The organism is Frankia sp. Mgl5 (assembly GCF_023242985.1).
GTDB lineage: Bacteria > Actinomycetota > Actinomycetes > Frankiales > Frankiaceae > Parafrankia > Parafrankia soli.
This window is the reverse complement of record NZ_JALKFY010000677.1, coordinates 1-57,671: the sequence shown is the minus strand read 5'-3', so window position 1 is coordinate 57,671 and position 57,671 is coordinate 1. Positions and strand designations below refer to the sequence as shown.

Sequence of the window (57,671 nt, the reverse complement as noted above, 5' to 3'; positions counted from 1 at the left end):
CTGGTCGAGGAGATGGCGTGCGGGCTGCCACTGGTCGCGACCACCGCGGGCGCCCTGCCCGAGGTGGCCGGGCCGAACGGCGAGGCCGCGCTGCTGGTGCCGCCCGGCGACGCCGGCGCGCTCGCGGGCGCGATCGCCACGCTGCTCGACGACCCTGAACTGCGCGCGCGGATGGGCGCCGCCGGTCGCCGCCGCGTGGAGGAACGGTTCTCCTGGCAGGCCGCCGCCGCCGGCACCGCGGCCTGGTACGAACGGCAGATCGCGGCCGTGCGGGCGGCCGTCCCGGGCAGTGGGCCACCGCCCGTCGCCGGCTCGACCGGCGCGGCGGCACCGGTCGAGCCGGCATGCTGACCGTCGACTTCACCCGGTTCCCCGTCCCGCGCGACGCCCGGGTTCTCGACCTGGGCTGCGGCGCGGGGCGTCACTCCTTCGAGGCGTTCCGCCGGGGCGCGCACGTGATCGCCCTCGACTACTCGGCCGACGAGGTCACCGGCGTCGGCGCGATGCTCGCCGCCATGTCCGCCGAGGGCCAGGTTCCCGCCGGCGCCCGCGCGGCGCCCGTGCGCGGCGACGCGCTGGCGCTGCCGTTCGCGGACGACACCTTCGACCGGGTCATCGCGGCCGAGGTCCTGGAACACCTGCCCGAGGACACCGGCGCGATGGCCGAGCTGGCCCGCGTGCTGCGCCCCGGCGGGTTCGCGGCGGTCACCGTGCCCGCCCGCCTCCCGGAACGGGTCTGCTGGGCGCTGTCGGACGACTACCACAACGTCGAAGGCGGCCACATCCGCATCTACCGGCGCGACCAGCTGATCGAGAAGCTGCGCGCCAGCGGCCTCGAACTGGTCGGCCAGCACCGCGCGCACTCCCTGCACGCCCCCTACTGGTGGCTGCGCTGCCTGGTCGGCGTGCACGACGACGACCACCCCGCCACGAAGCTGTACCACCGCCTCCTGGTCTGGGACATGATGCGCCGCCCGGCGCTCACCCGGACGGCCGAACGCCTGCTGGACCCGGTGCTCGGCAAGAGCATCGTGCTCTACCTGCGCAAGCCGCGTCCCAGGCCGGAGCCGCCGGCACGCTCACCGGCGCAGGCAGGGGCGACGACGGACGCGCAGGCGGACGCGGCGGCGCGGACGGGTACGGACGCGCTGGCCGCACGGGCCGGCGGCAGGACACCGGAGGTCGAGCGTGCGGCCAGGTGAGTCGGCGACGGGTGCTCCCCTCCTCTCCCCCGAGGCGCTGCGCGCCACCGCGGACGCGATAGCCGCGGTCCAGGAGCCCGACGGGGCGATCCCGTGGTTCGCGGGCGGCCACACCGACCCGTGGGACCACCTGGAATGCGCGATGGCGCTGCTGATCACCGGCCGGGTCGACGCCGCCGACGCCGCATGGGACTGGCTGCACCGCCGCCAGCGCCCGGACGGCTCCTGGGCCACCAGCCACATCGGCGGAGCGGTCAAGGAGAACTTCGCCGACAGCAACCAGTGCGCCTACGTGGCGACGGCCCTGTGGCACCGCTGGCTCGTCACCGGCGACCGCGCCTTCGTGGCCCGGATGTGGCCGGTCGCCCGGGCTGCCCTGGACTTCGTCGTGGACATGCAGGCCCCCGGCGGCCAGATCTGGTGGGCCCGCACGCCGGCCGGCGAGGACTACCCCGAGGCACTCGTCACCGGATGCTCGTCCACCCTGCACAGCCTGCGGTGCGGCCTCGGCCTCGCCGCGCTGGTCGGCGAGGCGCGGCCGGAATGGGAGGTCGCCGCCGGCGCGCTCTGGCACGCGCTGCGCCGCCATCCCGAGTACTTCATGCCGCGGGACCGCTGGTCGATGGACTGGTACTACCCGGTGATCGGCGGCGCGCTGCGCGGCGCGGAGGGGCGGGCCCGGCTGCGCTCCCGATGGGACGACTTCGTCGTGCCCGGCCTCGGCATCCGCTGCGTGGACGACGAACCATGGGTCACCGGCGCCGAGACCTGCGAACTAGCCATCGCGCTGCACCTGGTGGGCGAGACCGGGGCAGCGGCCGGCCTCGTCCGGGAGATGCAGCACCTGCGGGCCCCCAGCGGGGCCTACTGGACCGGCTGGCAGTTCGCCGACGGATGCCACTGGCCGGAGGAGCAGTCAACCTGGACGGCGGCCGCCGTCGTACTGGCCGTCGACACCCTGGCCGGCGGCCCCACCGAACGCACCTTCCGCGGGGACGACCTGCCCGAGGGCCTGCACGTCGTGCACCGCGACGACCTGCCCGAGCCACGCGACCTGCCCGAGCCACGCGACCCGTCCGCGCCCCGCACCGGACGAGGCACGGCCGGCGGACGGGCGGCACGCGGCGAGCGGCGGGCCGGTGACCTCGCCACCCCCGGTCGGGGCGGCGAGGCGCTCACCGGTCCGTGGCGCGCGTGCGGGTGTGACTCAGAAGAGCCGGCGGAGGACCCGCAGCGATCCCGTGCGTGACATCTCGCTGAAGCCGTCCCGGACGGCGCGCAGCAGGACGTGGTACGGCGCCTGACCGCCGTCAGCAGGGTCGGGGAACACATCGTGGATCACCAGCCGGCCACCGGGACGCACGTGGCGGGCCCAGGCCTCGTAGTCGGCCTGCGCCTGCTTCTCGGTGTGCCCACCATCGAGGAACAGCAGGTCGATGGGGGTGGACCACCACCGCCCGACGATCTCGGACCGCCCTACCACCGCGGTGACGACGTCCTCGACCCCGGCGGCCTCCAGGGTCGTGCGCAGCGTGGGCAGCGTGTCCAGCCGGCCGGTGCGGGGGTCGACGAGCGTGGTGTCGTGGTACTCCCAGCCTGACTGGTTCTCCTCCGATCCCCGATGATGATCGACCGTGACGACCGCGGCGCCGACGAGCCGGGCGGCGGCGGCAAGGTAGAGAGTGGATTTCCCGCAGTAGGTGCCGATCTCGCAGATCAGTCCGCCACCAGGCAGTTCGGCCGCGGCCGCGTGCAGCGCCAGTCCTTCCTCGGGTGGCATGAAGCCCTTGGCGGCCTCGGCCGCCTGCCGCAACGCCACGTCCACGTTGTCTCCTCGTCCCAGTGTCAGAGGATCCGAGAGGCGGATCCGGGGTACGCGACCGGCGGGATGGACCCGCCCGGCGCCCCGCCCCGTCGCCGATGCCGCTCGCCCGTCTTACCAGATCAGGCAAACCGGACGCATCGGATGTATGGACTCGCGGCCGTGTCTCGGCGCACCCACGCGGCTACGGGATGGGGTCGAACCACTGGCTCGATCAGGCTTTACCTCCCGAGGTTCCGCCGACACGGCCCGGCATGGGTCGGTTGTCCGACACGCCGCTCGATCACATCCTGCCCGGATGCCACCCGGAACGCACGCAATGAACAGGGATATCCACAGCATCATCCACAGGTTTATCCACAGCCCTGTGCACAGAGCACAGCACCCTGGCAAGCACGACACCCCTGAAGCACACAGTCGGCCACGGGAACACGGCAGTTCCGGAGCGCCCGGCGGAGCTCCAGGGAGGGGACAGCGAGACGCCCGAACCCGGGGACGCCAGGGCATCGGGCACGCCAGGACACGGACGCCACCGGGCCACAGGAGCCCTCGGAACCCCGCCTCACAGCGTCCTGGGCGCCTTCCGGGCCGCACGGCCCCCCGGACACTCCTCGGCCCCCGGATCCCCGCCGGCATGGTCGTCGCCGATGTGAGCGTCATCGCGGAGCGTCCTGGGCGAGTTGGACCCCTATACGGAAAGCCCCGCTCACGAATCCGTGGGCGGGGCTGAGAGAATCAAATCTTGATCAGATGAAGATGCAGGCCGAACGCCTGGTGCCTATGGGTGGACCTAGGTGGACTTGAACCACCGGCCTCTTCCTTATCAGGGAAGCGCTCTAACCGACTGAGCTATAGGTCCTGGCTGCTGATGAGAATACAGGATGGCGACGGCTCCGCGACGGCCGCCGCCCCCTGAATTCCGGCGGATCGGCTACTGGTCGCTCAAGGTGACCTCGAGCCCGCCGATCATGTCCGCGCAGAGGTTGTAGAGCAGTGCGCCCAGGGTCGCCAGCGCCGTCATCAGGACGACGTTGATCGCCCCGACCAGCAGGGTGATCTGCATCGCCCGCCCGAAGGACAGCCAGCCTGAGACGTTGGCGTTCGTGCCGTCGGTCAGGGTGTCAGCGGCCTTGGTGACGCTGTCGAAGACCCCGATCGAGTTCAGCACGAACCACAGCACCGCCACGGCGACGATCATGATCAGGAAGACGCACAGCGAGAACGCGAACGAGAGCCTGGTCACCGAGAGCGGTTCCACCCTGGAGACCCGCAGGCGGGCGCGCCGGCCACCGGCGGGGCCCCGGCGTGGGCCCTGGCCGGCGGTGTCCCGCCCCGGCTCACGGCCGCCCGGCTGCTGCTGGCCCCGCGGGGGACCACTCTGTGGTCCAGGAGTACCGCCGGGCCGGCCGTGGTCGGCGTCGTCGACCCGGTCGAACGGCTCGGTGGACAGACCGTTCGGGCCCACACCTCCGCCGGACGCCGGCAGTGGCCCTGGCGGCGTCCCAGGGCGGTCGTAGGGGGCTGTGCGGCCCGCCGGCGGCGCCTGCCGGGTCGACGGAGTGGCTGCCCGCACCGGTTCAGGGGTGGGGCGGCGCTCGACGGGCATGCGGTCGGTGACCGCGCCGCGATCCGGGGAGGTCTTCACGTCCGCGCCGACGCGGTCCGCCGGGGGCTTCGAGCCCCGCTTGGGCAGGTTCGGTCGCACCAGCGAGATCGTGTCGCTGTCCCGGGGTGGGTCGACCGGTGTGCCGGGGCGTGCCGCCGGGCTTCTGACGGTGGTCTGCGCATCGGGCTTTCTCGTCGTCTCGGCTCTGGATGTATCCGGGCGAGCGGCGTCCGGTCGGGCGGCGTCCGCTCGCGTGCCCGTTCGGGATGCCCCCTTGCCAGCCGCCGGGGCGGCGTCCTTGGAGGTGCCCGCGCCGGCCCCGCGGGTCGCCTCGGCCGGCTTCCTGCCGTCGCCCGCCGGCCTGGCCGCGTCCGCGTCGCGGGCGGGCTGCCGGCCGGCTGGCGGCCGTGATGTCTCGTCGGGGTCGGAGTCACCGCCGCGCGGCGCGGGGGCGGCGCGGTCCGTCCCGCCGCCGGTGCCCGCCGAGGACGAGCCCGGAACGGTCGCCGAGGCGCTCAGCAGCTTGGGCTCTGCCGTCCCGCCGACGCCGAGGCGTGTCGTCTGGCTGGTCTGGCCGCCCGCACCGTCCCGGTCGGACGGGTCGTTCTCGTCCCGCCCGGGACGCTGGAAGAACGGGCTCGCCGCCCCGCCCGCACCCGCACCGCCTGCGCCCGCGCCACGCGCGGGCGACGCCGATCCGGAGGTGCCGGGCGATGCCGATCCGGGGGCGCTCTTTCCGGGCGACGCCGATCCGGAGGAGGGCCGGGACGGACCGCGTGAACCCGATCCAGCCCCGCCCCCCGCGGCCGGACGGCCCTCCCCCGAGCGGCCGTCAGCGGGACGGCCATCGGTCCCGGGACGCCCGTCGGCGGGACGGCCGGTGCTGGGGAGGAACGCGCGCTTGGACTCTCCGTCGTCCTTCCCCGGTGTCGAGCGGGGGCCGCCCACACCGCCCCCCGCCGCCGAGCTCACGCCGGTTCCGGAGCCGGTTGTCCCGGGAGATCCCTTGCCGATCCCAGTTCCGGAACCGGCACCGGAACCCACGCCTGGTGCCGCGCCCACGGGCCCGGCCTTCGCCGTGCCGGACCGGCTGGAACCAGCCGCGGAGGCACCGCCGGCGGCAGTACCGCCAGCCGCGGCGCGCCCGGCGGCGGTACCACCGACAGGCGCGCCACCGGCCACGGCCGCGGTGCGCTGCTCCGGACGGGCCGGGGATGCGCGGTGGACGGCCGACCGGGCGGGCCGGTCATTCTGACTGTCGCTCACGGATTCTCCCCGTCCACTCCTGGTCGCACGTGTGGCTTACGCCCGTGGTCCTGGCGTGCCACTGACGACGCGCGACGTGGCCGCCCGGGACGGTCACGTCACCGGCTTCAGCTCACCGGCTTCAGCCCGCCGTGCCGTCCGACCCGGCGGTCTCGCCGTCGCCGTCACTGTCGTTGGCATCAGCATTGCGCGCCACACCGACCACCTGCACACCGGCCTCCAGGTCGATGAGCCGTACGCCCATCGTCTGCCGTTGTGCCCGGCGAACATCCTTCGCTACGGTACGCAACACACCGCCATTGGATGTGATGGCGTAGAGCTGGTCGTTCGGCTCCACGACGAGCGCCCCGACCAGACCGCCCCGGGTCGACACGATCTTCGCCGTGAGGACCCCCTTGCCGCCTCGGCCCTGGATGGGGTATTCGGCGAGCGGCGTCCGCTTCGCGTAGCCGCCACTGGTCGCGACCAGCAGATCCGCGGTGCTCTCCGGCACGACGACGTCCATCGAGAGCAGTTCGTCGGACTCGTCGAAGCGCATGCCGATCACGCCGGACGTCGCCCGCCCCATCGGTCGCAGCTGCTCGTCGTCGGCGTGGAACCGGATGGACTGGGCGTTGCGGCTGACCAGCAGCAGGTCGTCACCGGGAGCGACGAGACGGGCGGAGATCAGCTCGTCGTCGTCACGCAGGTTGATGGCGACCAGGCCGCCGGCGCGGTTGGAGTCGAAGTCGGTCAGCGCCGTCTTCTTGCACAGGCCGCGCTTGGTGGCGAGCACCAGATAGGGGGCGGCCTGGTAGTCCTGGATCGCCATCACCTCGGCGATCCGCTCGTCCTGGCTGAAGGCGAGGATGTTCGCGACGTGCTGCCCCTTGGCGCTGCGCGCCTGCTCGGGCAGCTCGTGCGCCTTCGCCCGGTAGACCCGGCCCTTGTTGGTGAAGAACAACAGCCAGTGATGCGTCGTCGTGACGAAGAAGTGCTCGACGATGTCGTCCTCGCGCAGCGCCGCGCCCTGCACGCCCTTGCCGCCGCGCTTCTGCGAGCGGTAGAGGTCGGTCTTGGTCCGCTTGGCGTAACCGCCGCGGGTCACCGTGACGACGACGTCCTCGCGGGCGATGAGGTCCTCGACGGACATGTCGCCCTCGAACGGGACGAGCCGCGTCCGCCGCTCGTCGCCGAACTTCTCGACGACCTCGGCCAGCTCCTGGCCGATGATCTCGCGCTGCCGCACCGGCGAGGCGAGGATCGCCTCCAGCTCGTCGATCTTGGCGCGCAGCTCGGCGGCCTCGTCGATGATGCGCTGGCGCTCGAGGAACGCCAGGCGGCGCAGCTGCATGTCGAGGATCGCGGTGGCCTGGATCTCGGAGAGCGAGAAGCGCGCCATGAGCTGGCCGCGGGCGACCTCCGCCGACTCCGCGTTGCGGATGAGGGCGATGACCTCGTCCAGGTGGTCGAGCGCGATCAGCAGGCCGTCGAGGACGTGCAGCCGCTCGCGGGCCTTGCGTAGCTGGTAGCGGGTCCGCCGGACGATCACGTCGACCTGGTGCTCGACGTAGTAGGAGATCATCTGGTCGAGACGCAGGGTGCGCGGCACGCCGTCGACGATCGCCAGCATGTTGACGCCGAAGGTGTCCTGCAGCTGGGTGTGCTTGTACAGGTTGTTCAGCACGACCTTGGCGACGGCGTCGCGCTTGAGGTCGATGACGAGCCGCTGCCCGATACGCGCGGACGTCTCGTCACGGACGTCCGAGATGCCGGTGACCTTGTTGTCCCGGACGAGCTCGGCGATCTTCTCGGCGAGGTTGTCCGGGTTGACCTGGTACGGCAACTCGGTGACGACGAGCTGGGTCCGGCCCTTGTTCTCCTCGACGTTGACCACGGCGCGCATCCGGATGCTGCCGCGACCGGTGCGGTAGGCATCCTCGATGCCGTTGCGCCCGACGATCAGGCCGTGGGTCGGGAAGTCCGGGCCCTTGATGATGCCCAGGAGCGCCTCGAGGAGCTCCTCGGCGCTCGCCTCGGGGTGGTCCAGGGACCACTGCACGCCCTTGGCGACCTCGACCAGGTTGTGCGGCGGGATGTTGGTCGCCATGCCGACGGCGATGCCGCCCGCGCCGTTCACCAACAGGTTGGGGAAGCGACTGGGCAGGACGAGCGGCTCCTGTGAGCGGCCGTCGTAGTTCGGCGCGAAGTCGACCGTCTCCTGGTCGATGTCGCGCAGCATCTCCATGGCCAGCGGCGCCATCCGGGCCTCGGTGTACCGCATGGCGGCGGGCGGGTCGTTGCCCGGTGAGCCGAAGTTGCCGTTACCGTCGACCAGTGGGTAACGCAGCGACCACGGCTGGGCGAGGCGGACGAGCGTGTCGTAGATCGCCGAGTCGCCGTGCGGGTGGTAGTTACCCATGACGTCACCGACGACGCGGGAGCACTTGAAGTACCCCCGGTCCGGCCGGTAACCGCCGTCGTACATCGCGTACAGAACCCTGCGGTGGACGGGCTTCAACCCGTCACGCACCTCCGGCAGGGCACGGCCGACGATGACGGACATGGCGTAGTCGAGGTACGACCGCTGCATCTCGACTTCGATGCCGATGGGTTCGATGCGGTCGCCGGGGGGCGGGGGTAGGACGTCGACCACGGGGTCCTTCCAGGCAGTGGGGGCGATGAGTCGGCTGGGGCGGGCCGGGCGCCGGGTCGCGGGGATGGCCCGGTCCGGGCCACGCCTTCCGCGGGCCGCTCACTCGCAGGTCCGCCGGGATCGGAGTCGAAGGTGCCAGGCTGCCGGGACGGGTCGATCGGCCCGGTCAGCCCGGACCCGCCCCAGCGGAGGCTGGCTCAGATGTCCAGGAAACGCACATCCTTCGCGTTACGCTGGATGAAGCTGCGCCGCGCGTCGACGTCCTCGCCCATCAGGACCGAGAACAGTTCGTCGGCGACGGCGGCGTCGTCGAGCGTCACCTGGAGCAGGATCCGCTTGTCCGGGTCCATGGTGGTGTCCCAGAGCTCGGTGGCGTTCATCTCGCCGAGACCCTTGAATCGCTGGATCGCGTCCTTGGGCAGTTTGCGGCCGGCCTCGACGCCCTGTTCGAGCAGGCCGTCGCGCTCCCGGTCGGAGTAGGCGTACTCCCAGTCCTCACGACCCCACTTGATCTTGTAGAGCGGGGGCTGCGCGAGGAAGACGTGCCCGGCCTCGACGAGCGGGCGCATGAACCGGAACAGCAGGGTGAGCAGCAGGGTGCGGATGTGCTGGCCGTCGACGTCGGCGTCCGCCATCAGCACGATCTTGTGATAGCGCAGCTTGGCGATGTCGAAGTCGTCGTGGATACCGCAGCCCAACGCCTGGATGAGCGCCTGGACCTCGGTGTTCTTCAGGACCCGGTCGATACGGGCCTTCTCCACGTTCAGGATCTTCCCGCGCAGCGGCAGGATCGCCTGGAACTTCGAGTCACGACCGCCCTTGGCCGAGCCGCCCGCCGAGTCACCCTCGACGATGTACAGCTCGCACCGCTCGGGGTCGGTGAACTGGCAGTCGGCGAGCTTGCCGGGCAGGCCCGTCCCGCCGAGCAGGCCCTTGCGCCGGGTGAGGTCACGGGCCTGGCGGGCGGCGATGCGGGCGCGCTGCGCGTCGAGCGCCTTGCTGACGATCGAGCGGGCCTCGGTGCGGTTGACCTCGAACCAGTCCTTGAGCGCCGAGTAGCACATCTCCTGGACGAACTTCTTGGCCTCGGTGTTGCCGAGCTTCGTCTTGGTCTGGCCCTCGAACTGCGGCTGCGCGAGCTTCACCGAGATGATCGCGGTGAGACCCTCCCGGATGTCGTCGCCGGAGAGCCGCTCGTCGGAGTTCTTCGAACCGGCCTTGACCGGCTTGAGGAGGTTCTGGTCCTTCGCGTAGGCGTTGACCGCGCTGGTGAGGGCAGCACGGAAGCCCTCTTCGTGGGTTCCGCCCTCGTGGGTGTTGATCGTGTTCGCGAAGGTGTAGACCGACTCGTTGTAGCCGGAGTTCCACTGCATCGCGAGCTCGGCCTCGATGCCCGTGCCCTTGGACTCCAGCGAGATGACGCTGCGGTGGACGGCGTCCTTGGTCGCGTTGAGGTGACCGACGAAGTCGACCAGGCCGTTGTCGTACTTGAAGGTGACCTCGGTCGGCTCGGCCGCCTCGACCGGCTTGGCCGCCTCGGCCGGCTCCTCCGCGGCCGTCACCGTCGCCGGGGCCGGGGCCTTGCCGCGCTCGTCCCGCAGGGTGATCGACAGGCCCTTGTTCAGGAACGCCATCTCCTGCAGGCGGCGGAATAGCGTCTCGTGCTTGTACGTGGTGGTCTCGAAAATCGTGGGGTCGGCCCAGAACGTGATGGTCGTACCGGTCTTCTTCGACGTGCCGGTCTGCGCCAGCGGCCGCGCGGGACGGGAGTTCTCGTAGGGCTGGAACCAGCTGTGGCCCTCGGTCTGGATCTCGACGTCGAGCCGGGTCGACAGCGCGTTCACGACGCTCACGCCGACGCCGTGCAGACCACCGGAGACCGCGTACGACTCGCCGTCGAACTTGCCACCGGCGTGCAGCGTGGTGAGCACCAGCTCGACGGTCGGGATCTTCTTGACGGGGTGTTCGCCGACCGGGATCCCGCGGCCGTTGTCCGTGACGCGTACGCCGCCGTCGGCCAGCAGGGTCACGGTGATCGTGTCACAGTAGCCAGCGAGGGCCTCGTCCACCGCGTTGTCCACGACCTCGTAGACCAGGTGGTGCAGACCCCGCTCCCCGGTGGAGCCGATGTACATGCCAGGGCGCTTGCGTACCGCTTCGAGACCCTCGAGAACCTTGATCGAACTAGCGTCGTAGGCCACGCGGCAGGTCCCCTCGTTCTGGACGGAAGTACTACTCAGTCTACCTGGCAACCCGCCGTAACGGACGCAAGGTGCCGTCTCAGCCGTGCGCTGGGCCCCGAACTTCGACCCGGTGACCTCCCCTACCGGCTCCGCGCCGCCCGCAGTCTTGCGCGCCTCTGCGACCGGCGGGCGACTGAAGCCGCGTCCCGACGGCCCCGCGGACCCGTTTCCGGGCCCGCCAGCACCCTTCCGACTTGGCCGGGGTGGCCCTCGGCGTGATCTCCGGGATGCGCCGGGAGCTGGTCCGTCATCCGTATGTGTCCCGCGGGCCACGGCCGCCCGACGCGTACATGCCGCCGTGGTTCCATGACGGTGCGGCCGGGCCCCGCACCGTGATGCGCCGGACGACGTGCGGCCCGAGTTCCTTGCGGAGAATGCCGAGAATCTGCCGGGAGAGCATGCGTAGCTGCGTCGCCCAGGCCGTCGACTCGGCGACCAGCTCCAGTTCCCCGTCCCGCAGCGAGACCGGGGAACAGTGCGCCGCGATGTTCGGCCCCACCAGGACATCCCACCGCGCCAGCACCGACGCGTCGGTCGCCCGCGTCTGCCAGCCGCGCTCGGCGACGAGGCGCGCGACGGCCGAACCGAAGTTCATCGGCGTCCGCCACTCCCGGCCCGGCGCGGCGATGCCCGGCAGCCGTTGGCGCGCGGGCGGATCGCCGGAGTCATCCCGCCCACGACGCCCGGCCGCACCGCCACGGCCGCCACTGCCGTCACCTGCCCCGCTACCTGGGCGGGTCGTCCCCCGCGCTCGCGCGTCCTGTTTCGCCCGCGCGAGCATCTGCCGGGCGAGATCGGCCCCGCGCACCGCGGGCGAGCCTGTGTCAGGAACGGCCTGCGATGCCTGCGCGCGCGGCTTTCCCGCCGCGGACGCGGCGGACGCGGCGGACGGCTTCGCCCGCGAGGGTGCCGACGAATCGCGCCCCGCCGGCCCGGACACCGGAGGCCGCGCGGTCGGCGGGAGCATTCCCGCGCGGTCGGCTGGTCCGTCGGCCAGTCCGTCAGCCGGCACGGCACACCTCCCCGGAGACCACCTCGAAGCGCACACCGGCAAGCTCCGCCGGCACATCCGCGTCGACCGCCGCGGTCACGAGTACCTGCTCGGCGTCAGCGACCAGGGCGGCCAGCCGGGCGCGCCGGCGGGTGTCCAGCTCCGCGAACACGTCGTCGAGCAGCAGCACCGGTTCCCGGTCGTCCGCGCGGAGCAGTTCGAACGAGGCCAGCCGCAGCGCGAGCGCCAGCGACCAGGACTCGCCGTGGCTGGCATAGCCACGCGCCGGCCGCCCGTTCACGGACAACAGCAGATCGTCACGATGTGGACCGACCAGCGTCACACCGCGCTCGATCTCCTGGGTGCGCACCGCCGCGAGACCGGCGAGGATCGCCTCTTCGAGCGCCGCCCGAGTCGCCGCGCCGCCGACGGCACCTCCCACATGGCCAACCTCTGTGCGGCCGGCTTCCGTGCGGCCGTCACCCGCGCGGCCAGCCTCGGTGTCGCCGACCTCGGTGTCGCCCGCACCGCCGTTCCCGCTCGCGGGGTCACCCGAGCCACTCGGGTGATTCGGGCTGGCGCCGGTTCCGTTCCGGCCGGCGTCCCCGTCCGGCTCGCCCAGGCCAGCTCGGCCTGGCGACAAGGCCCGATCGGGTGACGAATCGAGCGTCACGGTCGAGCGGTACTCGATGCCGGTGGGCGCGTCCTGACCCGCGACCGCGGCGTAGGCGCTCTCGACCCGCGGCCGCAGCTCCGCGACCAGCGCCAGGCGGGCCGCGAGCAGCTCCGCGCCGTGGTCGGCGAGATGCCTGTCCCAGACGTCGAGCGTGCGCAGGTCGCCCCGGCCACCGGCGCGGCGGGCGGCTCCCGCCGACCGCAGGAGCGCCGAGCGCTGCTTGAGCACCCGGTCGTAGTCGGACTGCACCGCCGCCATCCGCGGCGACCGCGCGACCAGCAGGTCGTCGAGGAACCGCCGCCGCTCGGCCGGGTCGCCCTTCACCAGCGCGAGGTCCTCCGGGGCGAAGAGGACTGTGGCGAGCAGTCCCGCCACGTCGCGGGCCCGGGCCACTGGAGCGCGGTTCAGGCGGACCCTGTTCGCCTTCCCGGGCACGATCTGCATCTCGACCAGCGCGGCCCGGTCACCGCGCACGATCCGGGCCCGAACAACGGCCTGCCCGCACCCCTCGCGGACGAGCGGAGCATCGTTCGCGACACGATGGCTACCCAACGTGGCGACGAATCCGATCGCTTCGATCAGGTTCGTCTTGCCCTGACCGTTCGAACCCACGAACGTCGTGACACCTGGCTCGAGGACGAGGTCCAGCCGGGCGTACGAGCGGAAGTCGGTCAGGGACAGGTGGGTGAGATGCACGTCACCCGTTGAGTCGGATCGGCATCAGCAGGTAGCGGTAGTCGGGGATCTCGGTCTGGTCGTCGCCGCCCTTGCCGGTGAGGATCGCGGGCTTGCTCGCGGCAAGCACGGCGTCCTCGGCGCTGGCGAACCCGATCCGGACGATGTCGGACTCGAGCGCGCCGAGGGCGTCGAGCAGGTAGGCGGGGTTGAAGGCGACCGTGAGTTCAGGCCCGTCGTAGGTGACGGGCAGAGTCTCGGACGCCTGGGCCTCGCCGCCGGTACCTGCCTCGAGGACGAGGTGGTCAGGGGTGAACGTCAGCTGCACCGGGGCGGTGCGGGCCGCGACGAGCGCGACGCGCTTGACCGCCTCGGTGAGGGGAGCTATCTCGAGCTGGGCGATCAGCGGTGAGCTGTCGGGCAGCAACTTGCGGTAGGGCGGGAAGGTGCCCTCGAGCAGACGCGTGGTGGTCTGGCGGGTGTTGCCGGCGAAACCGGCGAGCGTCTCCCCGGAGGGACCGGTGCCGAGCGCGACGGCGACCTCGACGCCCGAGCCGGACAGGCTCTTCGCCGTGTCGAGCAGGGTGCGGGCCGGGACGAGCGCGACGCCGGACGCATCGGGGGTCGCCGGGCGCCACTTGAGCGTGCGCACGGCGAGGCGGTAACGGTCGGTAGCGGCGAGGGTGAGCGTGTCGCCGTCGATCTCGAGACGCACGCCGGTGAGGACCGGCAGGGTGTCGTCACGGCCCGCGGCTACGGCGACCTGCGCCACGGCACTGCCGAACGCGGCGCCCTCGATGTGCCCGGTGATCTCCGGCATCGGCGGCAGGGTCGGGTAGTCGTCGACGGGCAGCATCGGTAGTGCGAACCGGGCGTTGCCGCAGGCGACGACGAGGCGGGTGCCGTCAACGTGGACGTCGACCGGCGCCGCGGGCAGGGAGCGGGTGATGTCCGCGAGCATCTTGCCGTTGACCAGGCCCCGACCCTCTTCGGTGACGGTGGCGTCCAGCTCACCCTGCGCGGCGACCTCGTAGTCGAACGCGGCGACCTTGAGCGCCGGACCGGTGGCGTCGAGCAGCAGGCCGGCCAGGACCTGCAACTGCGTGGTCGCCCGGCTCGGCAGGGTGCGGGCCGTCCAGGCCACCGCGTCGGTGAATTCGTCCCGTTCCACGCGGAACCTCATGGACATGTCCTCCCGTCGTTCCGCGGTGGCCGTTCCCACGGCCGCTCGCGGAACTTGACATCACCGGCATAGCTACGCCGAGCCGAACACCTGACGCGCGCCGCCCGCCTCGTCGGCAGGGAGCGGGCAGTCGAGCACCAGCCTGACCCGATCCAGCATCCCAGAGCGCCACGAGCGGGCGGTGGGTGGTCTGTGTTCCGAGGGTGGCACACCGGGCTCGACGACCGGGCACACCCCCCGCACCGGCCGATCGAAGATCCGCGGCGAGCAGACCGGACGGCTGACCGTCGCGGTGGCGCCTGAAGGTCACCCGCGTCCGGGGTGTCCGGGGTGATCTTCCGCATCTCGCCAGGGGCCACCGCGCCGCCGCAGGAGCCCGAAACCACCGTGCCGCAGGACCGTATGAGGACTTCGCTTCGCATGCGTCGTGATCGCCGTCCTCGCCTGATCACCGGCTGGCGCGTGCCGCGTTGGAGGCGCCTGCCGCATCGGTGACGAGAGGAGCGCCAGCCACGCGGGGGATCTGGCGTGCGCCGGTCGCACCGACGGAGCCAGGGGCCACACCGGTCGCGCTGATGCCACCGGTCGTATCGGTGGCGCTGGTCGTGCGGGCCCGCGTCGGTGATCCGTCCACGTGCCGCGCAGCGGAGGGACGACTCCCGGACGGCGGTCGAGGTTTCGCGGGATGCCCCGAGGGGGAGGCGACTGACCGAGGGCAGCAACCGCATCGCTCCGTGCGCTCGCTTCGGGCAGCCAGGCCACACCATGATCGAAATTTGAGGTTGTCCCCAGCTCCTACTGCTTCGAGGTTTTGATCTCTCTGAAGAAGATCTAGTTCGTAGTAGTAGTAGGGGCTGTGGAAACTGTGGAAAACGGCCGTTTTCCCAGGTCAGACCCACTGAGGCCCTGTGCGCATCCTGGGGGTGCCGATGTGGATGATCAAGGGGTTTATCCCCAGGGCTTGATCGATTCCACAGGTGACCCTCAGATGCACACAGGCTGTACACACGTTCATCCACTGGCTACCCACAGGTTACGAGGCCACTGTCCCCAGCTTCGAAGGCCACTTGGAGTCCGCCTGGAACCCGCTCGACGATCGGCCCGCCGCGCTCGAGCGGTCGACTCCGGTTCTTCGCAGGTCGGGAATCACCTGTTATCCACAGCCTTTTCCACAAGCTGTGGGTGAATGCCACGCAGTGGGCTCTCAACCGTTTCGGTCACCCCACCCGTTCTCCGCCGGCTCAGTCCTCCGCCCGCAGCGCCGACCGAGAACGCCCCGTTCGGATGCGAACCCCCGCGCGGACGCGGACTCGGACTCGGATGCAAACCCGGATCGGCACCCCCGCTCCGACAGGACTCGGACTCCGACCAGACGTCTGTTCGGACCAGGCCCGGACCGGACTCGAGCTCGAACCTGAACGCAGGCTTAACCCGGACGCGGAGCCGGATGCGCACTGGACGAGCACCGGACCCGAACGCCGATGTGCACTCGGAGTCGCGCCCGGGCCTGGACGCGCGTGGACACCAGTGCACTGGCCGGCCCGGACTGTGGGATTTCCTCCGCCCAGCCCTAGCGCGCGTCGAATGTTCGTGTCGGTTCGACCCCGGTGTCCGGTCGGCCCTGTGTCGCTGTGTCCGGGTGTCCGGTCGGCCCGTGTCCGGCGGCCCTGTGTCCGCTCCGCCCCGTGTCCCCGCGACTCGCCGGCTCCTCGACTCCCCGGCCGCTCGAGGTCTGCACGACGCGGCTCGGGGTCCGTGCGGTGTGGGTTGTGGTTTGCGTGTCGTCTTGCGGGGTTTCCGTCGGACTCGGTGGTCGCAGCGGAACGGTCGGACGCTGCAAGGCGTCGCGGCGGGCCGAGCTTGGCTGACACATTCGCGTCGGAATCCCGGGCGAACACCGGATTGGGACCCGGCGCGATGCGCCGGTCGCTCACGTCGCGCGAGGATTCGGGCAGCCGGCGCTGTGCATTGCGCGCGGAGCCGTTCGAGCCAGGAGTTCCGAGAAAAATCCGGAATCAGAAGTCCGGCAAAAGTGTCAAAGCCCCCACGCGACCTCCCCTGCCCGGCAGCACAAGAACCTCAACCCGGACAAAGTGGTCGCTCCGGTTTCTGCCGTGGCGGGTGGAGTTCGGTGTGCGGGCACGTGCCGGGATGGTGCCACGGCCAGAGCCAGAGCCTCGAGACGAATCCGCCCCGGACGTGATTCCGGCTCCGGAGCGGGATCGGAGGTGAAGCCGATCCCGGACGCGTCGCCGCCCCCGGGCGCTACGCCAAGCGGCTAAGTCGATGCGGAGTGTGCACGCCGAAGGGTGCCGAGAGTGATCGAGAGTCAGGCGTGTCGGGCCTGGGCGCGGATGCGGTTGGTCAGTTCGGTTACCTGGTTGTAGATCGCCCGGCGTTCGGCCATCAGGCCGCGGATCTTCCGGTTGGCGTGCATCACGGTGGTGTGGTCCCGTCCGCCGAAGTGCTGGCCGATCTTCGGGAGGGACAGGTCGGTGAGCTCACGGCAGAGGTACATCGCGATCTGACGGGCTGTCACCAGGACCCGGCTGCGCGACGTCCCGCACAGGTCCTCCATGGAGACACCGAAGTACGCCGCGGTGGCGTTCATGATGGCCGCGGCGGTGATCTCCGGGTTGGCCGCGTCGGGGATGAGGTCGCGCAGCACGATCTCGGCGAGTGTGCGGTCGACGTGGGACTTGTTCAGGCTGGCGAAGGCCGCGACCCGGATGAGCGCCCCTTCGAGCTCGCGGATGTTGCGCTCGATGTGCGTGGCGATGTACTCGAGGACGTCCGGGGGGACCGGCAGCCGCTCGGTGGCGGCCTTCTTCGAGAGGATGGCGATCCGCGTCTCGAGGTCGGGCGGCGTGACGTCGGTGATCAGCCCCCACTCGAATCGGCTGCGCAGGCGGTCCTCGAGGGCCGAGAGCTGCTTGGGCGAGCGGTCCGAGCTGATGACGATCTGCTTCTCGGTGTCGTGCAGGACGTTGAAGGTGTGGAAGAACTCCTCCTGCGTCCGCTCCTTGTTCTCGAGGAACTGGATGTCGTCCACCAACAGGACGTCGATGTCCCGGTAGCGGCGCTGGAACGCGAGCTGACGGTCGTCGCGGATCGAGGCGATGAAGTCGTTGGTGAACTCCTCCATGCTCACATACTTGATCTTGCTCTCAGGGTAGAGCTTGACCGTGTAGTGGCCGATCGCGTGCAGCAGGTGAGTCTTGCCCAGCCCGGAGTCACCGTAGATGAACAGCGGGTTGTAGGCCTTCGCCGGGGCCTCCGCGACCGCCACGGCGGCGGCGTGTGGGAAGCGGTTGCTGTCACCGATGACGAAGGTCTCGAACAGGTAGCGGGGGTTGAGCCGGGCTGGTTCGGACGGGCGAGGCGACGGGTCGCGGCCCAGGCCCGGGGCCATCCGCCCGGGGGGCGCCCCGTCGGCCCGACCCTCGAGACGTCCGTCGAGACGATCTTCGTTCCGGCGGTCCTCGCCTCGGTGCTCCTCCCCCGGCCGGGGCTCGTGGCCGGTTCCGAGTAGCGAGCGGGGGCCGCCACCGGGGTCGGTGCCCGGGAGAGTGAGGGGACCGGTCATCGGTTCCGGGTCCGGCGTGTGCTCGACGGTGACCGCGACCCGGATCTCCCGGCCGTAGGCCGTGGACAGCGCGGTGGAGAGGAACGGTCGCAGCCGGGAGTCGAGCAGGTCCTTCGTGAACTCGTTCGGCGCGGCGAGCAGCGCGGTGTCCTGGACGAGGCCGAGTGGACGGGTCAGCCTCAGCCACGCGCGCTGCTGGCCGGAGAGCGTCCCGTCCGCGACGCCCGCCACTGCCTGCTCCCACACCGCCGACAGGTCCGGCTCCGAGGTGGGCGCGGCTCCCCGGGACGGCTGACCGGCGACGGAGTCGGCGCTGAGGTCGGTCACAGGGGGGCTCCTTGTGGCTCTTCGTGGCTCTCGGGCGGGACCACACGACCGCCGGGAGCCGGAGTCGCTGGCTGGCACTGTGGTCACTTTGCGTCGGTGGGCGTCAGCTGTGTCGGGCCGGCGACACTGCCGACCGGCGGTGGTGCGGTTCCGGCCGGTGGTGCGGTGCCGACCAGGCGGTGGTGCTGTGCCGACGACAGTGCCGTGCCGGCGGGACCTGGCCGCTCGGGTGGACGCGGCCATCGGCCGACGACGCTGTCGGGCGGGCTGATCGGGGATTGGGTGCCGCCGGTGGTTCAAGTCTGGTTCGTGTCTGGTTCGTGTGCTGGTGGTCGAGAGGTTCCTGGTGGTTAAGAGGGTGATGGTGACAGGATGCGCGACTGTTGTGTAGCCGAGGATTGTTCCGTGTCGCCGCGGTCGATGGACGTGGACCCCCGGCGCGAGGGCACCGGACCCGCCGGGCGCGCGGGCGGCGTGCCGCTCCTCCGAAGGCGGTTCTCCACATCGTCGTCCACAACCTGTGCATGGACATGACACCGCATCCGGCGTGGCGCCGGCGACCGGCCCACGAAGCGGACGCCAGCCGCGCGGACCACTGGGCGGACCACTCTAGGGGGTGCGCCGGCGAGACCGGTCGGTGATGGTGCCCCCCACCCGCGTGGCCGGAGGAGTGGCAGGCGGTTCACGGACCGGGTTGTGGACAGAGAGCCAGACGTTAACAGCCGCCCCGGGGCACCCGATCCAGGGTGCCCCCACGGTGTCCGTCCGGCAACCTTGTCGTGGCCTGTGGTCCGGACGGAGCCGGCGTTGGTGGCATCGTGTGTAGGCTAGGGCGAACCACGGCGGCGGTCGGCTCGTGGGCCTGGCTTTGTGCTGGGTCTGATCTCGCGGGCCTGACCTCACGGACGTGGGCTCCGGCGACAGGTCTCCTCTGCTGAGGGCTCCTGGCGGTCGGCCGCCCGGGTTCTGGTCCCGTCACCGAGGTTCCAGCCACGACCGGCGTCCAGCCGGTATCCCACCCGCCTGTGTCTCCGGAGTTCTCACGTGAGTAAGCGCACCTTCCAGCCGAACAACCGCCGGCGGGCCCGCACCCACGGGTTCCGGCTCCGGATGCGGACCCGCGCGGGCCGCTCCATCCTGTCCGCCCGTCGCAGTAAGGGCCGCAGCCAGCTCTCCGCCTGACGGTGGAGTGAGCGCGCCCGCCGCCGTCAGTCATGCTCCCCCGGGGCTCCCGAGTTCGTACCAGGCAGGAACACGCCCTTGTCGGGCGTTCCGGCCGGCGCGTTCGGGCAGGGTCAATCGTTGTCCACAGCGTGCAAACCGATGTGGACGGCCCGCCTCGGGCCGGGTTCGTCGTCGGCCGCCGGGTGGGTAACGCGGTGGTGCGTAACCGCGTCCGCAGGCGGCTGCGCGAGCAGACGCGCTCACGGCTGTCCTTGCTGCCACCGGGAACCGCTGTCCTGATCAGGGCGTTACCCGATGCGGCGGGTTCGTCGTCGGCCGATCTCGGCCGTTCACTCGAGTCCGCCTTTCGTACCGTCCGCTCCCCGCGCCCCCAGCGATCGGCGCGGTCGGGATGAGCGCGGTCGCCGGCGTGGGCATCGCGGTCGCCGTCCTGGCGTTCGTCGATCTCGTGTTCGTCGCCCTCGCGGCGTCCGCCAGGTTCGCCACGCTGGCCAGGACGTCCGATGATGCGGTGCGGGGCCCGCTGGCCTGGATCCTCGCCGCGGCGGTCAGGGTCTACCGGGCCGGCTGGTCGGGGCGGAACGCGGGCTGTTGCCGCTTCGAGCCGTCCTGTAGCGCCTACGCACTGACGGCGGTGACCCGCCACGGCGGCGTCATCGGTGGTCTGCTGGCCATCCGCCGGTTGTTGCGCTGCCAGCCGCTTTCCGCGGGTGGTTACGACCCGGTGCCCGGTGAGGCGCCCGGAGGGTCCGTCGATCCCGGCACCGGTCGGTGCCGGACGGCCTCGGGTCCGGTGGGCGCCGTCGACGCCGGCACGAGGCACGGGCATGGCACTGCGTCCCTCCACCGGGGGACGCGTTCCGAGATCGTCGGTTCCCGTCGCGGAACGCGGGTGTGAGGAGACAGTCTGGTGTTGGATCCGCTTTATCATCTCGCGGCGAACGCGATCGTCTTCTTCCACAAGGGATTCGGGCCGATCTTCGGCGCGGACAGCTTTTTCGCGTGGGCGTTCTCGGTCGTTCTGCTCGTCATCTGCGTCCGGATCCTGATCTTCCCGCTGTTCGTCAAGCAGGTGAAGTCCCAGCGGACCATGCAGATGATGCAGCCCCGGATCAAGGAGATCAAGGAGAAGTACGGGCACGACAAGCAGCAGATGCAGCTGGAGATCATGAAGCTCCAGAAGGAGCATGGTAATCCGCTGCTCGGCTGTCTGCCGATCCTCCTGCAGATCCCGCTGTTCATCTCGCTGTTCCACGTCTTCACCCACCTCGCCCCGATGAACGAGGGCCCCGGCGGCTCGCTGGTGTGGCGCCCGCGGGTCGGCCTGTCCGCCGACCAGGTGGAGCAGATCGCCAGCGCGAAGCTGTGGGGCATCTCGCTGTCGAACTCGTTCGGCTCGTCCCAGGAGTCCCTGGACTTCCTGGGGGCCAACGGGACGCACGCCAAGATCCTCGCGGTTGTGCTGATCGTCCTGATGGGTGCGACGACGTTCTTCACCCAGCGCCAGATCATGGCGCGGACGGGGCCGGTCGATCCGCAGCAGGCGATGGTCCAGAAGATCCTGCTGTACGGCTCGCCGCTCATGCTGGCGATCTTCGGATTCCGGTTCCCGATCGCCGTGCTGCTGTACTGGCTGACCACGAACCTGTGGAGCATGGGGCAGCAGTTCTTCGTCATCAAGAAGATGCCGCCGCTCAAGCCGCTCGGTGCGGGCGGCAAGGTGCCCGGCGCCCGGACGGCGCCGACTGAGAGTGCCGCCGTCTCCCGGCCTGCCCCGGGTGCCCGCGCGGGCGCGAAGTCGAAGAGCCGTCCCCGTCCCGCCACGACGTCCCTGACGAAGGGCGCGGATTCCGGCGCTGGCGGCCAGGCGGCGGGCGAGAACGGGCGAGGCTCCGGTTCGGGGGTCTCTGCCGGCTCCGGTGAGCGCGTGTCGAGCGCCCCGCCTGGAACCCGCTCCCGATCCGGCTCGTCCGCCAGCAAGCCGAAGACCCCGGCCAAGGCAGTCGGATCGAAGGCCACGCCCAAGGCCACGACACCCACGACACCCAAGGCCACGACGGCCGAGGCCGCCGGCGGCGCGGGGAAGGCGGCCGCCACGAGCGAGATCGCGGACTCCGGCCGGGAAACCACCCCCGGTTCGGCGACGGCGGCAGCGGGCACGTCCCGGTCGAACGGTGTCGCGGAGTCGGAGGGCGCCTCCCGATCCACTCCGCCGCCGGTTCCTGCGGGGATGCGCCGCGCCCCCGGTGGGTCGCGGCCGGCCAAGCGCCGGGGGAAGGGCAAGCGGCCGGGCGGGCGTCGCTGATGAGCTGGCGGTTGCCGCGCGCGGCCAAGCGCCCGGTCGCCGCCCGGAGGCCTGGCCCGGCATCGGTCCCGGTCCCGACCACAGGCATCGTCCGGGCTGGACGGCCCGTCCAGCCCGGACGCCCCGGTTCGTCCCGGGCGGTTGCCCCCCGTAACCGCCGCGCTGACCCCGCGGCGCCCGGACGTCCCGTACGCTCGGCATCGCCGCCCCCTTTCCCCTGGAGTAACGCTGATGACCGGTTCGGCACCTGACCTGGCCGTGGAAGGACCCGAGGCCAACGAGGACGGCCCGACGGCCGGGGCCGACACGACCGCGGTCGAGGACACCACGAGCTCGAACGGCTCGCACGGCTCCGACGAGCGCCGGCTCGCCGACCTCGAGCAGGAAGGCGAGATCGCGGCCGACTACATCGAGGGCCTGCTCGACATCGTCGACATGGACGGCGACCTCGATCTCGACGTCGAGGGCGGGCGTGCCGTCGTCGCCGTGGTCGGGGACGGGCTGGACAAGCTGATCGGGCCCGGCGGTGAGACCCTCGAGGCGCTGCAGGAGCTGACCCGGCTCGCCGTGCTGCAGAAGACGGGCGTCCGCAGCCGGCTCATGCTCGACGTGGGCGGTCACCGCGCCCGTCGCCGCATCGAGCTGCGGAAGGTCGCGACCAACGCCGCGGAGCGGGTCGTCGACACCGGCGAGCCCCAGAAGCTGGCCGCGATGACACCCTTCGAGCGCAAGGTCGTGCACGACGTGATCGCCACGATCGACGGCGTGCGCAGCGAGTCCGAGGGCGAGGAGCCCACCCGCCGGGTCGTCGTTCTGCCTGACTGACGGCCGTGTACCGTCGCCGGAGCTTGTCCGGGGCAGGGAACCGACCGCGGATCTGACGCTCGCGCACGGTTCTGACACCGTGCGCGGCCGTGATGCCGTGGGCGCCCGCTGCCCTGGACGTCGGATGCACGGCGAGGGGAACGAGGGCGCCAGTGGTGCTGCCGAGAGTGGGCGGGCCGCCACCGGAACCGACCACGACGCCTGTGACCATCCCCGAGACGCCCGTGACCATCGCCGCCGAGCTCGGTGGGCTCGGTGGGCTCGGTGGGCTCGGTGGGCTCGGCGGGCCGGCTGACCTCGGCGGTATCGGCGAACACCCGTCCGCGGCGAGCGGGCTCGCGCTGCTGGAGCGGGATTCCGCATCCGCTGACCTCCCTCCCCGGCCCCGGCCCCGGCCATGGGGCTGGCTGCGACTCCGGGCTCAGCCGCGGCGGTGGGTCCGGAGGGCTCGGCCGTGGCAGTGGGCCTGGTCGCGGCTGTGGCTGCCGGGATTCGTCGCGCTCGCGCTCATCGCTCTCGTGGTGCTGCTGCGCGCCTACCTCGACCGACCGTTCTGGTACGACGAGATCTGGCGCGGGCATTTCGTCAGTGAGCCGGTGGGCACCCTGTGGTCTGAGCTGGCCGCCGCGAACACGCCGTCGGCCCTGGGATGGCTGAGCGTCACCCGGCTCTCCGGGGATCTGTTCGGCTGGCACAGCTGGGCGTTGCGGCTGCCGGGCTTCGTCGCGCTGCCGGCGCTCGGCGCGCTGACGGCCGTTCTCACCCGGCGGTTCTCCGGAACCGTGGCCGCCCTGTTCGCGGTGTGTTGGCTCTGCCTGAACGCGACCTTCCTCGACCTCGCCACCCAGCTCAAGCCGTACACGATCGAAACCCTTGCCGCGGTCGCCGTCGTCCTGCTGTGGCTTGGCCCGGCGCCCGGTTCCGGAATCGGCTTCGGAACCGGCGGTGTTCACAGCGGCGGGGACGCCTGGCCGCCCGTCCGTCTCGGCTCGGTTGACCGTGGTCGTCTCGTCCGCCGGACGGCAGCTGGCGTGATCTCCCTGTTCTCCGTCCCGGCGATCTTTCTCGTCATTCCGCTCGCGGTGATGGACGTCCTGCCCGGCCCGGACCGGCGGCGGAGGATCACCGAGACGCTGCCGAGTGTGGTGCTCGTCGCCGCGCACACGCTTCTCTTCATCGGCCACCAGTCCGCGCAGCGCGCCGGGGACTACTGGGACACGCAGTTCCTGGCCGGGCGGGACCCCTGGCAGGCCGTGAGTTTCGTCGCCGAACAGCTGTGGCGGTTCGGCACCGGCTCACCGCCTGGGATCGACCAGTTCGATCCCAGCCTGGTGCCCGGATTTGTCGATCTTCCGGGGTACCTGCCGGGGCTGCTGGCCCCCGCGATCGTCCTGCTCGGGGCGATTGGCACCGCCGCGCTCGCCCGCCGGTCGGACGGTCGCCGCGTGCTCGGCGCTCTCGCCGGGGCGGAGCTGCTCATGCTGGGCGCGAGCGCCGCCCGCTTCTGGCCGTTCGGGCCGACGAGGACGAACCAGTTCGTCGTGCCGATGTTCATCCTGGTCGTCGTGGTCGGTGGGGATCGCGTCATCCGCCTCGCCGCCCGCCGGGCGGGTCGGGCCTGGCACGCCGTCCGCTGTTCGGGTGCCGTGCCGGCCCCCCGTAGGTCGCGAGACCCGGAGGTCACCGACGCCGCCGACGTGACGGCCGTTCCGGATCACCCGGATAGTCCCGCCGATCCGCTCGTCCCGCGTGTCCTGGATGTCGGGCGTACCCCGGCCGCTCGGTGCGTGGTCGATGCGGGCGGTGCGGTGGCGGTGATCCTGCTCGTGGTCCTCGCGGCGGGCGTGGCGCTGTCGGGTGCTGTGTCCGGTGACAGGCTCGTCTGGGAGCGGCGGGATCGGATGCGCGGCCTCGACCTCATGGTGGACGCGGCGGTGGCCACCCGGCGGCTGGTTCGTCCCGGGGATCTTGTCGTGGTCGGCGGCCGGCTCGCCCGCCCGGGCTGGATCTACGCGATGGAGGTCAGCACGGACGCCCCCCGGGCGCCCGAAGGTCTCCCCCGGCCCCGCGTGGATCGTGCCCCCGGAACCGCCGCGGGCGCCGCGGCCGGGACCGGCGCCGGAACCACCTCCAGGACCGAGCCGCCCCGGGTGGTCCGTGCGGAGACCGTTTTCGTCGATCCCGGCCTCCGTGATTCCGTGGGCCGGCTGGTGCCACTTGCTGTGCAGCTGGAGAGGCCTCGCCGACCCGGACGCCTCGTCGTCTTCGTCTTCGATATCGATGCGGCCGCGATGGCTCCGGGGCTGGCGGCGTTGCGGGATGAAGGCTGGTGCCCCGGTGAGAGCTGGCGATTCCGGCTGACCGGTTCGGTCACGGTCTACTCCGACTGCCCGAAGCCTTCAGCCGCGAGCCGCGGATGAGAAGGCCGACCGGGCCCGGAGAAGGCGTTCAGGTTCCATCCGCCGTGGCCGTTGGATGGGTCCGGGGGACCTGTGGCGGTGCTGCTGAGCATGGGTAATGTCCTCAGGTGCGCGATCCGGTTCACGATGCTCAGCGGCGGGCGTGGGCAACGCGAGAGCCGGTGATGCCGGGCAACTCCTCGCGTCGCAAGGGGCATGTCCTGCCTTTGCCAGTCGTGCGGCGGTCGATCCGATATCCTCGAGGAGGATGCGGTCGCCACTGATCCCGACTGGCGGTGCATGCGCATAGCCCAATATGCATCCAGCCCAATATGCGTCCAGTCCGGACCGCAGAAGAGAGCTCCGCCGGACCAGAGCCTCCTGGTCCGACCTCCGTAACAGGTCGCGAGCATGGAAAAGTGCTGCCCTGACGGACGGAGATGGCCTGAGACCCGCCGTATTTTTTACCTGACCGGCCGTGTCGATGACCGTCGGAAAGGGGTTGTGCGTGTCTGCCGGAGGTTGGCGTGCCCGCGCGGTCGCATCGGTTGCGCTGTCTCTGCTGGTCGCAATGGCGGCGGTCGCGGGTCTACTCATCGAAATGCGGCCGGGTGCACACGGCAGAACTACACGGGCATCAGACCTCGCGACTCAGACCGCGGACGCTGTCTCCGCAGGCGACGACCTGGCCAAGTTTGTCGACCCGTTTATCGGCACTGCGCAGCAGCGTCATGATGTCATACCCGGGGATGGGGTCGCGGGTGCCTTTCCAGGAGCCGCGGCGCCGTTCGGGATGGTCCAGTGGAGCCCGGACACCAACGGACGGGCGGCTGCGGGGTCGGGCGGGTACCGGTACACCGACTCGGTAATAGACGGATTCAGCCTGACCCACTTACATGGCACGTCGTGTCCTGCGGCCCAGGATATTTCGATCATGCCGTCTACCGGCTCCTATCCCTTCTATCCACCCACCGGCGCCGTGGACGAGCCATCGTTGTGGGGCGCCGGATTCTCGCATGGCGACGAGTCGGCCACACCCGGTCGTTACAGCGTTCAGGTCACCTCGCCGGCGGGTGATCGGATAGGTGTGGATCTCGCCGCCGGAGGCCGTGCGGCGATTGGTCGCTTCTCGTTTCCGGCAGGCGTGGCGGGATCCCTGGTCCTCGACGTGGGACGCCGTGCCGACGGCGCCGGCCGGGCGGACCTGCATGTGGACTCCGCCACCGGGGAGGTTTCAGGCTCGGTGACCAGTCGGGTCTTCTGCCGGCAACCAGCCGTCAGCACGCTTTACTTCGTCGCGAGACCTGATCGGCCGCCGGCGGCTGTGGGCACCTGGTCGGCGGGGCAATGGTCACTGAGCCCGGACGTGGCCGACGAAGGAGGACCCACCGCGACGTCGCGTTCCGCATCGGTCGGAGCCTGGCTGAGAATGCCACCGGCAGCAGACGGAGCGGTCATGCTCCGTGCTGCTGTGTCGTATACCAGCGTCGAGGGGGCGCGCGCCAACCTCGAGGCCGAGTACCCCAGCAGTGTCGACGCGGTCGCGAACGCCACCCGCGCCGAATGGAACCGGAGGCTGTCGACCGTGTGTGTCGCCTCCGCGCCACGGTCCGAGTTACGCACCCTGTACACAGCGCTTTATCACGCGATGCTGGGCCCCGGTGCCGTCAGCGATGCCGACGGCACCTACCGTGGCTGGGACGGATCCACCGCCGCCGCCCAGGGATGGACCGCACGCAGCGGGATCGCGGGCTGGGACGCCTACCGCAGCTCGTTCCCATTACTGGCGATGCTGGCTCCGGACGTCGCTACCGACACCGCGTGGTCGTTGATGGCCGGCGCCATGCAGACCGGGTCGGTGCCAGGATGGACTCTCGCGACCAGTCGGCCCGACGTCATGCCTGGCGACGGCGGCACGGTCCTGCTTGCCGAGGCGGTGGCTCTCGGGTTGCCCCTTGACCCAGCACAGGCTTTGGCCGCCGCGCTGGCCAGCGCGGCCCGCCGCCCGTTCGCGGCCGAGTACGACCGACTCGGCTTCGTCCCGGTCGGCCACGCCGGCCCCGCGGATGCTGTGTCCATCACTCTCGAGTACGCCCTCGCGGACTTCGCGACAGCGCAACTGGCGCTTGCCGCGAACCGGCCCGAAATCGCGGCCACCTTCACCGAACGGTCGACGCGCTGGCGGTCGGTATGGGATCCGGTCAGTAAGCTGCCCGCCCCGCGCAGCACGGACGGTGGCTTTCTCCCGGTGGAGCCGACGACCCTCCCCGGCTACACCGAAGGCACCGCGGCCCAGTACTCATGGCTGGTTCCGCAGGATCCCGATGGCCTCGCCGAGGCGATGGGCGGACGGCGCGTCGCGGTTGACCGGCTCGCCGACTTCCTCACCCGGCTCGACGACGGCCCGATCGGGGCACATGCGGAGATGGGAAACCAGCCCAGCCTTCTCGTACCCTGGCTCGGTGGATCGTTCGGCGCCGTCGATCTGACGATCGACGCTCTCGACCGAACGCGCCGGACTTTGTTCCGGGATACTCCCGACGGTCTGCCCGGGAATGACGACACCGGGGGCCTGTCCGCCTGGTACGTGCTCGCCTGGCTTGGAGTGGGCCCCGTCCAGCCGGGAACAGACCTGCTCATCGTCACTCCGCCGGTCGCCTCATCGGTCGAGATCACCCTTCCTCGCGGACAACTTCGGTTGGTGAACCAACAGGTCGGCGGGGTGGATGGTCGCATACCGGTCGGGCTGAGACGTGACGGCGAGTCGCTCCCCGGACCCTGGACCCGGTTTCGTGATCTCAGCGCAGGAGCGACTCTGACCTGGTCACTGTCCGATCAGCCGCCCGCCCGGGGTACGGAGAACTGACCGGATCCGCGTCGACGTGGTGTCCTACAGCCAGACGGAAGATCCGGGCCAACCCGCTCCCGCGCGCCAGACCGCCAGATCGATGATCAAAAGATCTATTACCTTGCGTGGAGGGGATCGTCTCGCGGAGCCAGGTCGGCGACGGCGGTCGGAGTTTGCGTCAGTGCTGGTTGGATGCGGGTGAATCTGCCGGCCGGGTTGGTGATCGACTCCGCCTGCTCCGCTCGTCCCGCCGCGAGCGATGGATGATTCACGGGAAACATCTGCCCGCGGGGTCGGGTTTCTGGCGCTGAATTCCCGACACAGCACCTATCAGAGGCATCACCTGACGCGCCAGCACGGGTCCACCGGGGATGCTGGTGTGGTGCTTTCGCGTCGCACCCTCCCGTCTCGCCCCGAGCCGCCGCGGCCGCCGGCCGCTCGCTCGCCCATTCCGGGATGTCCGGACCGTCCGCTCTCAGTCCGAGGCGGGCCACATCCGAGCCTGGATCCGCGTTCCTGGCGCGCCTTCGCGACCTGGTCGACAGCTCGGACCACTCAGCTTGGCCGGCTGGGCCTGCCGGGTGCTCCGGTGGTTGAGGTGAATCGGTGACACCGCCCGACGGGACGGCGGGCGACCTCCGCCCCGACTCCTCCCCCGGAGATCCGCTGCCCCCGCAGTCGGATTCCTCGGCTGCGCCGGCGACGACATCCGAAGGCCCGACCGGCGCCGCCGAGGTGGTTCCCGACGCCGCTCAGACCGTCTTCGGTGATCGTTTCGGTCTCGCGGTGCGGTATGCCGAGATGCTTTCGACGGCAGGAGTCGAACGAGGGCTGATCGGTCCGCGGGAGACCGGCCGGCTCTGGGAGCGCCACCTTCTCAACAGCGCAGTCCTGGCCGAGGCCGTCCCCACCCGTTCCGCCTCCCCCGGTTCTGACGAGGCCGCCCTCGAGGTCGTCGACGTCGGCAGCGGCGCCGGCCTTCCCGGAATTCCGCTCGCGCTCGCCCGCCCCGACCTGAGGGTGACCCTGCTCGAGCCGATGGAAAGGCGCTGCCGTTTCCTCGCGGAAGCCGTGGCCGAGCTCGGCCTGGCGGGTCAGGTGGAGGTCGTACGGGGACGAGCGCCGGACGTCGCCGAGCTGCCTCCGCATCGCACATTCGACGTTACGGTGGCGCGCGCAGTAGCCCCTTTGGGACGTCTTGGCGCGGTACTGCTGCCGATGACCCGTCCGGGCGGTGTCATGCTTGCACTGCGCGGTTCGCGAATCCTTGAGGAATTGCAGGCCGTGCGTAGTGATCTCGATTCCCAGGGTTGGCGCGAGGTGAACGTCATGACGTGCGGGGCTGGCCTGGTGGACGAACCCACCCGTGTTCTGCGCGCGACGCGGTCAGCTCAGGCGACCCAAGGGGACGGCGGGAGGGGACGGCGCGGCGCGGATGACCGGCAGGCCAGACGGACGACACAGCCACGGCGACCACGGGAGGGCACTCGTGATCGACCGGCACGTGGGAGGTCCCGTTCCACGTGAAACAGCGATGCCATATCAGACGGCGAGGGCACCTGAAGCAGCGTCGGCGGGTCGAGGCGGCTTGGCACACGGGGGGAGTCCGGGTGACACATCCGGCCTCCCGGGCCTGGACCCCCTTGACTCCTCGACCCCGATCGGAGCGGCGGCGGCAGCAGCGGTGGAAGCACTGACGATGGAACGACGACGACCCTTTCCTCGACCCAGCCGGCGACGTGTCATCACCGTCGCCAACCAGAAGGGTGGCGTCGGCAAGACGACGACCACCGTCAACCTGGCCGCCGCACTGGCCATGCACGGAGTCCGTGTACTGGTCGTGGACCTGGACCCGCAGGGGAACGCCTCCACGGCGCTCGGTGTGGACCACCGTTCCGGCACTCCCTCGATCTACGAGGTGCTGCTCGGTGACCGCCCACTCGACGAGGTCGTCGTGCGGTCCAGCGAGTCCAGCGGGCTGTTCTGCGCACCGGCGACGATCGACCTCGCGGGCGCCGAGATCGAGCTGGTCTCGATGGTCGCGCGGGAGACCCGCCTGCGTCGGGCCATCGACGGCATGCGGAACGAGGTCGACTACGTCCTCATCGACTGCCCGCCGTCGCTGGGGCTGCTCACGGTCAACGCGCTCGTGGCGGCCCGGGAGCTCCTGATCCCGATCCAGTGTGAGTACTACGCGCTGGAGGGCCTTGGTCAGCTGCTGCGTAACGTCGAGCTGGTCCAGGCCCATCTCAATCAGGAGCTCCGGCTGTCGACCATCCTGCTGACCATGTACGACTCGCGCACCCGGCTCGCCGATCAGGTCGTGCACGAGGTGAAGGAGCATTTCGGGGACAGGGTGCTGAGCACCACGATCCCGCGCAACGTCCGGCTGGCCGAGGCGCCGAGCTACGGTCAGTCCGTCCTGACCTACGACCCCGCCTCCCGCGGGTCGCTGTCCTACCTGGCCGCTGCTCGCGAGCTCGCCGAGCGCGGAGTCGACCCGGCTCCACGTGGCACCGCCGGGAGCGCCCGCGATGGGGCTCCCAGCGGCCCCATCCCGACCGGTGGGGCTCCGGTGAACGGCCACTCCCCCGCAGGGCACGCGCCGCCCACCGGCCGCGGCACGGGCGCCGCCCAGGCCGGCCCTGACCGGCACGGCCCGCCGTCCGGCTACGGCCCAGACGGCCGCGCAGACGGCCGCGTAGACGGCCGCAGCGACGGACGTGCGGACAGCCGCGCAGACGGTCGCGGCGCGGACGACTACGCCGCCGCCGACGGCTACGGCACGGATGGCTACAACGCCACCGACGGATACGGCGCCGCCAATGGATACGACGCTGACGACAGCTACCCCGCCGCCGACGACCGGTACGGCACGCCCGCCGACGGCTACGACTCGCCGGGCGGTCACGCCGCTCCGGCCGGGCCGTCCACGCCGGACGGCTTCGCCGTTCCGGACGGGCCGATGATCCCGGGTGCACCCAGCACCCGGGACGGATACGGACGGCCCAACGGCTACGGCCCGCACGGCGGTGCCGCGGGTCCTGGCGGTCCGAACCTGAACGGGGCCGGTCGATGACGGCGCGGCGTGGTGGTCTGGGCCGTGGTCTTGGCGCGCTCATTCCGGCGGCCGCCGAGCCGCAGGACGGCTATCAGAGCAACGGCCTGGACCACGCTCCGGCAGCGGCTCCCGTCCCGGTCGCGGGCGCGGTCTTCCGGGAGATCCCGGTGGACTCGGTGACCCCGAATCCGCGCCAGCCACGCACCCACTTCGACGAGGACGCCATCGCGGAGCTCGCCGCGAGCCTGCGCGAGGTGGGGCTACTGCAGCCGATCGTCGTCCGGGAGCTCCTGCCCGGCCGCTACGAGCTGGTCATGGGCGAGCGGCGCTGGCGCGCGTCGAAGCTCGCCGGGCTGGAGCGGGTGCCCGCCATCGTCCGGGACACCGCGGACGACGCCATGCTGCGCGACGCCCTGCTGGAGAACCTGCACCGCCAGCAGCTCAACCCGCTCGAGGAGGCCGCGGCCTACGAGCAGCTGCTGCGTGACTTCGGGGCGACCCACGAGGAGCTGGCCGGGCGCCTGGGCCGGTCGCGCTCGCACGTCACGAACACGATTCGCCTGCTCGGGCTGCCGCCGGCGGTGCAGCGTCGGGTGGCCGCCGGGGTGCTGTCCGCCGGGCACGCCCGCGCACTGCTCTCGCTGGAGGACCCCGACGCTCAGGACAGGCTGGCGACGCGCATCGTCGCCGAGGGCCTGTCCGTGCGGGCGGTGGAGGAGATCGTGGCCCTCGGCGAGGAGGGGCCCCGCAAGCGGGCTCCGCGCGGGCCGCGGGCGGCCGAGCCGGCACTGACCAGCATCGCCGACCGTCTGTCGGACCGGTTGGAGACCCGGGTCAAGGTGGACATGGGCCGCAGCAAGGGCCGCATCACCGTGGAGTTCGCGACGATCGAGGACCTGGAGCGGATCGTCGAGGTGATGTCCCCGAACTCGAAGGTCTCCTGACCTCGGTACCAGGCCTCGGGGCGCACGTGTCCGCCACGTGCGCCCCGAGGCATGTCCGGGGTGTGTGCCCGTCCCGGTGCGGTCCCGCTCAGACGGTGCCGGGGACGGGGTTCACCTGGCGCAGGACGCCTTCGGGATTCATCGAGCCGAGCAGGCGCTCCAGGGCGACCTCGACGTCCTCCCGCCAGCTGACGGCGTTCTTCACCTCGAGGCGCAGGCGGGGCCAGCGGTGGTGCGGGCGAACCGTCTTGAACCCGACCGCGAGCAGGTAGTCGGCGGGCACCACGCAGCGGGTGCCGGAGTCGCGCAGGTCGCCGAACGCCTCCAGGGCGCGGTAGCCGCGCCGCGTGATCTCCTTGGCCACCGACTGGATGAGCACCCGGCCCAGGCCCTGGCCGGTGAACTCCTGGACGATCTGCGCGGTCATGAGCAGCACCGCGTCCGGGCTGACGGGGCTGGTCGGGAACGCCACGGAGCGCGGGACGTACGCCGGCGGCGCGAACATGACGAACCCGGCCGGGACGTTGTCGATATACACGACTTTTCCGCAGCTACCCCATTCGAGAAGCGCCGACGAGACCCAGGCCTCCTTCTCGATGTCCGTGCCGCCGGCCTCCTCTGCCCGGCTGCGGGCCACCGGGTCGAGCTCCCAGAAGACGCATCTGCGACAGGGGAGCGGCAGATCGTCGATGTTGTCGAGGGTGATGTTCGCGATCCGACGACTCATCGAGCCAGCCTCCCAGCGGTCCGGACGACCGTCCCCGGCCGATTCTTCCGCTTACTTCGGACAGCCTAGGACGGTCGCCGGCGCATGTGGCCACGGGCACGCCGTGACCTGTTCCACGTGAAACCTCGCCAACGGATTACACGTTCCCGGGACGTCCGCCACAAAGCCGGTCGCGGCAGTGAAACACGACAAGCGTGCGGGACGGGGGAGCGACCGCGGAGCCGTCCGGCACGGCCGGCGGTAGCGGTAGCAGCCAGGCGTGGTGCGGCGAGGCCTCAGGCTCGCGCCGCGATGCGCGGGACGTGCCTCAGGCTCGCGCCGCGATGCGCGGGACGTGCCTCAGGCTCGCGCCGCGATGCGCGGGACGCGCAGCTGCCCCGTCGGCGGGTCCTGCTCCGGCGGCAGGAACAGGCGCTGTGTGGCGGCGAGCAGGCCCTCCGCGACGGCGGCCCGGAACTCGGTCGACGCCAGCGCGGCGGCGTCGTGAGTGTTGCTGAGGTAGCCGAGGTCGATCTGGACGGCGGGCATCCTGGTTCGGCGGAGCAGCTCCCAGGTCTTGGGATGGGCGCGGCAGTCCACCATGTCGGTCCGCGAGACGATCTCGCGCTGCACCAGCGCGGCGAAGCGCTCACCGACCGCCGACGAGCCTCGCGCGTGGCCGTAGTAGTACGTCGAGACACCCTGGGCCTGCACGGAGCCGCTCGCGTCCACGTGCAGCGAGACCAGCAGGTCGGCGCCGATCTCGTTCGCCCGCGCCGCGCGTTCCGCCTCGGGCGGCGACTCGTGTGGCCCGTGCACCGGGTAGGCCTCCAGGCCGGACGCGAGCAGCCGGGCCTCCAGCCGCGAGGCCAGGTCGGCCATCAGGTCACGCTCGCACAGCCCACCACTGGACACGCCAAGGTCGTCGCCGCCGTGCCCGGGGTCGATGGCGACGACCACGCCGAGCAGCGACGGCCCCCGGGCCAGCAGGCGCATGGACTCGCGCAGGACGTCCGGGCGGCCGCCGGTGACCGTGCGCTCGAGGCGCTTGAGTTCGCGCAGGGTCCGCGGCCCGCAGAGGCCGTCGGGGTCGAGGCCCCGGTTGCGCTGGAAGTCCCGCACGGCCGAGTCCGTCCGTGCTCCGAAGATGCCGTCCGCGCGGCCGACGTCGAAGCCCATGTTCGACAGCCGCTCCTGCAGGGCGGCGACGTCGTCGCCGACGAACGGGTGAGTGACGCTGTAATGGAGGAGCCGGTCGCCGAGGCGGCGGCGAGCCTCCTCGATGGCCCGGAAGGTGTCGGGTCCGATGATGCCGTCGACCGACAGCCCGCGGCTCTGCTGGAACGCCCGGACGGCGTTGTCCAGCTCGCTGTCGAACTGGTCGGTGGCGTCGACCGGGCCGCCGTTCCCGGCGCCGCCGGCCGGCACCGGAGCCGGGAACGGCTCCGGCGCCGGCAACGGCGCGGTGGACGTCCCGAGGGCACCCGGGCCGGGGCCGTCGGCCGCATCGGTCTGGCGGGGTGCGACGGGAAGAAAACCCAGGTGGATGAAAGCTGCCCGGGCCTCCGCTACAGAGGGGTCACGGTCACCAAGACGCAGCAGCTTCACGAATGAGTACCTTTCGAGTCCGCGTTCATCGAGCCGTCGACCTGCGTCGGGCGGTTCCGCCGCCGAATCCCGGTCATCAGATTAGGCCATCGGTCCCGGGCAGTGAGGACGGCGATCCCCCTCGTCCGGCTTTCTGCCTCGGTGCCCCGTGCTCCGGCCGGGCCCGGTCCGGACCTGAGGTCGGAGCCCGGGCTCGGTGGAGTGGCCGCCGAAGTGAACTGCCTGAGTCACTCCAGGCGCCGCTGGGCCGACTCACTTCGGCGTGAACCCCGCCTGGAGGTGGCCATCCCGGGGAAACGGTCGATGACTACCCGATGTGACCAAAGGTGACGTGTGCGGTGCAGGGGCCGCCATGCACCACTCATTCGATCATGTCTACGGCCCGCTCAGGGCCACTAGCGGCCGACGGCCCGGAAACGTCCACCAGACGTGTGTTCCTGGCTACCGAAAGTTCCGAACAGTCGGACCCTGCACGGCGCAGGCCGGTGCAGACTCCGCGGTGACGGCTGAAACGGCTGAAACGGCTGAAACGGCTGAAACGGTGGAGACGGCAGTGCCGGCGGAGACGGCGGAGACGAAGACGGCCCGCTCCGAGATCGGAGCGGGCCGTCGAGGTCGACCATGGCCGGCGGAGTGCGCTGGCCCGGCCCGGGCGGGAGCCGGGCGCGGTCTGGATCAGATGTAGGACGACAGGTCGCGCAGCAGCGCGGCCTTCGGCTTCGCGCCGACGATGCTCTTGTCGATCTCTCCGTTGACGAAGACGGCCATCGTCGGGATCGACATGATCTGGTACTGCCGCGCGACCTCCGGGTTCTCGTCGATGTTGAGCTTGACGATCCGGAGCTTCTCGCCGTGCTCCTTGGCGATCTCCTCCAGTACCGGCGCGACCATCTTGCACGGGCCGCACCACTCGGCCCAGAAGTCGACGAGTACGGGCTTGTCGCTCTTGAGCACCTCGACGGCGAACGTGCCGTCCGTCACCGCGGTGGTGGAGCCTGCCATGGCGTTCTCCTCAGGGTTTGCGCTCTTGTGTCTTTGGACTGGTGGCTGACGGCTGTGCTGTGGCGGGGCTCCCGCCACAGCACAGGTTGGTCCGGTCAGGTCGTCGCGGCGAGCTCCGGTGCCGGTACCCGGGGCGCCTCGGCGGCGCTGTCAGCGGCGCCCTCCAGGCCGGCGATGTAGCGCTCGGCGTCGAGGGCGGCGGCACACCCGGTGCCGGCCGCGGTGATCGCCTGGCGGTAGGTGTGGTCGACGACGTCACCGCAGGCGAACACACCCGCGATGTTGGTCTGGGTGGTCGGGTGGGCCACCTTGATGTAGCCCTCGCCGTCCAGCGCGAGCTGGTCGTGGATCAGATCCGTGCGGGGGAGGTGGCCGATCGCCACGAACAGGCCGGTGACGGCGAGCTCGTCCGTCCTGTCGGTGACCGTGTCACGCAGCCGGACGCCGGTGACCTTGTTCTCGCCGAGGACCTCCTCGACCACGGCGTTCCACCGGAACCGGACCTTCGGGTTGGCGAACGCCCGCTCCTGCATGATCGCGCTGGCGCGCAGCTTGTCGCGCCGGTGCACGATCGTCACCGACTTCGCGAACCGGGTGAGGAAGGTCGCCTCCTCCAGCGCCGAGTCGCCGCCGCCGACGACCGCGATGTCCTGGTCCCGGAAGAAGAAGCCGTCACAGGTCGCGCAGGCCGACACGCCCCGGCCGAGCAACCGGTCCTCGTGCTCGACGCCGAGCTTCTTGTAGGCCGAGCCGGTCGCGACGATGACCGAGCGGGCCAGGTAGGTCTCGTCGCCCACCTTGACCACCTTCGGATCCGCGGCCAGGTCGACCTCGGTGACGTCGTCCGCGATGAGCTCGGCGCCGAACCGCTCCGCCTGGGCGCGCAGGTTCTCCATGAGCTCCGGCCCCTGGATGCCCTCGGGGAAGCCCGGGAAGTTCTCCACCTCGGTCGTGGTCATCAGCGCGCCGCCCGCGGACACCGCGCCCTCGAAGACGACCGGCTTCAGGTTCGCCCGCGCGGTGTAGATCGCCGCGGTGTAGCCGGCCGGCCCCGACCCGATGATGACGACGTCCAGGACGCGCTCGCCGGAACGCTCCGCTCCGGCGGCCTGACCGGCCTGGTCCTTGCCCTGGGCTGTCACACCCACTCCCTTCACGACTGCCGTACGAGGCTTCGTCGACTCTGTCGATCGTTGACCCCGCCGACGTGATGTCTGCCCCCATAACCGCCGCGGACCGCCGCTGATTCCACCGCTGGGTCACCGTGGCAAGGGGGTGTGCCCGTCCGTACGTGTGTGCCGCCCTGTCGCCGACCACCGCCTACAGCGCGCGGGTCGTGTTCACGGTGTACAACACCGCGCCCGGCATCGGTACCACGCCGCAGCGTGCGTCGATCACGACGACCCGCGCGGCGGCGGGCTGGCCGGCGACCGAGAGCACCACCAGCAGCGCCCGTTGGCCGTCGAAACGCACCCGGTCGAGGGCCAGTACCGATCCGCCCGTCTGGGCGGTGAGGCTGTCGTAGCACATCCGCAGCTGTGGGGTGTCGATCACGCGGGCGAGCGTCTCCGGCGTCGTGGCGGGCGCGGCCGACGAATCCGTTCCCGACACCGTGGTGGACGCGCCGCCATCGGTGGCCTGTTCCTCGCCCGCGGCGGGCGGCACGGACGTCGCACCGGAAAGCGCAGGCAGGACGGACCAGGTGAGCATGGTCGTCGGGATCCGCCCGGTGAGCAGGCTCCGGCCGTGCACGACGATGTCACCGGCCCGGACCGCCTCTCCCGAGTCGGCGACCATCGTGAAGGCCGCGGACGGCTCCTCGGGCGTCCCGCTGGCACTGGGGACGGCCGCGGCGGCGGCTGGTCCGGGGGCCCGGGCGGCTTCTGGACCGGCCGTCTGGGAGGCCCCTGACAGCGCCGTGGCCGCGTCGCTGGCCGCGGTGGAGCTCGCGTCCCCGCCGCCCGCGGTCAGCCCGCGCAGGGTCAACACAGCCGCGCCGAACGCCACCAGCGCGACGCAGGTCGCCGCGATCGAGACCCAGTCGCGGGCGACCCGGCCGCCGGCACCGGCGAGCCCGCCGCGCCGCCGCCGGCCGCCGTGCCGCGGGGGCCGCTGGGGCCGCGGCGCCCCGGAGATCGGCGGCCTGCCCGGCTCCGTGTTCCCCCGTGTGGTGCCGTGTGCCGCGATGTCCGGCTCGGCGATGCCCGGCGCCGTCGTGTCTGGCGCCGTCGTGTCCGGCGCCCTGGCGCCCGGAGTCCTGGCGCCCGGAGTCTTGGTGTCTGGAGTCCTGGTGTCTGGTGCCGGGATGGTTGGTTCGCCGATGCCTGGCCCGGCGGTCCCCTGCTCGGCGATGCCTGAGCCGTGGTCGGCCGCGTCGGGACCTGTGCCAGCGGTGCCTCGGCCTGCGTTGCCCGGAGTGCTCTTCCGCTCGAACTCGCCAGGGGCGACGAGGCCCGAGGCTGGCAGCGAGCCGACCCGCCCGAGGCGGCGGCGTGGCCGCGGCGGGCCGCTGACAGCTCCCGCGCGGGGACCGCGCCCCGACCGGGCGCTCTCCCGTGCCCGGGTGTCCGTGGCCGACCTGGCGGCCAGCGCGGCCTGGATGCGCTCGGCGACGTCGGCCGGCATCGTCATGCTCGCGAGGCGGGCGAGGTCGGCACGCACCCGGCGCAGCGCCGTGAGCGCCTCCTGGCAGGTGGCACACGAGTGGACGTGGCGCTCGACCCGGGCGACCGCGGGCTCGAGGGGGAACCCCTGATCCGAAGGGTCCGGCCGGGCGTCGAGGTAGGCGTCAAGCGCCTCCACGTCGGGATGCCCGCCGGTGGTACGACCGTCGGTCATGCGCTGGGCGGCCGTGCCGGCCCGGGTACGCGGGCCACGGTCGCCGGGGCGCCAGCCCGGATCAGGGGCGTGGGCGCCGTGTTCGTCCGTCACCACCGCCGATCACCTCCTCCGGCGAGTCAGCCGCCCGGCCGTCGTGCCGGTCCGGTCGGCGGGTCCCGGGACGCCGGCCGCGCCCGGCATCTCGGCGGGTTCGGCGGCGGCGCCACGAGCGGTCGTGCCGGTGGGGTCGGTGCCGTCCGCATCCGCGCGGTCGGACCCCGCCTGCTCGGCCGGCCGGTCGTCGACCAGTCGGTCGACCGGTTCGTCGGGACCGCCGGCCGATGTGTCGTACCGTCCCTCATCACAGACGGAAGGCGAGGCCGGCTGGTTCCCGGCGATGGGCCGCCGAGCCCGTTCGGGGGCAAGGTGCCCGAGCAGGACGGCGAGCCGCGCCCGGCCGCGCGCGCAGCGGCTCTTGACCGTCCCGACCGGTATGTCCAGCAGTTCGGCCACCTCGGCGACCGAGCGGCCCTCGACGTCCACGAGGACGACCGGGGTGCGCAGTGTGACCGGAAGCATGCCGAGCGCGGCGCCGATGTCCATCCGGGTGTCGTGCTCGGCGATGGCGTCCCGGGCGTCGGCCGGCTCGTAGGGGGCACCGTCGGGGGCCGAGGGCATCGGCACCGTCGGGCGCACGGCGCGGCGGCGCAGCCGGTCGAGGGCGGCGTTGGTGACGATCCGGTGCAGCCAGGTGCCGACCGCCGCCTCACCCCGGAAGTCGGCGGCCCGCCGGTGCGCGGAGAGCATCGCCTCCTGGACGGCGTCCGCCGCCTCCTCGGTGTCCTGCAGCAGCGCGAACGCCACCGACCACAGCCGGTCGGCGTGCGCGCGGAACAACTCGCCGAACGCGTCCGGATCACCCGCCACATGCCGGCGCAGCGCCTCCAGGTCGGCCTCGGGAGCCCGACCGGAGGACCGGGCACCGGCCGCCGCGGGCGGGTTCACCGACTTCTCAGGACGGGCGATTGCCACCCGGGACTGGCGCGCATCGACCTCGACCCGCCGCACATGATTCCGTCCGGTCAGCCCCGGAACTCGATCTCCGCGATCGATCCCTTGTTGGACGGAAGCTCGGTCAGCCACAGCACCCAGTACCGATGAGTCGGCTGCTCGGACGGCATGCTGATGCGGACCTCGCCGGTCTTGTTCTGCTGCGGTACACCGATGACCGCGTAGTCGTTGATGTTGTCCGAGAGTGAATCGCCGGCCCGCAGCTCAAAGGTGATCGGGCCTTCCCTCCCGACGGTGACGACAACCTCGCTCGGGGTTATCGGCTGGTTGAAGTCGAAGCGCAGCCCCACGCCCTTCTTCAGCCCGCCGAACTGAGGGCTGTGGTATCCGTCCGTCGTCCACTGGGTGGCCGGGTTCCCATCGGTGGCGAGCGGTACGAGGTCCGGCTTCTCCGCCCCGTCACCGGTCGGGGGCGGGTCGAACGAGGTGACCGAGCCGAAAGGAATCCGATTACCGGAGGGCACCACGGCCATGGAGGAAGGGCCGGTATCCCCGCCCGGGCTGCCGCCACCATCGTCCTTCGGGCGAAAGGCGATCACCGCCACGACGGCGACGAGGGCGATCACCACCAGCAGGGCCACCCAGGGCAGGACCCGGCGGACGGCGCCGCCGCCAGCCCCGCCCGACCCGCCGCCCTGGCGGTGGCCGCCGGCGGGCGGGTAACGGTCGTCGGAGTACCGGCGCTGCTCGGGCGCCTCGCGCTGCGACGGGTAGCCGCCCCGGTCGCGGTCGTCGTAACCGCCCTGGCCGCCGTAGCCGCGCTCGTTGTAGGAGGTCTGGTCGTAGCCGTCACGGCCCAGGTAGGACGTCTGGTCGTAGCCGCGGCGGTCGTAGTCGTCGCGGCCGCCGTAGCCGTTGCCGCCGGAGCTGTTCCCGCCGGCGTAGCCCTGCCCCGGGTAGTCGGAGGGGGCGGGGTAGTCGTCCGTGGCCGGGTTGTAGCCGTCGACCGACATCGCCTCGGTGCTCGCGGGGCCGTCGTCACCGAGACTCATCAGGCCGGTGTCGAGGACCTGGTCGACCGGGCTGACCGCCTCGAGCTCCGAGACCAGCTCGGCGGCGGTCGTGATCGGCGCGCCGGCCCGCTCGTCGCCGAGGGTCGCCAGGGTGATCGCGTCGAGGTCGCGCGGGACGGCCGAGTTGATCTGCCGGGGGGTCCGCAGCCGGCCGTCGCTCGTCGGGGCGGCCGGCAGCGCGTGCTCGCCGAGCAGCGGCCAGGTGCCGGTCAGCCCGGCGTACAGCAGCCCGCCGAGGGCCCGGACGTCCGCCAGCTCGGCCGAGGGGGGTGCGTCGTCCTTCTCCGGGTCGGAGCCGATGGTGGGCTCCGCGCCCGTCGCCGCGCCGTCCAGCCCCGCGAGGACACCGCCGATCTCCAGGTCGACGACCTTCACGGTGCCGTGGCCGGAGACGATCACATCGCCGGGGTTGAGCCCGCCGTGGTGGATGCCGCGGTCGTGCGCGGCGGCGAGGACCCGCGCCGCCGCCAGGACGATGGCCCCGGCCTGTTCGGGGCGCAGTGGCCCGTTGGTGGCGAGCTGGCGCAGGGTGCGCCCCTCCACCCACTCCGAGACGACATAGGAGACACGGGCCGTGCCTGTGGTCGTGGTCGTGGCGTCGTAGGTCGACGCGGCGCCCGGGTGGACCAGCCGCCCGGAGTTGATCGCCGCCTTCAGCAGGGCGCGGGCCGCGTCCTCCCGGACAGCCGGATCGATCTCCGCCGCGGTGTCAGGGTCGACGTGCTCGACGATCCGGACGGCCACCGGCCGGGCGAGCGTGTTGTCGTCACCCCGCCACAGGGTCACCGGGCCGCGGGTGTTCAGCGGCGCCAGGAGGCGGTAGCGGCGGTCGAGAACGGATTCGGCCAGCACGGCCGTGCTGGCCGGGCGCTCGCCCGGCGAGTCGGTGGTCACGTCGTTATCGACGTCCGCGCCCTGCGGTCGGTTGCTTCCGTCGACCACAGCGCCTCCGTCGTCCGCATACCCGCCGGCCGACCCGACGGCGGGTTGCCCCACCTCACCCGGGCAGGGGATCCGCCCAGCGTTCCGCCACTGCGAACGAACATCCCGGACACCCTCCGTCGCATCGGAACGCATCGTGTGACCAACGCGACGAGCTGGGTGCTGCGCCTGGTTCACCGGCGACGTTGGGCGGGGCCCGCGCACAGCGTGTTCAGTGTACGAGTCCGGCCCTGGCATCTCGCGGATGTCTCCGGACAAGCCAGCTTGGCACACCGGGGCGAACCATCCGCCTATGGACACGCCATGGACCCGGCGTGCGATCGTGCGGAATCAGTGGTAACGCACCGATCTTCACCCCCAAACCCGATTGACGCCTCCAGAGGATCACTTTCTGTGCGTATTTGGGTTCGAGTGTGACAAAACTTTACCGAATGATTTTCTGGCGTTACTTAAAGTCGCGTCGATGTGTTGCTGGTGGCATGGGTGTGGACGGGGTTCCGCTGTCGGCTCCGGGCGCCGTTCGTCGCGCCGGTGGGACCTTGGTGCCATCCCGGCAGGTAATCCGGGCGACGGAATCGAGACCATCGGCCCGCATGGGTGAGGCCGTGTCGGGAAGTGGCCCCGGCCCGTCAGCCGCGCCGGCCCGAGGACCCGCCGCGGCGACCTGGTGGCCCGCCTGGCCGACCGGAGGGCCCGCCGCGACCGCCGCGATCACCACGCCCGCCCGGAGGCCGGCCCCGCCCGCCGTCTTCTCGCCCGCCGTCTCCCCGGCCGGCCGATCGCGGTGGCCGGGCCGAGGACGCCGTGCCAGTGCCAGTGCTGGCGCTGGCAACGGCGGGCTTCGTCCGGCGGCCGACGCCGAGGCGGCCACCGACGATGCGCATCAGGGCCGTCATCTCGTGCATGCCGGTGCGCACGGAGATCACGACGAAGGCCAGGCCGCCGACGACCAGCGCCAGCACCACCGCGACCCCGGAGCCGAGCCAGCCCCTGCCGAGCAGGTCGCGCAGGCCGTCCGCGACGACGCTGGCGAGGACCGCGCCCACACCGGCCGTCACGCTGACCCGGGTCGTCACCCGCGCGATGCGGTTGCCGTCGATGCCGCGCAGACGGCGCCGCAGCAGGACCGTCGTCGCCACCAGGCCGATCAGGTAGGCCAGCGAGAAGGCCAGCGCCAGCGCGGCCGCCCGGTGCTTCTCGGCGACCACCTCCGACAGCACGAACGCGGCCAGCACGTTCGTGGCGACCACGCCGATGTTGACCAGGGCGGGCGTGCGGCTGTCCCGGTAGGCGTAGAAGGCCCGAAGCTGCACCTGGAAGAGCGAGAACGGCACGAGCGCGATCGCGAAGGCGCTCAGCGTGTCCCCGATCGCGATCGCGTCGTCGTAGTCGACCGCACCGTGGTTGAAGACCGTCACGGCGATCGGGCGTCCCAGCGCCAGCAGGAACAGCGCCGAGGGGACGATCGCGGTGACCGTCATCCGGGACGCGGTGGAGAGGTCCTCGCGGACGAGGTCCGCCTGCTCACTGGCGGCGTGGCCGCTCATCCGGGGGAGCAGGGCGGTGATCACCGAGACGCCGATGATCGCGTACGGCAGCTGGAAGATCTGGTACGCGTAGCTGTAGATCGAGTACGCGGTGGTCGACGACGAGAGCCGGGTGATCATCACGTAGCCGAGCTGGCTGATCAGGACGTAGAGCAGCGTCCAGCCGGCCAGCCGGGACGACGTGCGCAGCCCGGGGTGGCGCAGGTCGAGCCGGGGCCGGTACCGGAATCCCACGGCGCGCACCGAGGGCAGCAGGGCGATGGTCATCACGACCACGCCGAGCGTGGTGCCACCCGCGAGCACGAACTTCTGGGCGTCGGTGATGCCGCCCAGCGTCGGCGGCCGCGGCCCGGGAAGGAAGATGAACACCAGGCAGGTGACGATCACCACCAGGTTGTTCAGCACCGGCGCGAACATGGGCGCGGCGAAGGACTGGCGGGTGTTGAGGATCGCCCCGAGCGTCGCGCCGATGCCGTAGAAGAGGATCTGCGGCATGAACCAGCGCAGCAGGTCCGCGCCCAGCTCGCGCTGCGCCGGCCCGGTGTTCAGGTAGAGGCTGATGATCTGGGGCGCGGCGAACATCCCCACCAGGACCGCCGCGCCCAGACCGAGCACCATCAGCGTGATCAGGGACGAGGCGAAGCCGTCGCCTCCGTCCGGGTCCTCCTTGGACGCCTGCACCAGCACCGGCACGATGACGCTGGTCAGGATCCCGCCGAGCAACAGGTCGTAGAGGATGTTCGGGGTCGTGTTGGCGACGTTGAAGGCCTGGCCGACGGCTCCGGTGCCGATCGCCGCGGCGATCGCGACCGTGCGCAGGAAGCCCGAGGCCCGCGAGGCGATGGTGCCGATCGCCATTGTCCCGCTGGCGCGGCCGAGCCCGCCCCGCTTCGCCGTGGCGGCGCCCCGCGCGGCGCCTGTGCCCTGCTTGCCCGCGGCCTGTTTGCCTGTGGCGGGTCTGCCTGTGCCCTGCTTGCTCGCGGCCGGTCTGCGCCCGGCTGGGCGGGCCCCCTCGGCCGCGGGGCGCCGGGTGGACGCCGGTGGCGGCGTCACGGGCGGCGCGAGCCGGCTGGTGCGATCGTCGGCGGCGACCTCGTCGAGCGGCTCGACCAGTGGCTCCACGTGTGGCCCGTCGAGCGGCTCGACCGGCGGCCGGGTCCGGCGCGCCGAACCGGCGCCGGCCCTCGGCGCCGCGCCGGGGGCCGGCGTGCGGGAACGCGACGACCACATCGCCGGCCCGCCCTCGGACGGCGGCGGCACCGCGGGCGCGCTCGGCAGCCGGCGGGTCTGCTCACCTGCCGGCGGACGTCCGCCCGCGGGACGCCTGCCGATCTCCGCGCCGCCCTCCTGGTAAGACTGGGGCGACATGCCCGCGTTCGGATCGGATCGGCGCGGCCCGGTCGGGTGCGGCGCGGCGTCGTAGGGATCGTCGGGATCGGAGCGCCGCCGGCCGGGTACCGGCGGCGGGGTGTCCGGGTAGGCGGAGCCGGTGGGTACCCGGGCCGTGGCATGTGACCCGTCCGCGTACCAGGCCGGTGGCTCGCCGCCGCGGTCCGGGCGCTCCTCGTAGGTCGGCGGCTGCCCGGGCGTTCCGTACCGCGAGTCGTCGTACCGAGGTTCGCCGTATCGCGGTTCGCTGTGGCGGGAGCCGTCGTACCGAGCCTCGTCGGGCCCGTCGTACCGACGATCCCCGTACGGAGGTTCGTCGTGCTGAGGTCCGTCGTACTGAGGTTGGTCGTGCTGAGGTTGGTCGTACGGCGGATCGTCGTACCGGGGGCGGGACCGGTCGTGCCGGGGGCCGCCGTCCCGCGGGTCCCACTCGTGGCGAGCAGGCTCGTACGGTGGCGGCCCGGGGGGCCGGTCCGACGGCGGTTCCGGATCGCCCCACGGCGCCGGCGGGTCCTGAGCGGGCCGGTTCACGTTCGGACGGTAGCGGGCCGGGTGCTCATCGGCATGAGGAAACGGCGAACCCGGCCGATGCGGCTCACCGGCGTCCGCGTACCGGTCGTCCGGGTACGGGCTGTCCCGGTACGGGCGGTCGTCGTACCCGCCGTCCCCGTATCGGCTCGCCGGGTTCGCCGGGTACCCACCGCCGTCGTACCGCCCGTCCGGCCGCGCGCCGCCCTCGTACCGCTCCTCTGGCCGTCTGCCGTCGTGCCGGTCCTCCGGGTACCCGCCGGGGTAGCCGTTGTCGTAGCCGACGTCCCGGCGCTGGTCGTGGGCGTAGCCGTCGTCCGGGTAGCTTCCGCCCGCGTACCGGCCCCCGTCCTGGCCGCCCGCGTAGCCGCCGTCGGCGTACCGCTCGTCGGGATACCGCCTGTCCGGGTACCGGTCGTCTGGGTACCGCTCGTCCGGATACCGGTCGTCCGGGTACCGGGGAGTGCCCTGGCCGTCCCGGGTGCCGTGGTGGTCGTCGTCAGGCGGCCATCGCGACTCGTCCGGCGGGGTCACCGGCCGTCCCGTCGCCGCGGCTGGGACGCGGATCCGGCCGGGGCCGCGGGACGCCCGGGCCACGGCTCGGCCGTCCTGCCGCCGGGGCCACCGGTGGACGGGCCGTACGGCGAGCCGGTCGGCTCCCGGTACGTGGCGGGCGCGGGTGGTCCGTCGAAGTAGGGATCGTGCCCGAGGCCGGCCGGCGCGGGATCGTCGACGGGCCGCTCCGGCCAGCCGGGGCCGGCGGTCCCGGGGGGATCGAACGGTCCGGCGCCCGTGCCGGGGTGGTCGGGATCGCCGGCGCCCGAGGCCCCGTTCGCCCCGGCCGGGCCGAGGAGACCGGCGCCGTCGGGCAGCGCCGCTCCCGCCGCATCCGCCGCCGATCCGCCGCGGGAGCGCGCGCGGAGCTTGCGTAGCAGGCGGATCAGCACGGCCAGCATCAGCACGCCGATCGCGCCGATCGTGATCGCCGTGGCGATGGCCCCGTAGACCGTCGAGCGCACCAGCACCCGGGCGGCGGCGTCCGGGCCCAGGGCCTGCCCGTCGACGGTCTCGAGCCGGATGTCCACCGGGAAGGTGCCGGCGCTCTCCGCGTCCACCTCGATCTCGAACTGGTCCTTCTGGAGCGGTTCGAGCACCCGGGTGACCTCGGTGGCCGACACGAGCCGCCCCCGGTCGGTGGACGAGAGCTTCAGGACCACCGTCACATTCCAGTCGGCACCGTTCTCCAGCGTCACCGGGACGCGCCCGCGGCTGCTGGTGAGGTTCACGATCCGGGACGCGACGACCCGGATCTTCGACCGGTAGTCACCGACCTGCCCGTCCGCCTGCTGGGCCAGGGAGAACCCACCGAGGCGGTCCGTCCGCCACCACGCCGACAGCGCCGTGATCAGCGTGTTGCCCATCGGGTCGACCTTGTCCAGACGGCACTGCCGCAGCAGGTCGCCGGTCATGGTGGTCGGCGGGCAGAAGGCGGCGCTCAGGACGGCCACCTCGCCGCGGATCTGCCCGACGCCCTTCACGTAGTCGACCGGGAGCTCCCGGCTCTGCGCGTCGGCGTTGTAGGTCAGGCCGGCGCGCTGCCTGGTGGCGTCCGGGGACGGCTCCTCGATGCCGACCGGCCTGGAGTAGGCGCTGTCGAGGTCGCGAATGATCGCGTTGAGCCAGCCGGGGGGCGGTGCGAAGTCGCGAGGGAGCGCCAGGACGGCGGCCCGCTCGCTCGACGGCTCGGCGGTGATCATCGCCAGCTCGGCGCGGAACCGGGCGAGTGCCTGCTCCAGGAGCTCCTGACCGTCGTAGGAGGCGACCGCCTCGGCCAGCCGGTGGTCCGCCGCCAGGACGCGAACCTGGCCGCTGGACGTCGGCAGGGTGACCGCCGCGGACGGGGTGTACCGGACGGACTGCGCCGCGGGCAGCAGCCGGTCGTCGACGATCACCGTGCCGGCGCCGTTGGCGCTGAGCACGTCGACGGTGCGCGGGTCGGCGATGCCCCCGGCAGGGTAGGCGATCGTGCCGCTCCTCGGGGCCTCGCCGCCCAGCAGCCCGGCGATGACGACCTGGCCGGTGTTCACCGAGTACTGCAGCGCGTCGAGCTGGTCGGCGCGGACGAGGGCCGGCAGGTCGGCGTCCCCGTAGGGCAGGGCGATGACCTTGCCGCCCCGCCGCGCGAAATCCTTGATCCGGTCGAGGAAGGCGCCCGCGTCGATGTCCGCGGGGGCGTCCCTCTCCCCGCTGGGTGAGGCGTACTTGTACGGCTTCTCCATGCGCCCCAGCGCCTGCACCAGCGTGGGGTCGACCGCGAGCGTGACCTGAGGCGGTGGTGCTCCGGGAAGGGCGGACTCGAACGGGTCGAGCAGCGCGTCGAGCCGGCCGCCGTCCCGGATCTCGTCCGCCAGGGTGTTGTCGGTGAGCAGGCCGTCCGAGCGCAGCCGGGGCTTGCTGGAGATGGGCAGGACGGTGACGACCGCCGTCCGCGTCGCCGCCTGCGGGGGCGAGACGACCATGAACGTCGTCGTCGACGCCACCGTGGCCCGGGCCCGCCCGCTGATCCGGCCGACGACGCTGATCCGCACCGGCCGCACGCTCACGGCCGACGAGCGGAACATCGCGGGGACGTCCGCCTGCGCGGCGAACTGGCCGGGGGTCGTCGCGGTGGGGCTGATGGTCAGTGGCCCGCTGGCGAGCGCCGAGTAACGGATCTGCGGGGGCGGGCCGCCGCTGGTCAGCTGGGCGAGCTCGCCGCGGGACCGCAGCGGGCCGCCCACCTCGAGGACGACACCGAGGTCGGTCGGCAGCACCGTCCCGCCCACGTCGACCGTGCCGGTCACCCGGAGCTGGGGGGCGGCGGCGCTCGGGGTGACGAGGCTGGTGAGGCGGACCTCGATGGGAAGGCCCGTGGTCCCGTTCGTGGTCCCACTGGTGCTTGGTGTGGTCTGTTGAGTACCCGAAGTGCCGCTTGTGCTGGGGTTCGTCCGGGTTATCGGCTGGATGATCGCCGCGCGGTCCGGCGAGATTCCCACAGATGAGGCCGATCCTGTGGACAACTCTGTGGACAGCCCTGTGGAAACTGTGGATGAAGCCTGTGGATTGTGCGAATCGAGCGTGGTGCTCGTGGCGGCGGGCGCTCGCGCGCCGTCGGGCGGAGCCGCCGCCAGGCCCACTTCGGCCCCGGGCCAGACCAGCGCGACGGTCCCGAGCAGCGTCGCGGCCGCCAGCCGGTGGCGGCGGAACGAGGTTCGGCCGGTCACGAGGCGTCGGCGAGGATCGTCGGCACCCCGTCGAGCAGCCGTCGTTCGTCGGCGTACGCGAGCCGTCGCGCCACCTCGGACAGCGGGACCCACGCGACCTCCGCGACCTCGACGTCGTCGTCGGAGAGGTCGCCCGACGTCCGGAGCAGGAGGAAGTGGTGGACGGTCTTGTGTACGCGAGCCTCGCCGGCGACGAACCAGAAGTCGATCGTGCCCAGCGGGCCCAGAACCGCTCCGGTCACACCGGTCTCCTCGGCGACCTCTCGGACGGCGGCCTCCTCCGTGGTCTCATCGCGCTCGACATGACCCTTCGGCAGCGACCACAACAGCCGGCCACGCTTGTCCCTGCGGGCGATCAGCGCCGCGTTCGCGGCGGCGGACGCTGTGTCGAGCACGAGGCCCCCGGCCGAGGTCTCCTCCACCCTGCGCAACGGCCTGCGGCCGGGCGTCCTGGGCGGGGAGGGCATGGACTGATCGTACGAGCACCAGTCGAAACAGCCCCGTTGTGTGTCCCGCTCGTCCGGGAAAATCGCAGCAGGGGCCCGAGCGGGCACTTTCGTCCGTCGTGCGGCGCACCATACGACGATGGTCCCGCGTCGAGGGTGGCCGGACGCGTGCCAGACAGGCACGGCCACCAGCAACGGTCCGCTCGCCCGTAATCTGAACAGGTGGCTGTGATCAGTCTTGACAATCCCCGGGACTCGGCGGAGCAGGTGGTGAGCGACCTGCTCCGCGTGCCCGCGCCCGCCGACGAGCTTGGTCGGATCTTCGCCGACCACGGGCATACCCTTCATCTGGTCGGCGGCTCCGTCCGCGACGCGCTGCTCGGCCGGGCGGGTGACCCGAGCGACACGAGCGCGACCGGTGGCACGGGCGGGGGCGCGCCGGACCTCGACTTCACCACGGACGCCCGCCCCGAGCGCGTCCTGGAGATCACCCGGGGCTGGGCCGAGGCGACCTGGGACGCGGGCATCGCGTTCGGCACCGTCGGCCTGGCCCGCCGCGGGGTGCGCTTCGAGGTGACGACCTACCGCAGCGAGTCGTACGACCGGACGTCCCGCAACCCCGCCATCACCTATGGTGAAGGTCTGCAGGAGGACCTCGTCCGCCGCGACTTCACCGTGAACGCGATGGCGGTCTCCGTCCCCGGGCACGACTTCGTCGACCTCTTCGGCGGGATGGCCGACCTCGCCCGCGGCGTGCTGCGCACCCCCGGGCCCCCGGAGGCGTCCTTCGACGACGACCCGTTGCGCATCCTGCGGGCAGCCCGGTTCGAGGCGGCCCTCGGCCTCACCCCGGTTCCCGAGCTGGTCGTGGCCATGCGCTCGCGGGCGTCCCGCATCTCGATCGTCTCCCCGGAGCGGGTGCGCGACGAGCTGCGCAAGCTGATCGCGAGCCGGGACCCGGTCGCCGGCCTGGAGCGGCTCGTCGAGGTCGGCGTCGCCGACCTGGTGCTCCCCGAGCTGGGCGCCATGCGGATGGAGATCGACGAGCACCACCAGCACAAGGACGTCTACGCGCACACGATGACCGTGCTGCGCCAGTCGATGGCGCTGGAGGACGACGGTCCCGACGAGATCCTGCGCTGGGCCGCGCTGCTGCACGACATCGGCAAGCCGCGCACCCGCCGGCACATCGCCGGTGGCGGGGTGTCCTTCCACCACCACGAGGTCGTGGGGCGGGACATGACGCGCCGCCGCCTGGTGGCCCTGCGGTTCCCGAAGGACGTCGTCGACGCCATCTCCTCGCTCGTCTACCTGCACCTGCGCTTCCACGGGTACGGGTCCGGCGAGTGGACGGACGCCGCCGTCCGTCGCTACGTCCACGACGCCGGGCCGCAGCTCTCCCGGCTACACAAGCTCGTCCGCTCGGACTGCACGACCCGCAACCGGCGCAAGGCGGAGAACCTGGCCCGCGCCTACCGGTCGCTCGAGGAGCGGATCGCCGACCTCGCCGCCCACGAGGAGATCGCGGCGATCCGGCCGGAGCTGTCCGGCGACGACATCATGGCCCTGCTGGGCCTGCCGCCGTCGCGGCTGGTCGGGCAGGCCCGGGCGTACATGCTCGACGTCCGCTTCGAACGCGGTCTCCTGGGCCGCGAGGCCGCCGAGGCCGAGCTGTTCCGCTGGGCCCGGGAGAACGACATCGTCATCCCCGGCGAGACTCCCACCCAGGACGAGGCCCCCGACGCCTGACGCCAGCCCGGGGTTCGTGCCAGCCCGGGGCTCGCTTCGGCGTCACCGGGCCGGGCCCGGCCCGGTGGCTGAGACCGGGCCCGCAGGTCGGCTTGGGCCCGAGGTCGGCTCCGGGCTCGGGCTCATGGTCGGGCCGGGGGCGTCGGAGGAGGCGGGTGTGTCGGCGCCGGATTCGCCGACGCCGCGGATCACCCGGTCCTCGGGGTGGCGCATGGCGGCCCGGTAGTAGAGGAGGCCCGCCAGGCTGTAGCCGATGCCCGCGGCGATGATGGTCGGCGAGGACCTCCCGTCCTCCGGAACCACCACCGCGGCGACCGCGGCCGCGGCCACGAAGGCCACATTGAACAGCAGGTCGTAGAGGGAGAACGCCCGCCCCCGGTAGGCGTCGTGGGTCTCCTCCTGCACGATCGTGTCGACGCAGATCTTGCTCGCCTGCGCGGAGAAACCGAGGAGCAACCCGGCGGCGACGTACAGCGGGGAGAGGTACGGCAGCCCCAGGACCACCTCGACGACTCCGCCCGCGCCGAGGACGATCGCGATCCAGGTGGCCTTCGGCATCCGCCGGGTCACCCGGGGGGTGACGACGGCGGCGAGGATCGTCCCCGCGCCGCTCGCCGCGACCACCGCCGCGAGCCCGGCCAGCCCCCCGCCGGGCCCGGTGAAGTGGTTGCGGTACAGCAGTACCGTCATGACGAGCACCAGCCCGTAGGCGGCGCGGGACGTCGTCAGCGCGGCGAGCGCGCGCCGGGCGGGGCCGTGGTTCCACAGGTAGCGGACGCCGTCCACCATGTCGGCGACAACGCGCCGGGCCTGCGACCAGGCACCCTGCCAGGGCATCGTCTCGACCGGGCCGAAGGCGAGGCGGGCGGGGCGTGCCGCGGTGACGGCGGCGACGATGTAGGCGAGGGCCGCCAGGCCCGCCACCAGCGCGACGGCCCGGTCATCGCCGTCGGTGAGGCCGCGTAGCCCGCTGCCGACACCGGCCCCGACCAGGGTGGCGACAGTTCCGGAGGTGACCGACAGGGCGTTGGCCGTCACGAGCCGGTCGACGTTGACGACCATCGGGAGGCCTGCGGACAGCGCTGCCAGGACGAACCTGTTCACGCTCACCGAGGCCAGCGCCGTCGCGTAGAAGTCGGCGCCGGTACGCCCGCCGAGGATCAGGCCGACGAGCACGATCATCAGCAGCGTGCGGACCACAGAGGAGACAACGAGTACCCGCTGGCGGGAGACCCGGTCCAGCACGATGCCAGCGAACGGCCCGATGACGCTGAACGGCAGCACGACCACGGCGAGAGACGCGGCCAGTGCCCCGGCGGACGTCGCGCGCTCCGGGGAGAACAGCACATAGCTGACGAGGCTCGCCTGGAACACGCCGTCGGCGGCCTGTGACGTCAGACGGCACGCGTAGAGCTGCCGGAACGCGCGACCGCCGAGCAGCGCGCGCAGGTTGCCGGTCCAGGCCACGACGGCCAGCCTACGGAGCCGGCGGACGCCCCGGGTCGCCGGGCGGCATGACGGATCACTCTGCGAGCACAGCGGACGGCAACGATCCCTATGGCCGGACGGCACGTGAACAGCGATGTGACGTCGAATCAATGCAGGGACTTCGGTTGTCCCATCCGGCGCAGACCTCGGCACGTTTGGTTACGGTCGCGGTCCAGACCTCGGTTGTTCCGGGAGGTCCCGGTCTGATGCCTGGTGCCCGCCACCGCCACCGCCGTTCGGGCCCCTCGTTACGGGGGGTCGCGGCGGTGGCTGCGGTACCCCTCATGGTCGGTGCCCTGACCTGCGGATGGCTCGTCCTGCGCGGAGGGGCCGGTCCCGTTCGCTGCGATCGCACGATCACCCTCGGGGTCACCACCTCGCCGAGCCTGGCCACGGCGTTGAGCGAGGCCGCCGCGGCCTACGGCAGCGGGAAGCCGACGGTGTCCGGGTACTGCGTGTCCGTCCGGGTGGACACGGCGGGCGGCGGCCAGGTCGCCTCCTATATGAGAGGCGGCTGGACGGACCCGACGGCCGGTCCGATCCCGGACGTCTGGGTGCCGGACTCCACGGACTGGCTCACGCTGGCGCGGACCACCGAGCCGGCCAACCGGCTGCTGGTGGACACCGGCACCGTTATCGCCACCTCACCGGTCGTCATCGCGATGCCCCGCCCGATGGCCGAGGCGTTCGGCTGGCCGCGCCGCGAGCTCTCCTGGGCCGACCTGCGCAAGCTCGGTGGCGACGAGGGCTACTGGGGGTCACGGGGACGGCCGGCCTGGGGCGGTTTCACCATCGGGCTACCCGACCCCCGGGTGTCGACCGCCGGGATGACCGCGCTGGCCGACGCCGTGGCCGCCGCGCTGAAGACCCCGGTCGAGCGGCTAACCGAGGACATGTTCACCGACGGCCTCGCGGCCAAGGGCGCCCTCCTGGATCTGGAGCGCTCGTCGGCGCTGGTAACCGCCTCCGACACCGACCTGCTCACGGCCGTCCGCGCGGCGGACCTCGATGACCCCGCGGCGACCAGGCTCACCGCGTTCCCGCTTCAGGAGAGCCTCGTCTACCAGTACAACCGCCGGGTGGGTATCGGCGCCGCGCTGCCGGACGGCCGCGGACCGGAGCTGGCCGCCTTCTACCCGCGGGACGGCACCGAGCTCGACGAGATCCGGTACACCGTGCTGAGCCGGGCGTCGGACGACCCGGTGAAGGCCGAGGTGGCGCGGGACTTCCTGCGGACGCTGACCTCCAAACCGGGGCGGGACGCCCTGCTCGGGAACGGCCTGCGCCCCCCGGACGGCATCGCCGACTCGTTCACCGCCCGGACGGGGCTCACCCCCCGGCCGCGGCTGACCCCCGAGCACACCCTGGACGCGACGGTGCTGACCGCGCTCCAGGGGAGCTTCGCCGGGGTCCATCAGCGCGGGAACACCCTCGCCGTGCTGGACACCTCGGGCTCCATGAACGAGGAGGTGCCCGGCAGCGCGGGCCGCAGCCGGCTGTCGGTGGCGCTCGACGCGGCGAAGTCCGCCATCCCACTGTTCGCCGACGACAGCAACCTCGGGCTGTGGCAGTTCTCCACCCGGCTGCGCGGCGACCAGGACTGGGAGGAACTCGTGCCGCTCGGGCCGATGGGTGAGCGGCTGGGCGCCGGCACCCGTTCGCAGGCGGTGACGGACGCGCTGAACCAGATCGAGCCGCGCGGCGACACCGGCCTCTACGACACCACGCTCGCCGCGTTCCGTTACCTGAACCAGCACTACGTGCCGGGCCGGCCGAACCAGGTGGTGCTGGTGACCGACGGAAAGAACTCCGATCCGGGCAGCATCGGGCTCGACGAGTTGGTGCGGATCCTGCGCCGGGAGCACTCGCCGCAACGGCCCGTCCAGGTGATCACGATCGGCTACGGGGCCGACACGGATCTCGCCGCGCTGTCGCGCATCTCGGCCGCGACCGGAGCCGAGACGTATCCCGCGCTGGACCCGAACACCATCTTCGAGGTCCTCGTCGACGCGCTGACCGAGGTTCCCGGCTGACCCGCGCATGCCTGTAGCCCGGTCGTCCCCCTCCGGACGACCGGGCTACCTGGCGGATCGTGGGTGGTGCTGGTGGTGCCGCGGAGGTCAGCCCTCGTCGCGGATGAACGCCTCGACCTTGTCGCGGGCCTCGTTGTCGCGGTACTGCTCCGGCGGCGACTTCATGAAGTACGACGACGCGGAGAGGATCGGCCCGCCGACGCCGCGGTCCAGCGCGATCTTCGCGCAGCGGACGGCGTCGATGACCACACCGGCGCTGTTGGGGGAGTCCCAGACCTCGAGCTTGTACTCCAGGTTCAGCGGGACGTCGCCGAACGCGCGGCCCTCGAGCCGGACGTAGGCCCACTTGCGGTCGTCGAGCCAGGCGACGTAGTCGGACGGGCCGATGTGCACGTTGTCCTTGCCCAGGTCGTGGGAGACCTGGGAGGTGACGGCCTGGGTCTTGGAGATCTTCTTCGACTCCAGCCGATCCCGCTCGAGCATGTTCTTGAAGTCCATGTTGCCGCCGACGTTGAGCTGCATCGTGCGGTCGAGGACGACGCCGCGGTCCTCGAACAGCTTCGCCATGACCCGGTGGGTGATGGTGGCGCCGACCTGCGACTTGATGTCGTCGCCGACGATCGGCACGCCCGCCGCGCGGAACTTCTCGGCCCACTCGGGGACACCGGCGATGAAGACCGGCAGGCAGTTGATGAACCCGACGCCCGCGTCGATGGCGCACTGGGCGTAGAACTTCGCGGCGTCCTCGGACCCGACCGGCAGGTAGCAGACGAGCACGTCGGCGCGGGTCTCACGCAGGGTGGCGACGACGTCGACCGGGGTCTCGTCCGACTCGTCGATCGTCTCGCGGTAGTAGCGGCCGAGGCCGTCGAGGGTGTGCCCGCGGGCCACGGTCACGCCCAGCGGCGGGACGTCCGCGATCTTGATGGTGTTGTTCTCGCTGGCCACGATGGCCTCGGAGAGGTCACGGCCCACCTTCTTCGCGTCCACGTCGAACGCCGCGACGAAGGTCAGGTCGGAGACATGGTAGTCACCGAGCGTGACGTGCATCAGGCCTGGGACCTGGGCCGCGGGGTCGGCGTCGCGGTAGTACTCGACCCCTTGGACGAGAGATGCGGCGCAGTTGCCCACGCCCACGATGGCGACACGTACCGAACCCATGACGGATGCGCTCCTTAAGCTGGTGGGGGATGCTGGTGTTTCCCGCGCGGAGCGGGATCGGCCGGTGCTGACCGGGACACCGGCTTGGTGCCGACGCCGCGCGGTACCGCCGTCGGGTGGGCGTGTGCCGCCCCGCCGCCGGTCCGCCCGGTCGCCTGCTAGCTGTCGGGGGACGGAACGGCGCCGCCGGAGCCCTCGTCACCGTGCTCCGGGCCGCCCACCGCCTCGTCCCGTCCCGCGTCAGCTGTGGACGAACCTGTGGACAACTCTGTGGATGATGTGGACAACACCCCGCGCGTCGAGACCCCGCGCGTCGAGCCGGGCGCCTGTGCCCGTTCGGTCTCGATCAGCTCGCTGAGCCACCTGACCTCGCGCTCGACCGACTCGAGGCCGTGCCGCTGCAGCTCGAGGGTGTAGGAGTCCAGCCGCTTCTGGGTACGGGACAGCGCCGAGCGCACCTTCTCCCCACGCTCCTCGAGCCGGCCGCGCCGCCCCTCGAGGATCCGCAGCCGCACCGCCGCGTCGGTCTTGGAGAAGAAGGCGAAGCGGACGCCGAACATCTCGTCCTCCCACGAGGACGGCCCACCTTCGCCCAGCAGTTCCGCGAGCTTTTCCTTGCCCTCGCCAGTGAGGGTGTAGACGACCCGGCTGCGGCCACCGAGGCGGCCGGCCGCGCCGACGTCGTCCGCCGTCACGTACCCCGAGGCCTGCAGGCGGCGCAGGCACGGGTACAGCGACCCGTAGCTGAAGCGGTGGAAGGAGCCGAGAACGGCGGCGAGCCGCTTGCGCAGCTCATAGCCGTGCATCGGACTCTCCGACAGGAGCGCGAGCACCGCCAGCTCCAACATGCGCGCTCTCCTCTCGCACCGGGTCGGCGCCCGCCGCCGCCGGACGGCCGGGTGTATCGGCGGACTGTATCGCTTGGTTCTCTCGCCCCGACATATCGAGGCGATACATCGAGGATAGACGCGCCGGTACTACTACGGCAACTAGGGATGGCCGACCGGCGACCGGTTGATGACGGACGGGCGTGGACAACCGCGTGCGGACAGCCGGGCCGGCGCGTGCGGACTGAGGTGCCGGGGCGGTGATCCGGCGTGCCTGCACGTCGCTTCGCCGGGCCGGAGCGGCGGCCGAACCGGTCGGCGGGACGCGCTGGCGTGGCCGTCGAACCGGCGGGCGGAACGGGCTGGCGTGGCCGTCGAACCGGCGGGCGGAACGGGCTGGCAGGAGCCGGGAACCGTCCACTGGTGCACCGGCTTTCACCAGTACGAACGGCCCAATCGGCTTGTCACCTTCTGTCGGTACCGTCTGCCCGGGACGCGGCGTCGGCGTACCGTGGATGCCATGCGTCCACGGTCGGTCATCGACTACGCGCTCGCCCGCCGGGCGACGCTGGGCGACCTGTTCGCGGGGCGGATCTCCTCGCTGGACGTGTGCGATGCGCACCCTTATCTGATCCGTGCGGCGAAGTACCACGGAGAGCCCACGAAGAAGCGGTGCCCGGTCTGTCGCGGGGCCGATCCGCTCATCAACGTCACCTATACCTACGGTGACGAGCTCGGCCCGAGCTCCGGCCGGGTCCGGGCCACCAAGGAGCTTCCGGGGCTGGCCTCCCGGTACAGCGAACTGAATGTGTACGTCGTCGAGGTGTGCCCGCCCTGCGGCTGGAACCACCTGATCACGTCCTATGTGATCGGCACCGGCGAGCCGCCGGCGAAGAAGCAGCCGCGCCGCCGGGCCGCCGACACCTAGGCCCGGTCGGGGCGGGCCCGGCGGCGTTCACCGAGGGCTACGAGGAACCCGGCCGAATACCCGGTGTGAGCGGCGAGTCCTCCTCGGCCTTTCTACCCGCGCCCTGTTGGCACAGCGCCGGGCCGTGGTGTGCCGAGAGTGCGTGCCATCCCCACTTCAGTGCCCTGCCGCAGGGGCCCCGATCTGGCGTGAGATTCTGGTCTGCCATGTGGGCTTCCACGTGGGTGCGGCCGCCTTCGGCGCGCTGTACCGGAATCTGGGGGCGCTGGCCGGACTATGGCATCGGCACGGTGACCGGGGGGATTCACGGCAACGGACGGGGTAGTGGGTGAGTACTCCCTATGACCAGGGCGCACGGACGGTAGGACCTCGTGCTGGCGACGGGCGGGTTCCGCCCGGTCCTGCCGTGCCCGGTCCGGGCGGCGGGAGGCCGGCCCCAGGTGGCCGGCCGGCCGGCGCGGGTTCGCCCGGTGGGCCGCTCGCCGGCAGCGGCGCGGCCGGTGGGAGCACCGCCCCCGACCAGGACGCCGGCGGCTGGACCCCGGACCGCGGCGCCGCCGCGCGCCGCCGCGCGGCCACGACCCGCTCCGACGCGGACGGCGCGTCCGGTACGACCGGCCGCCGGGCGGCTGATCGGGGCGCCGGGCGTCCGCCGGGCCCGCGAGGTGCTTCCGGCGGTACGAGCGGTACCGGCGGTATGGGTGGTACCGGCGGCGCTGATCGGTCCGGGCCCGCCGAGACGGGGCGGTCCGCCGCGGGCGGCCCGGCCACCGGGCGAACCGGGGCCGGCCGGGCGACCGGCGTCTCCGACCGCACCGGTTCGGGCCGGGGCGCCCCGGCCCGCGGTGTCCCGGACCGTGGTCTCTCCGATCGTGGTTCCGCGGGGCGCGAGGCCTCGGGCCGTGGTGTCTCCGATCGTGGTGGCTCGGGCCGTCCCGGCGCCGGGTCCGTGGAGCCGGGCCGCACCGGATCCGGCCGCCTTCCCGCCACCCGCGGTGACTCGGCCCGCATTGACGCTGCCCGCGGTGAGGCGACCCGCGGGGACTCCACCCGCGGCGGCGTCCGCGGTGATTCAGCCGGCGGTGGCTTCCCGCGCGGCGATGCCCGGGGCGATGCCCGGGGTGAGCTCGCTCGCGGCGACTCCGGCCGGGGTGCCGCCGGCCCCGGCCGCGGTGCCCCGGGCCAGCGCGAACCCGGGCGTGGCGAGCCTCGGCCCGGTGGCCCGGAGGGCCGCGGCCGGGCCGCGGCCCCGGATGCCGACCCGGCGGCCACCCGGACCCAGCGGCGGGCGGGCGGGCGCCCGTCCCGTCCCGTGGCGGGCCGGGCGGGGGGGGGGGCGCGCGCCGGGGCGCCGCCGCGGCGGGCGCGCGG

The 57,671-nt window shown here is 72.1% G+C and carries 35 protein-coding genes, 1 tRNA gene and 3 pseudogenes (1 of these 39 running past the window's edge); 16 read left to right on the top strand and 23 right to left on the bottom strand.

What is annotated here, in order from left to right; translation table 11 throughout:
* The 3 genes in view from MXD62_RS23480 to MXD62_RS23470 are tightly spaced (each overlapping or abutting the next) and all read left to right on the top strand, a layout consistent with a single transcriptional unit that may run on beyond the window.
* Positions 1-351: the final stretch of a glycosyltransferase family 4 protein gene (locus MXD62_RS23480; protein ID WP_248831625.1), read on the top strand. 1,050 nt of this gene lie to the left of the window's left edge; only the last 351 of its 1,401 coding nucleotides appear in the window; the start codon falls outside the window, past its left edge; it ends in the stop codon at positions 349-351.
* Positions 345-1,202: a class I SAM-dependent methyltransferase gene (locus tag MXD62_RS23475; RefSeq protein WP_248831624.1), complete on the top strand. Its 858-nt coding sequence runs from the start codon at positions 345-347 to the stop codon at positions 1,200-1,202. Before MXD62_RS23480 ends, MXD62_RS23475 begins: the two co-directional genes overlap by 7 nt.
* A complete protein-coding gene (locus MXD62_RS23470) occupies positions 1,189-2,451 on the top strand; it encodes a hypothetical protein (protein ID WP_248831623.1) in 1,263 nt (420 codons plus the stop codon). Before MXD62_RS23475 ends, MXD62_RS23470 begins: the two co-directional genes overlap by 14 nt.
* Here the strand turns inward: MXD62_RS23470 and MXD62_RS23465 are convergent.
* The 9 genes from MXD62_RS23465 to dnaA all read right to left on the bottom strand — a co-directional run bounded on the left by MXD62_RS23465 (position 2,410) and on the right by dnaA (position 18,212).
* Positions 2,410-3,027, bottom strand: coding sequence for a class I SAM-dependent methyltransferase (locus MXD62_RS23465; protein WP_012157455.1), 618 nt, complete (start codon positions 3,025-3,027; stop codon positions 2,410-2,412). The two genes, MXD62_RS23470 and MXD62_RS23465, sit on opposite strands and share 42 nt — an antisense overlap.
* A 782-nt stretch (positions 3,028-3,809) precedes the next feature.
* A tRNA-Ile gene (locus MXD62_RS23460) sits at positions 3,810-3,883 on the bottom strand.
* A 72-nt stretch (positions 3,884-3,955) separates the two neighbouring features.
* On the bottom strand, positions 3,956-5,896 hold the full coding sequence (locus MXD62_RS39840; RefSeq protein ID WP_248831622.1) for a DUF3566 domain-containing protein: 1,941 nt from the start codon (positions 5,894-5,896) through the stop codon (positions 3,956-3,958).
* A 121-nt stretch (positions 5,897-6,017) separates the two neighbouring features.
* Positions 6,018-8,531 carry a DNA gyrase subunit A gene (gene gyrA / locus MXD62_RS23450; RefSeq protein ID WP_248831621.1) on the bottom strand — a complete coding sequence of 838 codons (2,514 nt, stop codon included), beginning with the start codon at positions 8,529-8,531 and terminating at the stop codon, positions 6,018-6,020.
* 197 nt (positions 8,532-8,728) lie between these two features.
* Positions 8,729-10,732: a DNA topoisomerase (ATP-hydrolyzing) subunit B gene (gene gyrB / locus MXD62_RS23445; RefSeq protein WP_248831620.1), complete on the bottom strand. Its 2,004-nt coding sequence runs from the start codon at positions 10,730-10,732 to the stop codon at positions 8,729-8,731.
* 289 nt (positions 10,733-11,021) lie between these two features.
* A complete protein-coding gene (locus tag MXD62_RS23440) occupies positions 11,022-11,786 on the bottom strand; it encodes a DUF721 domain-containing protein (RefSeq protein ID WP_248831619.1) in 765 nt (254 codons plus the stop codon).
* Positions 11,776-13,137, bottom strand: coding sequence for a DNA replication/repair protein RecF (gene recF, locus MXD62_RS23435; RefSeq protein WP_248831618.1), 1,362 nt, complete (start codon positions 13,135-13,137; stop codon positions 11,776-11,778). The genes MXD62_RS23440 and recF overlap by 11 nt, the downstream gene beginning before the upstream one ends.
* 1 nt (position 13,138) lies before the next feature.
* The gene (gene dnaN, locus MXD62_RS23430) at positions 13,139-14,299 is read right to left on the bottom strand and encodes a DNA polymerase III subunit beta (protein WP_248831617.1); all 1,161 of its coding nucleotides are present in this window, start codon (positions 14,297-14,299) and stop codon (positions 13,139-13,141) included.
* A 2,329-nt stretch (positions 14,300-16,628) separates the two neighbouring features.
* Positions 16,629-18,212: a chromosomal replication initiator protein DnaA gene (gene dnaA / locus MXD62_RS23425; RefSeq protein WP_248831616.1), complete on the bottom strand. Its 1,584-nt coding sequence runs from the start codon at positions 18,210-18,212 to the stop codon at positions 16,629-16,631.
* Between the two features lie 1,044 nt (positions 18,213-19,256).
* Between dnaA and rpmH the strand changes: the two genes are divergently transcribed.
* The 10 genes and pseudogenes from rpmH (at position 19,257) to MXD62_RS23375 (ending at position 31,779) form a co-directional block, all read left to right on the top strand.
* Positions 19,257-19,394 carry a 50S ribosomal protein L34 gene (gene rpmH / locus MXD62_RS23420; RefSeq protein ID WP_020464714.1) on the top strand — a complete coding sequence of 46 codons (138 nt, stop codon included), beginning with the start codon at positions 19,257-19,259 and terminating at the stop codon, positions 19,392-19,394.
* A 32-nt stretch (positions 19,395-19,426) separates the two neighbouring features.
* The gene (rnpA, locus tag MXD62_RS23415) at positions 19,427-19,792 is read left to right on the top strand and encodes a ribonuclease P protein component (protein WP_248831615.1); all 366 of its coding nucleotides are present in this window, start codon (positions 19,427-19,429) and stop codon (positions 19,790-19,792) included.
* A complete protein-coding gene (gene yidD / locus MXD62_RS23410) occupies positions 19,789-20,295 on the top strand; it encodes a membrane protein insertion efficiency factor YidD (RefSeq protein WP_248831614.1) in 507 nt (168 codons plus the stop codon). Before rnpA ends, yidD begins: the two co-directional genes overlap by 4 nt.
* 12 nt (positions 20,296-20,307) lie before the next feature.
* The gene (gene yidC / locus MXD62_RS23405; RefSeq protein ID WP_248831613.1) at positions 20,308-21,702 is read left to right on the top strand and encodes a membrane protein insertase YidC; all 1,395 of its coding nucleotides are present in this window, start codon (positions 20,308-20,310) and stop codon (positions 21,700-21,702) included.
* A gap of 231 nt (positions 21,703-21,933) precedes the next feature.
* Positions 21,934-22,527 (top strand): R3H domain-containing nucleic acid-binding protein, encoded by a 594-nt coding sequence (locus MXD62_RS23400; protein ID WP_071065013.1) that lies wholly within the window; start codon positions 21,934-21,936, stop codon positions 22,525-22,527.
* A gap of 152 nt (positions 22,528-22,679) precedes the next feature.
* On the top strand, positions 22,680-24,947 hold the full coding sequence (locus tag MXD62_RS23395; RefSeq protein WP_248831612.1) for a hypothetical protein: 2,268 nt from the start codon (positions 22,680-22,682) through the stop codon (positions 24,945-24,947).
* A 463-nt stretch (positions 24,948-25,410) separates the two neighbouring features.
* Positions 25,411-27,792, top strand: coding sequence for a GH92 family glycosyl hydrolase (locus MXD62_RS23390; RefSeq protein WP_308301310.1), 2,382 nt, complete (start codon positions 25,411-25,413; stop codon positions 27,790-27,792).
* Positions 27,793-28,380: 588 nt separating this feature from the next.
* Positions 28,381-29,301, top strand: a complete 921-nt coding sequence (rsmG, locus tag MXD62_RS23385) for a 16S rRNA (guanine(527)-N(7))-methyltransferase RsmG (RefSeq protein ID WP_248831611.1) — start codon at positions 28,381-28,383, stop codon at positions 29,299-29,301.
* Positions 29,302-29,407: 106 nt separating this feature from the next.
* Positions 29,408-30,271 (top strand): annotated as a pseudogene (locus MXD62_RS40850) (ParA family protein); the annotation flags it as partial.
* A 578-nt stretch (positions 30,272-30,849) separates the two neighbouring features.
* The gene (locus MXD62_RS23375; protein WP_248831610.1) at positions 30,850-31,779 is read left to right on the top strand and encodes a ParB/RepB/Spo0J family partition protein; all 930 of its coding nucleotides are present in this window, start codon (positions 30,850-30,852) and stop codon (positions 31,777-31,779) included.
* An 88-nt stretch (positions 31,780-31,867) separates the two neighbouring features.
* On the opposite strand, the gene MXD62_RS23370 is transcribed toward MXD62_RS23375, so the two are convergent.
* From MXD62_RS23370 to MXD62_RS23325, 10 genes and pseudogenes are all read right to left on the bottom strand, one after another.
* On the bottom strand, positions 31,868-32,506 hold the full coding sequence (locus MXD62_RS23370; RefSeq protein WP_020464704.1) for a hypothetical protein: 639 nt from the start codon (positions 32,504-32,506) through the stop codon (positions 31,868-31,870).
* Between the two features lie 339 nt (positions 32,507-32,845).
* The gene (locus MXD62_RS23365; protein WP_248831609.1) at positions 32,846-34,093 is read right to left on the bottom strand and encodes an N-acetylmuramoyl-L-alanine amidase; all 1,248 of its coding nucleotides are present in this window, start codon (positions 34,091-34,093) and stop codon (positions 32,846-32,848) included.
* A 675-nt stretch (positions 34,094-34,768) separates the two neighbouring features.
* The gene (gene trxA / locus MXD62_RS23360; RefSeq protein WP_248831608.1) at positions 34,769-35,095 is read right to left on the bottom strand and encodes a thioredoxin; all 327 of its coding nucleotides are present in this window, start codon (positions 35,093-35,095) and stop codon (positions 34,769-34,771) included.
* A 95-nt stretch (positions 35,096-35,190) separates the two neighbouring features.
* Positions 35,191-36,237, bottom strand: coding sequence for a thioredoxin-disulfide reductase (trxB, locus tag MXD62_RS23355; protein WP_248831607.1), 1,047 nt, complete (start codon positions 36,235-36,237; stop codon positions 35,191-35,193).
* A gap of 178 nt (positions 36,238-36,415) precedes the next feature.
* On the bottom strand, positions 36,416-38,029 hold the full coding sequence (locus MXD62_RS23350) for a hypothetical protein (protein ID WP_248831606.1): 1,614 nt from the start codon (positions 38,027-38,029) through the stop codon (positions 36,416-36,418).
* A 231-nt stretch (positions 38,030-38,260) separates the two neighbouring features.
* Positions 38,261-38,920: pseudogene (gene sigM, locus MXD62_RS23345) on the bottom strand (RNA polymerase sigma factor SigM); the annotation flags it as partial.
* A 77-nt stretch (positions 38,921-38,997) separates the two neighbouring features.
* Positions 38,998-40,941 carry a protein kinase family protein gene (locus MXD62_RS23340; protein WP_248831604.1) on the bottom strand — a complete coding sequence of 648 codons (1,944 nt, stop codon included), beginning with the start codon at positions 40,939-40,941 and terminating at the stop codon, positions 38,998-39,000.
* A gap of 629 nt (positions 40,942-41,570) precedes the next feature.
* Positions 41,571-45,002, bottom strand: a complete 3,432-nt coding sequence (gene murJ, locus MXD62_RS39835) for a murein biosynthesis integral membrane protein MurJ (protein WP_248831603.1) — start codon at positions 45,000-45,002, stop codon at positions 41,571-41,573.
* Positions 44,936-47,668, bottom strand: coding sequence for a DUF6049 family protein (locus MXD62_RS23330; RefSeq protein WP_248831602.1), 2,733 nt, complete (start codon positions 47,666-47,668; stop codon positions 44,936-44,938). Before MXD62_RS23330 ends, murJ begins: the two co-directional genes overlap by 67 nt.
* Complete coding sequence (locus MXD62_RS23325; protein WP_248831601.1) at positions 47,665-48,135, bottom strand: NUDIX hydrolase; 471 nt, start codon at positions 48,133-48,135, stop codon at positions 47,665-47,667. The genes MXD62_RS23330 and MXD62_RS23325 overlap by 4 nt, the downstream gene beginning before the upstream one ends.
* Before the next feature lie 207 nt (positions 48,136-48,342).
* Here MXD62_RS23325 and MXD62_RS23320 point away from each other — a divergent pair, with 207 nt between their 5' ends.
* Positions 48,343-49,863, top strand: a complete 1,521-nt coding sequence (locus MXD62_RS23320) for a CCA tRNA nucleotidyltransferase (RefSeq protein WP_248831600.1) — start codon at positions 48,343-48,345, stop codon at positions 49,861-49,863.
* A 42-nt stretch (positions 49,864-49,905) separates the two neighbouring features.
* On the opposite strand, the gene MXD62_RS23315 is transcribed toward MXD62_RS23320, so the two are convergent.
* The gene (locus MXD62_RS23315; protein WP_248831599.1) at positions 49,906-51,330 is read right to left on the bottom strand and encodes an MFS transporter; all 1,425 of its coding nucleotides are present in this window, start codon (positions 51,328-51,330) and stop codon (positions 49,906-49,908) included.
* Positions 51,331-51,617: 287 nt separating this feature from the next.
* On the opposite strand from MXD62_RS23315, the gene MXD62_RS23310 reads away from it, so the two are divergent.
* On the top strand, positions 51,618-53,384 hold the full coding sequence (locus tag MXD62_RS23310) for a substrate-binding and VWA domain-containing protein (RefSeq protein ID WP_248831598.1): 1,767 nt from the start codon (positions 51,618-51,620) through the stop codon (positions 53,382-53,384).
* 87 nt (positions 53,385-53,471) lie between these two features.
* Here MXD62_RS23310 and MXD62_RS23305 read toward each other — a convergent pair whose 3' ends face one another.
* Both MXD62_RS23305 and MXD62_RS23300 read right to left on the bottom strand, forming a co-directional pair.
* Positions 53,472-54,545, bottom strand: a complete 1,074-nt coding sequence (locus MXD62_RS23305) for an inositol-3-phosphate synthase (protein WP_020464691.1) — start codon at positions 54,543-54,545, stop codon at positions 53,472-53,474.
* A 158-nt stretch (positions 54,546-54,703) separates the two neighbouring features.
* Positions 54,704-55,393 carry a PadR family transcriptional regulator gene (locus MXD62_RS23300; protein WP_248831597.1) on the bottom strand — a complete coding sequence of 230 codons (690 nt, stop codon included), beginning with the start codon at positions 55,391-55,393 and terminating at the stop codon, positions 54,704-54,706.
* Between the two features lie 499 nt (positions 55,394-55,892).
* Here MXD62_RS23300 and MXD62_RS23295 point away from each other — a divergent pair, with 499 nt between their 5' ends.
* The gene (locus MXD62_RS23295; protein WP_020464689.1) at positions 55,893-56,300 is read left to right on the top strand and encodes a DUF5318 family protein; all 408 of its coding nucleotides are present in this window, start codon (positions 55,893-55,895) and stop codon (positions 56,298-56,300) included.
* Positions 56,301-57,372: 1,072 nt separating this feature from the next.
* Here MXD62_RS23295 and MXD62_RS23290 read toward each other — a convergent pair.
* A pseudogene (locus MXD62_RS23290) lies at positions 57,373-57,671 on the bottom strand (formate-dependent phosphoribosylglycinamide formyltransferase); the annotation flags it as partial.

What these genes read in the sequence shown, in the direction of transcription:
- MXD62_RS23305 (WP_020464691.1), bottom strand. Translation starts at nt 54,545, where the DNA reads ATGGGTTCGGTACGTGTCGCCATCGTGGGCGTGGGCAACTGCGCCGCA.
- MXD62_RS23475 (WP_248831624.1), top strand. Translation starts at nt 345, where the DNA reads ATGCTGACCGTCGACTTCACCCGGTTCCCCGTCCCGCGCGACGCCCGG.
- MXD62_RS23370 (WP_020464704.1), bottom strand. Translation starts at nt 32,506, where the DNA reads ATGAGTCGTCGGATCGCGAACATCACCCTCGACAACATCGACGATCTG.
- MXD62_RS23400 (WP_071065013.1), top strand. Translation starts at nt 21,934, where the DNA reads ATGACCGGTTCGGCACCTGACCTGGCCGTGGAAGGACCCGAGGCCAAC.
- yidD (WP_248831614.1), top strand. Translation starts at nt 19,789, where the DNA reads ATGAGCGCGGTCGCCGGCGTGGGCATCGCGGTCGCCGTCCTGGCGTTC.
- dnaN (WP_248831617.1), bottom strand. Translation starts at nt 14,299, where the DNA reads ATGAGGTTCCGCGTGGAACGGGACGAATTCACCGACGCGGTGGCCTGG.
- MXD62_RS23325 (WP_248831601.1), bottom strand. Translation starts at nt 48,135, where the DNA reads ATGCCCTCCCCGCCCAGGACGCCCGGCCGCAGGCCGTTGCGCAGGGTG.
- MXD62_RS23295 (WP_020464689.1), top strand. Translation starts at nt 55,893, where the DNA reads ATGCGTCCACGGTCGGTCATCGACTACGCGCTCGCCCGCCGGGCGACG.
- MXD62_RS23375 (WP_248831610.1), top strand. Translation starts at nt 30,850, where the DNA reads ATGACGGCGCGGCGTGGTGGTCTGGGCCGTGGTCTTGGCGCGCTCATT.
- MXD62_RS23390 (WP_308301310.1), top strand. Translation starts at nt 25,411, where the DNA reads ATGACCGTCGGAAAGGGGTTGTGCGTGTCTGCCGGAGGTTGGCGTGCC.
- trxA (WP_248831608.1), bottom strand. Translation starts at nt 35,095, where the DNA reads ATGGCAGGCTCCACCACCGCGGTGACGGACGGCACGTTCGCCGTCGAG.
- MXD62_RS23300 (WP_248831597.1), bottom strand. Translation starts at nt 55,393, where the DNA reads ATGTTGGAGCTGGCGGTGCTCGCGCTCCTGTCGGAGAGTCCGATGCAC.
- rnpA (WP_248831615.1), top strand. Translation starts at nt 19,427, where the DNA reads ATGCTCCCCCGGGGCTCCCGAGTTCGTACCAGGCAGGAACACGCCCTT.